Raw genomic sequence first — 53,210 nt, forward strand, 5'->3', positions numbered from 1 at the left:
TCATCGCGTTTCAGATCGATGCTGGCCAAGGCCTTGATCGCCTGCAATTCAATGTGATGCGCCTGTAATGCCTGATCGAGCAACGCCCGCAGCGTGCCGACGGGGCAGCCGCGCTGGCAGCCCAGGCCGACCACCAGGGTCGGCGCTGTGCTGTCATCGGTCATGCGTGGTATTGGCCATCGCTTTTGCGGCGGAACAACCAGGCGCTGATCAGGCCCAGGGCCAGCCAGAACGCAACGTTGGTCAGCTGCGAAGCGATTTTGAACTGAGCTTCCAAAGCCTCCGGCGCGAGCATTGAATGCACTTCCGGTTGTGGTGCGCCGATGATGTGCGGCACCGCCAGAATCGCCACGCCGAGGACTTTCATCAGCCAGTGACGGCTGAAGACAATCAGCGCGATACCGACCGCAGTGGAAGCGGCCGTACCGATCCACCAGATTTGCCGTTGCGCCAGATCGGCGGCGGCAGTGCCCGGCAATTCAGGCGGCAGGCCGAGGGTCGGCGCCAGCACGAAGGTCGCGTAACCGGCCAGGCCCCAGAGCAGGCCTTGAGAGGTTTTGCTCGGTGCGCGCAAGGTGTAGAGGCCGGCGAGCATCAGGGCGAAACCGACAGCAACCACCAGGTTGCCGCCGGTGGTCGACAGCACGCGCTGCCAGCCGTCTTCCGGTTCCCAGGCTTCGGCGTCGTGGGTGTGGCCGGCCATGGCGCTGGCGTCGTGTTCGTGGACTTGAACGGCTGCGGGTTCGGATTTTTCGTAGGTCTCAGCCTGCAAAATCAACGGGGCCACCCAGAAACTTTGCAGCAGGGTCAGCAACAGGGCGGCCAGCAGCCCGGTGAAACCTGCGGTTTGCGCAATACGCTTGATCATGTCGGCAGGTCTCAATGGCACGGGAACGCGGAACTGTGACGGGTATCGTGCGCGGCGTTGTGTACCGCTTCGATGTGCGAGAAACCGGCGAAATACACCAGGCACGCGCCAAGGATCGACGCACACACGGCGGCGGTCAGGCGTTGAGTCAGGGTCGTGGTGCTACTTGCAGTTGTGTGGCCGGTGCTGCTGATGATCGACATGGCGCATCCCTCTGGTCTGTCAGCGGGTGAATAGAGCGCATGCAGGACTTCTGCGAATCGGGCGCGCAGAAGTGCTAACAGCGCCCGCCCACCGCGGGTTTGTTATTCAGTGACCCTAATGATCACCGTGTGTTGCGGGCCGGTCTCCGGGCTCACGAGGGGTCAAGGCTGGCGCCTGGACCTGCAAGCATCACCTTCCCATGCCGAACTGCTGGCACAGTGGTTTTGATGCTTCGCTCGCTTACCGTTGCGGGGGCAGCACCGGACTGACATGGCCTTGAGTAAAGCACATGATTCACCGGTTTCCCGTTTCACCCTGTGAAGGGCACCCGTAACAAGGCGTGTAGGAGAGCATGGCCCGGGGTTTGGCGTCAATTGGCAAGGGTTCTCAACTCCAAGGCAAGGGATATCCTGTGGCGAGGGGGCTTGCCCCCGTCGGGTTGCGAAGCGACCCCAACACCAGACGCCGCGGTTTCTGCAGTCAGACCGTATGCGCATGGATGACGACGGCTTCGCCGCCGAACGGGGGCAAGCCCCCTCGCCACAGAGCCGAACGCGGGCAAGCACCTAGCCACAGACAAGCGCAAGACATTGACCCGCCCCAGCGCGATGCGTAGCCTTGCGCATTCGAGGTTCTTCGGCATGTGCCGAAGCTAAGAAGGGAACGCGGTCGATGCCGCGGCTGCCCCCGCAACTGTGAACGGTGATGTTCGCTGCCACGCCACTGCCAACCTGTCCGACAGGCTCGCGGGAAGGCGCAGCAAACGCCAGTCTAGCGACCGGCACACCGTCAGCCAGGAGACCTGCCTCGACACAGATTCTCACTACAACCGGGCGGGGTGATCCGGTGGCGAATGCTTCCGCGCGCACGCCTGTGCCGCAGCGGTTGTCGTCCCGTATGCCCGCCACCTTGCCAAAGGGCATCCGATGAAAACACTGGCCAAACTCCCCGTCACCATCGTTACCGGCTTCCTCGGCTCGGGCAAAACCACGCTGCTGCGCCACATGCTCGACAACGCGCAGGGCCGCCGCATCGCGGTGATCGTCAACGAGTTTGGCGAGCTGGGCATCGACGGCGAAATCCTCAAGCAATGCTCGATCGGCTGCACTGAAGAAGAAGCCAACGGCCGTGTCTACGAATTAGCCAACGGCTGCCTGTGCTGCACCGTTCAGGAAGAATTCTTCCCGGTGATGCGCGAACTGGTGGCCCGTCGCGGCGACCTCGACCACATCCTCATCGAAACCTCGGGCCTGGCCCTGCCGAAACCGTTGGTGCAAGCCTTCCAGTGGCCGGAAATCCGCAGCGCCTGCACGGTTGACGCGGTGATCACCGTGGTCGACAGCCCGGCGGTCGCTGCCGGCACCTTCGCCGCGTTCCCCGAGCAGGTCGACGCCCAGCGTAAACTCGACCCGAACCTGGACCACGAATCGCCGCTGCACGAGTTGTTCGCCGACCAACTGGCCAGCGCCGACCTGGTCATCCTCAACAAATCCGACCTGATCAGCCCTGAAGACCTGGCTCGCGTGCGCCTCGAAGTCGCCGAAGAGCTGCCGCCGGCGGTCAAAGTCATCGAAGCCAGCAGCGGTCGCGTGCCGCTGGACGTGCTGATCGGCCTTGGCGCCGGCTCCGAGGAACATATCGACAGCCGTCACAGCCACCACGATCACCACCATGAAGGCGAGGATGATCACGACCACGATGCCTTCGATTCCATCTCCATCGAACTGCCGCAAGCCGACGAAAGCCTGCTGATGGAGGCGCTGACGCAACTGGTGGTCAAGCACGGCATTCTGCGAGTGAAAGGTTTCGCGGCGATTCCGAGAAAGCCGATGCGGCTGCTGATTCAGGGCGTGGGCACGCGTTTCGACAAGCATTTCGACCGCCAGTGGGGCGCCGACGAAGCGCGCACCACGCGTCTGGTGCTGATCGGCCAGGAACTCGACGCCACGCAACTCGAAGCGCAATTGCGCGCCGCGCTCAGCGTCTGACCCATGCACCTGCTCAGGACCCAGCCCGGCGGTTTCGTGTCGGATGACAACATCGCCGACCTGGGACAAACCCCCGCCGAGCTGGTGATCCTGTGCAGCGGCGACTCAAGCCTGGCGCTGCTCGCCGAAGCGGCGCAGCAACTGCCCGACGATTACCCGAGCGTGCGCCTGGCCAACCCGATGCAGGTGCAGAATCACGCCTCGGTCGATTTGTACGTCGACGAAGTGCTGCGCCACGCCAAGCTGATTTTGATCTCGCTGCACGGTGGCATCGGCTATTGGCGTTACGGCGTCGAGCGTCTGGTGCAGTTGTCCGAGCAGGGTGTGCAGCTGATTCTGGTGCCCGGCGATGATCGTCCGGACCCGGAACTCAGCGACCTGAGTACCGTGGTGGCCGAGGACCGCGACCGGCTCTGGCAGTTTTTGCGGCAGGGCGGCATGAACAACGCGCTGGAGTTTTTCCGCTGTCTGGCCAACCGCTGGCTGGGTCGCGATTACGCCTGGGACGAGCCGCGCACCTTGCCGCGCACGGCGATTTACCACCCGCAAAAAAGCCCCGCTGAACTGAAGGATTGGCAAGCCGACTGGCTCGCCGATCAACCCGTCGCGGCTGTGCTGTTTTACCGCTCGCATTTGCAGGCGGCCAATACTGGGTTTATCGATGTTTTCTGCCAGCGCTTGCAGGCGGCCGGGCTGAACCCCTTGCCAATTGCGCTGGCCAGCCTGAAGGAGCCCGGCTGCCTGACGGTGGTCGAGGATTTGCTGGATGAAGTCGAGGCCGGGGTGATTCTCAACACCACCGGTTTCGCCCAGTCGAGCCCCGAAGCGCCGCACCTGCGGCCGTTTCGGCGCAATGTCCCGGTGATTCAAGCGATCTGTGCCCAAGACAATGAACCCGGCTGGCGTGCCAGCGAACAAGGCCTCGGTCCCCGTGATCTGGCGATGCACATTGCGCTGCCGGAGCTGGACGGACGAATCATCAGCCGACCGATCAGTTTCAAGGATCTGGCGTGGCGCAGTGAGCGCAGTCAGTCGGACGTGGTGTGTTATCGCGCGCAACCGGAACGCATGGATTTTGTCGCCGAACTGGCGCGGCGCTGGATCGACCTGGCGCGCGTGCCGAACAGCGAAAAACGCATCGCACTGATCCTGGCCAATTACCCGACGCGCGATGGGCGTATCGGCAACGGCGTCGGTCTCGACACGCCGGCGGCGGCACTGAATATCCTGCGTGCGTTGCATGCCGAAGGTTATCCGCTGCCGGCCGAACTGCCCGACAGCGGCACGGCGTTGATCCAGCAATTGCTCGGCGGCGTCAGCAACGACCTCGACACCCTCGACCAACGCCCGTGCATGCAGAGCCTGGCGCTGGACGCTTACCTGCTGATGTTCGACGCACTGCCCGAAGCCAATCGCCAAGCGGTTCTTGAGCGCTGGGGATCGCCAGAGCAGGATCCGATGTTCCGTGGCGGACGAATGATGATCGCCGGCCTGCGCCTGGGCCTGACCTTCGTCGGCATTCAACCGGCGCGCGGTTATCAGGTCGATCCGAGCGCGGTGTATCACGACCCGGACCTGGTGCCGCCGCACGGCTACCTGGCGTTTTACTTCTGGCTGCGCAACACCTACGGCGCCCACGGCGTGATCCACGTCGGCAAGCACGGCAATCTCGAATGGCTGCCGGGCAAAGGCGTCGGGCTGTCCGAGAGCTGCTGGCCGGACGCGCTGCTCGGGCCGCTGCCGAATATCTATCCGTTTATCGTCAACGACCCGGGCGAGGGCGCCCAGGCCAAGCGCCGCACCCAGGCAGTGATCATCGATCACCTGATGCCGCCGCTGACCCGTGCCGAAACTTATGGGCCGCTGCGCAACCTTGAGCTGTTGGCCGACGAATATTACGAAGCGCAACTGCTCGACCCGCGTCGCGCCCGGGAGTTGCAACGCGACATCCTGCAACTGGTGCGCGAGACGCACATTGATCGCGAACTGCAGCTGGACGAGAAACTCGACAGCGATGCCGATGCGGCGATCTGGTTGCCGCGCCTGGACACCTACTTGTGCGATTTGAAGGAATCGCAGATTCGCGACGGTTTGCATATTTTCGGCGAGTCGCCGGCCGGGCGCTTACGCATCGATACGTTGCTGGCGCTGTTGCGTATTCCCCGTGGCGACGGGCGCGGTGCGCAATCGAGCCTGCTGAGGGCGTTGGCCAAGGCGTTCGAGCTGGGGTTCGATCCGCTCGATTGCGCGTTGGCGCAGCCGTGGACCGGTGTGCGTCCCGATGAGCTGCAATCGATCAGCGCCGAAGCCTGGCGCACGGCAGGCGATACCCGCGAGCGCCTGGAACTGTTCGCCGCGCAACTGATCACCCAGACCTGTAACAGCGATCCCCTGTGGCGAGGGGGCTTGCCCCCGTTGAACTGCGCAGCAGTTCCATCTGTTGATGCCGCTACGCGACCCAAAATGGGCAAGCCCCCCCAGCACAAAATCCCGCTCCCACAGGGCACCAGTTGGGCCGATGTGAAGGCGATCATCGACGGCCTTCGCGAAGTCGTCGCCCCACGCCTGGACGCCTGCGGCCCCGCCGAAATGCGCGGTTTGCTCGATGCCCTCAACGGTCGTTTCGTCCCGGCCGGTCCGAGCGGCGCGCCCAGTCGCGGTCGTCTGGACGTGCTGCCGACCGGGCGCAATTTCTATTCGGTGGACGTGCGCAACCTGCCGACCACCACGGCGTGGCGCATCGGTTTCCAGTCGGCCAACCTGATTCTTGAGCGGCACCTGCAAGACCATGGCGATCATTTGCGCCAGCTCGGGTTGTCGGTCTGGGGCACGGCGACCATGCGCACCGGCGGCGATGACATCGCGCAGGCCATGGCGCTGATGGGCGTGCGTCCGGTCTGGGCCACCGGCAGCCAGCGCGTCGACGACTTTGAGATTCTGCCGCTAAGCGTGCTCGACCGTCCGCGCGTGGACGTGACCTTGCGTGTCTCCGGGTTCTTCCGAGATGCCTTCGCCAACCTGATCCGGCTGTTCGACGCCGCCGTGCAAGCGGTCGCCGCGCTGGACGAGCCGGACGACCTCAACCCGCTGGCCGCCAAAGTACGCGCCGAGCGGGAAGCGTTGATGCAGTCGGGTCTGGCTGAGGACGCGGCGAGGCGTCAGGCAGGCTGGCGCATCTTCGGCGCCAAACCCGGTGCTTACGGCGCGGGCGTGCAGGGTGCCATCGACGGTCGTTTGTGGCAAAGCCGCGACGATTTGGCCGAGGTCTATCTGAATTGGGGTGGCTACGCTTACGGCGGGTCCGACGAAGGCACCGCCGCCCGCGAACAGTTCGCCCAGCGTTTGAGCCAGGTGCAAGCGGTGCTGCAAAACCAGGACAACCGCGAGCATGACTTGCTCGATTCCAACGACTATTACCAGTTCCAGGGCGGCATGCTCGCCGCCGTGGAAAGCCTCAGCGGTGAAACGGCGGCCAGCTACCATGGCGATCACAGTCAACCGGACCTGCCGAAGATCCGCACCCTGAAGGAAGAGCTGAATCGGGTGATCCGCTCGCGGGCAGCGAACCCGAAGTGGATCGACGGGGTGAAGCGTCATGGCTATAAAGGTGCGTTTGAGCTGGCAGCGACGGTCGATAATCTGTTCGCCTTCGACGCCACCACGCAATTGATTGACGATCACCAGTACGCGTTGCTGGCGGACGCGTATTTGCTGGACCCGGCAACCCGGGATTTTGTGCGCGAACACAACCCCCATGCCTTGCGCGACATGACCGAGCGGATGCTCGAAGCCCAGCAGCGAGGGCTGTGGAAAGAGCCGGGCGAATACCGCGAGGCGCTGGAAAATCTGTTGCTGGATATAGAAGAAGACAGCTAATGCGCCCGCTCCCACAGGGATGAAGGTGCTGCGGATGGATCACCGACCATGACTGAGTATTTACGATGACCGACACCCCGCATTTTCCGCTCTGCGCCGTGGTCGGCGCCGATGACCTGAAGCTCGCGCTGTGCCTCACGGCCATCGACCCGAAGATCGGCGGCGTGCTGATCGAAGGCCCGCGCGGCATGGCCAAATCGACCCTGGCCCGAGGTCTCGCCGACCTGATCGCCAGCGGTCAATTCGTCACTTTGCCGCTGGGCGCCACTGAAGAACGCCTGATCGGCACCCTCGATCTCGACGCCGCCCTGAGCGAAGGCCGGGCGCAGTTTTCCCCCGGCGTTTTGGCCAAGGCTGACGGCGGCGTGCTGTACGTCGATGAAGTCAATTTGCTGCCCGATCACCTCGTCGACCTGTTGCTCGACGTCGCCGCCAGCGGCACCAACCTAATCGAGCGCGACGGCATTTCCCATCGTCATTCGGCGAAGTTTGTGCTGATCGGCACGATGAATCCGGAAGAGGGCGAATTGCGGCCGCAACTGCTCGACCGTTTCGGTCTGAACGTCGCCCTCAGCGGCCACACCGTACCGAGCGAGCGCGGGCAGATCATTCGGCGTCGACTGGATTTCGACAGCGACCCGCAAGGCTTCTGTGCACATTGGGAACCGGCGCAACAGGCGCTGCGCTCACGGTGTGAGAAGGCGCGCGGCCTGCTGGCGAGCATTGCGCTCGACGACGACGCACTGGCACAGATTACCGAACGTTGTTTTGCGGCCGGCGTCGATGGCTTGCGCGCCGATTTGGTCTGGTTGCGGGCGGCGCGTGCGCACGCGGCATGGCGCGGAGCGAGCGCCATTGCCGAAGACGACATCGACGCGGTCGCTGAATTCGCCTTGCGCCATCGGCGCCGCGAACAGACGCCGCCTCCACCGCAAGCCCGGCATCAGGCACCTTCCAGCGCCAACTCCAACCCCGACGACGGTCAAGGCCAGTGGGGTGAAATGCCTGCTCAGGCGCTGCCGGTCGGCGCTCGACGTGAAGTGCCGAGCTGGCCAAAAAAGCCCTAGGCATTCGCCCTCGATCTGACGCGGGGGCGAATGCCAAAGCCCGCGCCGGACGGCTGGACAATGGCCAACAAGGCAAGCGCCATGCCGCGCGCAGTGGCTCGATCAACTGGCCCGGCACTTTGCTGGAGGGGCGCCCGCGTCAGCGCCAAGACCTGCTGTTTCATCTGCGCACCCGTTCGCCCCATGAACTGTGGCTAGTGATCGTCGACGCTTCGGCGTCGACTCGGCGTTACCAGGCCTTGAGCGATGCCAAGGGTTTGCTCGCGCAAATGTTCGACGACGCCTATCGCCAGCGAGCGCGGCTGGCGTTGCTGACTGCCAGCGGTCTCGCGCCGACCTGGCAGGTACAAGGGCTGAAGGCCTCGAAGGGCTTACGCCACTGGCTCGATGACCTCGGCGCCGGTGGCGGCACGCCACTGCTCGCGGCACTGAGTGAAGCGGGGCGCTGGTTGACGACTCGGCGCAAGCGCTTTGCGGCGGAACAGCACCGCGTGTTGCTGGTGACGGATGGGCGAGTGAAAGAGTGGTCGACGCTGCCGGCGCTTGAGTGTCCGGGCCTGTTGATCGATATCGAGCGCGGGCCGATTCGGTTGGGGAGGGCGAAGCAGCTTGCCGCTGAATTAAAGGCTGAGTATCGGCACATTGATGAGCTGGTTTCAGGCTGAGCGTGGTGTTGCCGCTCAGGGCCTCTTCGCGAGCAAGCCCGCTCCCACAATGGATCTGCGAACGCTGCAGCTTCAATGTGGGAGCGGGCTTGCTCGCGAAGGGCGCGACTCGGTCTTTAGCGCAACCAGTTAGTCCGCGCCAACTCGATCACCTCATCTCCACGCCCGCTCATCACCGCTTTGAGCATGTACAAACTGAAACCCTTGGCCTGTTGCAGCTTGATGGTCGGCGGCATCGCCAGTTCCTGAGTGGCCGTCACCACATCCACCAGCACCGGCCCGTCGTGTGCCAGAGCCCGGCGCAAGGCCGGCTCCAGGTCGTCGGACGCCTCGACTCGAATCCCGAGAACGCCCATGGCGTTGGCCATCGCCGCAAAGTCCGGGTTGTGCAGGTCGGTGCCGGTATTCAGCAAGCCGCTGGATTTCATTTCCATGGCGACGAAGCCCAGTGAGGCATTGTCGTAGACGATGATTTTCACCGGCAATTTCAACTGCGCCAGCGAGATGAAATCCCCCATCAACATGCTGAAGCCACCGTCGCCGGACAGCGAGATCACCTGCCGGCCGGGAAACGCCGCTTGAGCGCCGATGGCCTGGGGCATGGCGTTGGCCATCGAGCCGTGGTTGAACGAGCCAAGCAGTCGACGTTTGCCGTTCATTTTCAGGTAGCGCGCGGCCCATACCGTGGGCGTGCCGACGTCGGCGGTGAAGATCGCGTCATCGTCGGCCAGTTCGCTGAGCAGGCGCGTGAGGTATTGCGGATGAATCGGTCGCCCCGGCGCTGAAGGTTGAGCCAGCTCATCCAGACCCTGGCGGGCTTTCTCGTAATGCTTGAGCGACGCCTCGAGAAAGCTCCGGTCGCCACGGTACGGCAGGCGCGGCAGCAACGCGGCGAGCGTTTCACCGACATCGGCGGCGATGCCCAGGTCCAGTGTGGTGCGCCGGCCGAGCGCTTGCGGGTCGTGGTCGATCTGGATGATCGTCGCGTTGGTGGGGTAGAACTGGCGATAGGGGAAATCAGTGCCGAGCATCACCAGCGTGTCGCAATTGAGCATCGCGTGGTAACCCGAGCTGAAACCGATGAGCCCGGTCATGCCGACGTCAAACGGATTGTCCCACTCCACGTGTTCCTTGCCGCGCAACGCATGCACCACCGGTGCGCCGAGGGCATCGGCCAGCGCCACCACTTGATCGTGGACGCCCGCGCAACCGGCGCCGCACATCAGCGTCACGGCTTTGCTCTGGCCCAGCAGTTCGACCAGCCGATCCAGGTCCTGCGGTGCGGGCAGGGTGCGTGGTTGTGAAAGGGCCGGCCAGGGTTTGAGGTGGTTTTCAACTTCCTGCAACGCCACGTCACCGGGGATGACGATCACCGCGACGCCACGGTTGAGGATCGCACTGCGCATTGCCCGGTGCAGCACCTGCGGCATCTGCGCCGGGTTGCTCACCAGTTCGACAAAGTGGCTGCACTCCTTGAACAGTTCCTGCGGGTGGGTTTCCTGAAAGTAATTGAGGCCGACTTCCGAGGACGGAATCTGCGCCGCAATGGCCAGCACCGGCACATGGTTCTTGTGGCAATCGAACAGTCCGTTGATCAAATGCAGATTGCCCGGCCCGCAACTGCCGGCGCACACCGCCAACTCACCGGTCACCGCGGCCTCGGCACCGGCGGCGAAGGCGGCCACTTCCTCGTGGCGCACATGCATCCACTCGATGCTGTCCATGGTGCGCAGCGCCTCGGTCAGGCCGTTGAGGCTGTCGCCGGTCAGGCCCCAGATGCGTTTGACGCCGGCCTGTTCAAGGGTGGTTGCCAGTTGCTGGGCAATGGTGATTTTCGCCATGGGGTGCTCCAGTGATCGATGAGTAATCCTTAAAGTTAGAAGAAGATAACCCAACGACGACGATGACTCACCCCGATGTCAAATTACTTGCCCATTGCCTGACGGTACTGACGCGTGCGGCGGCCGATGTACACACGGTCGAGCAGCAACGCCCAGACCGCCCAGACGTCGGGCCGGGGTTTGCGGCCACGGCTGAGGCGCTGCAACTGGAATTTGACCACTGCCATGTTTGCCAGGGCGGCCAGCGGTTTGCGCTTCCACTGGATCGGCGGCAATTGTGGATGACTGTTGCGGCCTTCGCGCCAGTGTTTGGCCAGTTGCGGTTCGAGCGCCATTGCGGTGCCGATCCCGGCCATGGCAATGCCGCTGTCGAGCACTTGTTCGACGATGGCCAGGCGTCGAATCCCGCCGGTAACCATCACCGGCATGCGCGCCACGCTGGCCAGTTCGCCGGCCATCTCCAGGAAATACGCTTCCCGTGCCAGGGTTCGGCCGTCACGGGCTTCACCTTGCATGGCCGGAGCTTCGTAGCTGCCGCCGGAGAGTTCGAGCAAGTCAATCTGCTGGTCGTTGAGCCACTGGATCACTTGCCGTGCGTCGTCAGCGTCGAAACCGCCGCGCTGGAAGTCGGCGGAATTGAGTTTTACTGCCACGCAAAATTGCGGCGATACGGCCTTGCGCACGGCGGCGACCACTTCCAGCAGCAGGCGCGCGCGGTTCTCCAGCGAGCCGCCCCAGCGGTCGGTGCGGCGGTTGGTCAATGGCGACAGAAACTGACTGAGCAAGTAACCGTGCGCCGCATGAATCTGCACCCCGGTGAAACCGGCCTGTTCGGCGAGGGCCGCGCTGGTCGCGAAACGGGTGATGACCTCGGCGATGTCGTCGTCGGACATCGGTTTTGGTTCGGCGAACATCTTTGAGAACGACCCCAGGTCCAGCGCCACTGCCGACGGCGCCCACGCTTGCTGACCCAGGTTGGCCATGGTCTGGCGGCCTGGGTGATTCAGTTGCATCCAGAACTGCGCGCCGCCGGTCTTGCCAATGTCGGCCCACTGACGGAACCGCTGAATGTCGCGCGCGTCTTCCAGCACTACACCGCCAGGCCCCGTCATGGCGCGGCGGTCGATCATCACGTTGCCGGTCAGCAACAGCCCGGCTCCGCCCTCGGCCCAGGCGGTATACAGGCGCAACAAGGCCGCGGACGGCGCTTGTCCGGTGTCGGCCAGGTTCTCTTCCATCGCGGCTTTGGCAATGCGATTGCCGATTGTCTGGCCGTTGGGCAAATTCAACGCTTGGAAGGGCGACATGCTTGACTCCTCATCAGTGAAGGGCAGAGGCTAAGCTTAAAGTTAACTTTAATGTCAAGCAGGCAAATGAGGCCGCAATGAAAATTGGTGAATTGGCGCAGTTGAGTGGGTTGAACGCATCGCGTATCCGCTTTTACGAGGCTCAGGGCTTGATCCATCAAGTGGAGCGGCTGGCGAACGGCTACCGGCGTTATCCGCCCCAGGTGCTGCAAACCCTGAAGATCATCCAGTGCGCGCAGCAGGCCGGCTTCACGCTGGACGAACTCAAGCGGTTGTTACCCGACACCGCGACCGGTGAGTTCAAGCACGATGAATTGCTGGCCAGCCTTGAACGCAAGGTCGGGCAGATCGAGGCGATGCAACTGCACCTGGCGCAAAGCAAGGGGCAGTTGCTGGGGTTGATTGAAAACATCCAGGCGCGGCCCGACGGCATGGCCTGCGATGCGAATGCCGAACGGGTGTTGGCGTCGTTTCAGCATTAGTTCTGATTGTTGCAGGCATCGCCAAAGGCTTCGTAGCGCAGCACATGGGTGATGCCCATGGTGTCGACATACGTCATCTCGCGCTGGCCGATGCCGCAGTAATCGCCGCCGGTCACGTTGACCACCTTCGCGATGTTCAGCGGCGTCGAGTAGGTGTAGTCCTCGATCGTTGGCATCCCGGAATTATTGACATTGGACGCGGCGGCGGCACCACTCAGGGTGATCAGGAACAGGGCAGACAGAATGCGTTTCATGATGGGCTTCTCGCAGTGGCTACTGAACGATTTCAGTGGTAGTACGACGAGCCCCGTCAATGTTTATTCCCTTGCCGCTCAAAAATGTTCTGCGAAGTGGCTGCGTTACAGATTCTGTAATGATTTCCGGTTGTGGGAATTATCTGCACTTCCTGTAAGATCCAAGTCCTTTTTTCCCTCAGGATTTGCATGAACACCCTTTTGGAGCCTCCCGGTTATCCCTTCATCTCGCGCATTCGCGCAACCTTGAAGCACCTGAAACATCCGGCCTTTCGCCATTCAAACTCCCTTGTCATTGCAACCCAACGGCCTCTGCGCCGCGCTTTGCCGTGTCTGGCATTCTGAATTCACTGAAGAGATCGAGACGTTTTTATGGAATGGATAGCTGACCCCACCGCCTGGCTGGGCTTATTGACGTTGATCGTGCTGGAGCTGGTGCTCGGCATCGACAACCTGGTGTTTATCGCGATCCTCGCGGACAAATTGCCGCCCGAGCAGCGTGACCGGGCGCGGCTCATCGGTCTGTCGCTGGCGCTGATCATGCGCCTGGGCCTGCTGGCGAGTATTTCGTGGCTGGTGACCCTGACGCAGCCGCTGTTCGAGGTATTCGACAAGAGTTTCTCCGGCCGAGACTTGATCATGCTGTTCGGCGGCGTGTTCCTGCTGTTCAAAGCCACGATGGAATTGCACGAGCGGCTGGAAGGCCATGTCGGTCAGCGCTCGACCAACGCCGCGTATGCGATGTTCTGGCCAATCGTCGCGCAGATCGTGGTGCTGGATGCGGTGTTTTCCCTGGACGCGGTGATTACCGCCGTGGGTATGGTCGATGAGTTGGCGATCATGATGATCGCGGTGATCATTTCCATCGGCCTGATGATCGTCGCCAGCAAGCCGCTGACTCGCTTCGTCAACGCACACCCGACGGTGATCATGCTGTGCCTGGGCTTTTTGATGATGATCGGCTTCGCGCTGACCGCCGAAGGCCTGGGTTTCCACATTCCCAAAGGCTATCTGTATGCGGCCATCGGTTTTTCAATCCTGATCGAAGTGTTCAACCAGATCGCCCGGGCTCGTCGCAAGAAATCCATGCAGGGCGTGCGGCCGATGCGCGAGCGCACCGCCCACGCGGTGCTGCGTTTGCTGGGCGGACGCCAGTTGGCGGTGGAGGAAGTCGGTGAGGAAATTGCCGATATGCTCGACAACGGCGAAGCGCCGAGCGAGGAACTGTTCGACCGTCGTGAACGGGTAATGATCAGCGGCGTGTTGCAACTGGCCGAGCGGCCGATTCGCACGCTGATGACGGTACGTGCCGACGTCGATCACATCGATTTGACCGACGATGCGGAAACTATTCGTACACGCTTGATGCATTCGTCCTACTCGCGCCTGCCGTTGATTCGTGACGGCGCCGTCGATGAGCCGTTGGGCTTCGTGCACAAAAAGGAACTGCTGAAGGAATACCTGGCCGGCAATGAGCCGGACCTGGAGCAGTTGGCGCGCAAGACCATCAACTTGCTCGATAGCTATTCGATCCTGAATGCGCTGGAGCAGATGCGCCAAGCCTCGACGCACATCGCGTTCGTGGTCAATGAATTCGGCGACTTCGTCGGTGTGCTGACCATGACCGACATTCTTGAATCGATTGCCGGCGAGCTGCCCGATGCCAGCGAAATCGAAGGCCCGGACGTGGTCGAAGAGCAGGGCGGATTCGTGGTCAGTGGCGCGTTGAACCTGACGCGGGTTCGCCAGCGCACCGGATTCGCCGCTGAACCGACCGAGGACTACCAGACAATGGCCGGGTTGGTGGTGAGTCTGCTAGATCGATTGCCGATGAAGGGCGACAGCCTGGAATGGCAAGGCTGGCGGATGACGGTCATGGCGGTGGAAGAGCGGCGGGTGGTGCGGGTGTTGCTGGTGCGCCTCGCGGGATGATTTTTCATTGAGCTGAAGGCCCGTTCGCGAGCGTCTGCGTTCCAACTGAGGGAGCGGGCTTGCTCGCGAAAGCTGTCTAACAGACGCCAGCCAACTCAAGCCGGCCCGCCTGACGCGCCCGAGCGACGGTGCACAGCTCGCGCAGGGTTTGACGCAGCCACATCAAATCATGGTGGGGCTTGCGCGGCGTGCACTTGGGTTTGACCTTGCCAATGTGCCGGGTGAAATCTTCCTCAAGGGTTTGCTCAGTGCCGATGCCCTTCAGCTGCTTGCGCAACTTCCCATCCTTATAGAACAGCACCGTCGGCGTGCCCGTGACGTTCGGGTGCTGCGGCGACTCGCTGGTGTTCAACATGTAGACGTCCGCGTGATGACGATAACGCTCGGCGATCTGCCGAAAGATCGGGCCGGCCATTTCGCAGGCGTAACAGTGCTGATTGCCGAAATACAGAATCACCGGCCGCCAGGTTTTCAGGGCCTTGCGATAAACCGGGGCCAGTTCGGCCTGGCGTGTAGTCGAGCGCATTGAAATCTCCTTTTTCACAACGACCGTCGAGTGTTCGTAGACGGTAAAGGAGGCGCTCGGGGTAGGTCTACTGTCAGAAATTACAGGTGGCGGATTGCTTCATTGTGGATCGTCGGCCCGCCATTGTGGTGCAAGTACCCGCCCGTTGTAGCCAACGGTAGCGGTCCCCGTACGGTGCCTTTGGTAACAGTCGGATCGCTGTTTTTCGCATCTCATTGTTTCGCATCGATTTTCAATCTCCCGAGCATTCCCCGCACAACCTGTGGCACACTTTCTGCTGTCTATTCCGTTGTTACATACCAATGTCCGGTATAGCGGAATAAACATTACCCTGGAGTGCTTGCCATGCATCGCCGACCTTCCTTGTTTAAAGCGTGTGTTTTTGTTCTCGCAGCGACTGCTGCTGCCATGGGTGTGGCCCAGGCGGCGGATAGCAAGCTCGACAGCGTGCTGGCCCGTGGGAAATTGATTATGGGCACCGGCAGCACCAATGCGCCGTGGCACTTCCAGGGCGCGGATGGCAAGTTGCAGGGCTTTGATATTGATATCGGGCACATGATTGCCAAGGGTTTGTTCAACGACCCGAGCAAGGTCGAGTACGTGGTGCAGTCGTCCGACGCGCGGATTCCCAACCTGCTGACGGACAAGGTCGATATCAGTTGCCAGTTCATCACCGTGACCGCCAGCCGTGCGCAGCAAGTGGCGTTCACGCTGCCGTACTACCGCGAAGGCGTCGGCCTGTTGCTGCCGAACAACAGTAAGTACAAGGAAATCGAAGACCTGCAAGCCGCCGGCGACAGCGTGACGGTGGCGGTGCTGCAAAACGTGTACGCCGAGGAGCTGGTGCATCAAGCGCTGCCCAAGGCCAAGGTCGACCAGTACGACAGCGTTGATTTGATGTACCAGGCCGTGAATTCCGGCCGTGCCGATGCCGCCGCTACCGATCAGTCGTCGGTCAAGTACCTGATGGTGCAGAACCCGGGTCGCTACCGCAGCCCGGCTTACGCCTGGAGCCCGCAAACCTACGCCTGCGCCGTCAAGCGTGGCGATCAGGATTGGCTGAACTTCGTCAACACCGTGCTGCATGAAGCCATGACCGGCGTTGAATTCCCGACCTACGCGGCGTCGTTCAAGCAGTGGTTTGGTGTCGATCTGCCGACCCCGGCCATCGGTTTCCCCGTCGAATTCAAATGAAAACTGCTGCGCTCGAAAATACTGCGTTGAAAACAGGCTCGAAATACTCATTGACTGACGTCAACTGCGCTTTCTCGCCTGTTTTCGCCTTGTCTTTTCTTCGCTCGCGACGTTTCCAATTGCTGAACGAAGAGCGGGGCGATTTGCGGTCGCCCCGTTCAAGGACCTGCTGACCATGAACTATCAGTTGAACTTTGCCGCCGTGTGGCGCGACTTCCCCAGTTTGCTGGCGGGGCTCGGCCTGGGTCTTGAGCTGGCGCTGTTGTCGATCGCCATCGGTTGCGTGATCGGCCTGATGATGGCGTTTGCTTTGCTCTCCAAGCACCGTGCATTGCGGGTGTTGGCGTCGGTGTATGTGACGGTGATCCGCAATACGCCGATTCTGGTGTTGATCCTGTTGATCTACTTCGCCCTGCCGAGCCTCGGCATCCGCCTGGACAAGATCCCGTCGTTCATCATCACGCTGTCGCTGTACGCCGGGGCGTATCTGACCGAAGTGTTCCGTGGCGGCTTGCTGAGCATTCCCAAGGGCCAGCGTGAAGCCGGGTTGGCCATCGGGCTGGGCGAATGGCAGGTCAAGGCCTACGTCACCGTGCCGGTGATGCTGCGCAATGTGCTGCCAGCCTTGTCGAACAACTTCATTTCGCTGTTCAAGGACACTTCGCTGGCAGCCGCGATTGCGGTGCCGGAACTGACCTATTACGCGCGCAAGATCAATGTCGAGAGCTACCGGGTGATTGAGACCTGGATGGTGACCACAGCGCTCTATGTTGCGGCCTGTTACCTCATTGCCATGATGCTGCGTTACCTCGAGCAGCGTCTGGCGATCCGCCGATAGGAGGCCACCATGTACGAATCACCCAGTTGGCTGCATGAGTTATGGGTTGCCCGCGACGTGTTGTGGCAGGGCTTTTTGACCAGCGTGCAGGTCTCGGCGCTGGCGATTCTGCTGGGCACGATGCTCGGGATTGTCACCGGTCTGGTGCTGACGTACGGCACAGTCTGGATGCGTGCGCCGTTCCGGTTTTACGTCGACATCATTCGCGGCACGCCGGTGTTTGTGTTGGTGCTGGCCTGCTTCTACATGGCGCCGGCGCTGGGCTGGCAGATCAGTGCGTTTCAGGCCGGTGCGCTGGGGCTGACGCTGTTTTGCGGCTCGCACGTGGCCGAGATAGTGCGCGGTGCGTTGCAGGCACTGCCCAGTGGTCAGATGGAAGCGAGCAAGGCGATTGGCCTGACGTTTTATCAGGCGCTCGGCTACGTGTTGTTGCCTCAGGCCCTGCGGCAGATTTTGCCGACATGGGTCAATTCGTCGACCGAGATCGTCAAGGCTTCGACGCTGTTGTCGGTGATCGGTGTGGCCGAGTTGCTGCTCAGCACGCAGCAGATCATCGCCCGGACGTTCATGACCCTGGAGTTTTACCTGTTCGCCGGATTTCTGTTTTTCGTCATCAACTACGCCATCGAATTACTCGGCCGGCACATTGAAAAGCGGGTGGCTTTGCCATGACTCAACCGACTACGACTCAAAACGGCCAGGCCCTGCTGGACATTCGCGGCCTGCACAAACAATACGGCAAGCTTGAAGTGCTCAAGGGCGTCGACCTGACGATGCAGCGCGGTAACGTCGTGACACTGATCGGCTCCAGCGGCTCGGGCAAGACCACGCTGCTGCGCTGCGTGAACATGCTCGAGGAATTCCAGGGCGGGCAGATCGTGCTCGACGGCGAATCCATCGGCTATGACGAGGTCAACGGCAAGCGCGTCCGGCATCCCGAAAAAGTCATCGCCCGGCACCGGGCAATGACCGGCATGGCGTTCCAGCAATTCAACCTGTTTCCGCACCTCACGGCGTTGCAGAACGTCACGTTGGGCTTGCTCAAGGTGAAAAAACTGCACAAGGACGAGGCCGTTGCGCTGGCCGAGAAATGGCTGGAACGGGTCGGCCTGCTGGAGCGGCGCGACCACTTTCCCGGTCAGTTGTCCGGCGGTCAGCAGCAGCGCGTGGCGATAGCCCGGGCGATTGCGATGAACCCGAGCCTGATGCTGTTCGACGAAGTGACCTCGGCGCTCGACCCGGAACTGGTCGGTGAAGTGCTGAACGTGATCAAGGGCCTGGCCGATGAAGGCATGACCATGCTGCTGGTCACCCACGAAATGCGTTTTGCATTCGAAGTCTCGGACAAGATCGTTTTCATGAATCAGGGGCGAATCGAAGAGCAGGGGCCACCCAAGGAGCTGTTCGAACGCCCGCAATCACCGCGTCTGGCTGAATTTCTGAAGAGCACGCGGTTTTAGACCTTTCACATTTCAAACAGGAGAAACACTCATGAGCATTACTCGTTACGGCACCGGCAGCACCGCCGCTGGCGGTCAGCCTCGCCCTTTCGCCCGAGCCGTTGAAGCCGATGGCTGGCTGCACGTTTCCGGGCAGGTGCCGGCGCTGGATGGCGAGATCATTACTGGCGGCATCGTCGAACAGACCCACCAGACCATGAAGAATCTGATCGCGATTCTGCAGGAGGCCGGTTATGGCCTGGAAGATGTGGTGCGTGCTGGCGTGTGGTTGGAGGATCCACGGGACTTCACCAGTTTCAACAAGGTCTTCTCCGAGTACTTCAAGCCCGAACACGCTCCGGCGCGGGCCTGCGTGCAGGCGAACATGATGGTCGACTGCAAGGTCGAGATCGACTGCATCGCCTACAAGAAAAAGGCCTGAGATTTGCGGTGACTGCTTCGCGAGCAAGCCCGCTCCCACAGCGCAATGCCTTTCAACTGTGGCAGCGTGACTTGCCCGCGATAGCGGCCTAACGGTCGACGCTGCACTCTGGTTAAACTCCCGGCACTTTTTTGGGAACCAATGACATGACCGAAGACACCATCAAGCGCCGGGCTCGCGGTCTGGACCGGGCGTTCGATATCCTCGATTTCCTCAAGGAAGTCGGTAAACCGCTGCGTCCGAACGAAATCGCCAGCGGTATCGACAGTCCGAAATCGACGATCTATGAACTGGTCGCCTCCCTGCTGGAGCGACGCATTCTGGAACCCGTGGGCAAGGACGGTCATGTCTACCTCGGCCGTCAGCTGTACTTCCTCGGGCAGGCGCATTTGCGCCATTTCGACCTGACCCGCGAGGCCGATCACGCCTTGCAGGAGATCGTCAGCCAGACCCACGAAACCGCCCAGATGTGCCTGCTCAACGGGCGTAAATACACCGTGGCGCTGATGAAAGAGGGCGAGCGGCATTTCCGCATTTCTTCCGACATTGGCGAGAACGCTTCGATTGCCTGGACGGCGTCCGGGCGCCTGTTGCTGGCGCACTTGAGCGACCAGGAAATCGTCGACTTGATCGATGACGACGACTTCATCTTGCCTAACGGCGAACGCCTGCCGCTGGAGCAATTTCTCAAGGAAATCCGTCAGGCCGGCATCGATGGCTTTTTCTCCTTCGACAGTGTCGCCGACACCTTCACCCATTGTTTTGCCGCCCCGGTCAAAGACCCGAGCGGCATCGCCATTGCGACCTTGTGCATCGTCGCCCCACGGGCCGATGCGAAGAACAATTACAACGACTATCGCCGGGTGCTGATCGACAGCGCCAACAGCCTGGCCCGGCGTATCAACGAATAACAGCGGCTGCCTGCGGCCGCGAATATGAGGAGTTCGACCATGTCTTCTGCCCCCAATACTGCCGCCGTGGAAAAAGGCTTTGCCCAGACCGGCGCCCATCTGGTCCGCGACGTCAGCCTGCCGGCGCTGGTACTGCACCGCGAAGCGCTGGAGCACAACATTCGCTGGATGCAGACGTTCGTCAGCAACAGCGGCGCCGAACTCGCGCCCCATGGCAAAACCAGCATGACCCCGGCGTTGTTTCGCCGCCAACTGGAGGCGGGCGCCTGGGGCATCACCCTGGCCAGCGCCACTCAAACCCGCGCCGCGTATGCCCATGGCGTGCGTCGGGTGCTGATGGCCAACCAACTGGTCGGCACGCCGAACATGGCGCTGATCGCCGACCTGCTGGCAGACCCGACCTTCGACTTCCATTGCATGGTCGATCACCCGGACAACGTGGCGGCGCTCGGCGCCTATTTCGCCTCGCGCGGTGTGCGCCTGAACGTGATGATCGAGTACGGCGTGGTCGGCGGTCGTTGCGGATGCCGTTCGGAAGCCGAAGTGGTGGCGCTGGCCAAGGCCATCGGTGCGCAACCGGCGTTGGCGTTGACCGGCATCGAAGGCTATGAGGGCGTGATCCACGGCGACCACGCGGTGACGGGCATTCGCGAATTCGCCGCGTCATTGGTGCGTTTGGCGGTGCAGTTGCAGGACAGCGGTGCATTTGCGATTCCCAAGCCGATCATCACCGCGTCGGGCTCGGCCTGGTATGACTTGATCGCCGAATCCTTCGAAGCCCAGAACGCGGGCGGGCGCTTCCTGAGCGTGTTGCGCCCCGGCAGTTACGTGGCTCACGACCATGGTATTTACAAAGAAGCGCAATGTTGCGTGCTCGACCGTCGCAGCGATTTGCACGAAGGCCTGCGCCCGGCACTGGAAGTCTGGGCCCACGTGCAATCGATGCCGGAACCGGGGTTTGCGGTGATCGCCCTGGGTAAGCGCGATGTGGCGTACGACGCCGGTTTGCCGGTGCCGTTGCTGCGTTACCAGGCCGGCGTGGTGCCGGCGACGGGGGATGACGTCAGCGCCTGCAAGGTGACGGCGGTGATGGATCAGCACGCGTTCATGACCGTGGCGCCAGGGGTGGAGTTGCGGGTGGGCGACATCATTTCGTTCGGTACTTCGCACCCGTGCCTGACGTTCGACAAATGGCGCACGGGGTGTCTGGTGGATGAGCGGTTGCAGGTGATTGAAACCATGGACACCTGTTTTTAAGGCTCAAGACCGAGGCGCGGCCTTCGCGGGCAAGCCACGCTCCCACAAGGAGAATGCATTCCAGTGTGGGAGCGGGTTTGCTCCGGGGGCGTTCCGACGAAGGCGGCCGAAAAGCCAACATCGCACCACCAGAGACGGCATAAATAATGAACACCTTAAGTACCCTCGGCCCCAACCCGCCACGCATCGCCCTGATCGGCGAGTGCATGATCGAACTGCAGCAACGCGCCGACGGCAGCCTGCAACAAAGCTTCGGCGGCGACACCCTGAACACGGCCGTTTACCTGTCCCGGGAACTGGGCACGAGCGGCGTCGTCGATTACGTCACCGCCTTGGGCGACGACAGTTTCAGCGACGCCATGTGCCAGAGTTGGGCCAGCGAACAGATCGGGCTGGGCATGGTCCAGCGCCTGCCCGGTCGCTTGCCCGGCCTGTATTGCATCCAGACCGATGCGGCCGGCGAGCGCCGTTTCCTCTATTGGCGCAACGAAGCGGCCGTCCGCGATTGTTTCACCACACCGGCCGCCGCGCCGATTCTCGCGGCGCTGCCCGATTACGACGTGCTGTATTTCAGCGGGATTACCCTGGCGGTGCTCGGTGTACAGGGGCGGGAAAAGTTACTGCAAACCCTGATCGAGGCCCGTCAGCGCGATGCGCGAATCGTTTTCGACAACAACTACCGGCCACGGTTGTGGGCCAGCGTCGAAGAAGCTCGCGCGGCCTATCGCAGTGTTTTGCCCCACGTGGACCTGGCATTGCTGACGGTCGATGACGAGCAAGCGCTGTTCCACTTTTCCGGTTGCGAGGCGATCTTCGAGGCTTACGCGCAGATCGGCACGCCGGAGGTGGTGCTCAAGCGTGGTGCCGAGGCGTGTTTGATCCGGTGTGGCGAGGAGTCGTTTGAAGTCGCGGCGCAGACAGTCGAGCGCGTGGTGGACACGACAGCGGCGGGCGATTCGTTCAGTGCTGCGTATCTGGCCAGTCGGCTCAAGGGCGGCAACCCGGCCGAGGCAGCCGAAGCCGGGCATCGGTTGGCGAGCCGGGTGATTCAGCTGCCGGGCGCACTCATTCCCCGATGATCAATGGGGGTCGCCTGCTGCGCAGTGAGTGCGCGAGCAGGCGTGCCAGGGCATCGATGGCGAACAGTCAGTGCGAGTGGCGCGGTACTTCGGCCCCACGGCAGCCCACCAGGAAATCAAAGTCACAGCCCTGATCGGCTTGCAGGACATGGTCGATGTACAGCTGACGATAGCCGCCCAGAATCATCTGTTGTGGGGGTTGCAGATCTGCCATCCGTGCCGCCAGTTCGGCGTCTGGAATGTCCAGGTGCAAACGTCCGCTGGCGCAATCAAGCTCGATGAAGTCGCCTTCCTTCACCACCGCCAACGGCCCGCCGGCCGCCGCTTCCGGCGCGACGTGCAGGACCACGGTGCCGTACGCCGTGCCGCTCATCCGCGCATCGGATATGCGCACCATGTCGGTCACACCTTGCGCCAGCAGCTTGGCCGGCAAGCCCATGTTGCCCACTTCGGCCATGCCCGGATAACCCTTCGGCCCGCAGTTTTTCATCACCAGGATCGAGTTGGCATCGACGTCCAGTTCCGGGTCGTTGATCCGCGCCTTGTACATGTCGAAGTTCTCGAACACCACCGCGCGCCCACGATGTTGCATCAGTTCAGCAGTGGCGGCGGACGGCTTGAGCACCGCACCGAGTGGCGCCAGGTTGCCGCGCAAGACACAGATGCCGCCGTCGGCGCGGATCGGGTTGTCGAGGGTGCGGATTACTTCGTCCTGGCCATAGATCGGTGCGTCCTTGGTGTTCTCGCCGAGGGTTTTGCCGTTGACGGTCAAGGCGTTCGGGTGCGGGATCAGATTGGCTTCGCCGAGGCGGCGCAATACCGCGGGCAAGCCGCCGGCGTAATAGAACTCTTCCATCAGGAAGCGCCCGGACGGTTGCAAGTCGACGATGGTCGGCATGCCGCGACCGATGCGGGTCCAGTCGTCCAGTTCCAGGTCCACGCCGATGCGCCCGGCGATGGCTTTCAAGTGGATCACGGCGTTGGTCGAGCCACCGATGGCGGCGTTGACGCGGATCGCGTTTTCGAAGGCTTCTTTGGTGAGGATTTTCGACAACTTCAAATCCTCGCGCACCATCTCCACCGCGCGCATGCCGGACATGTGCGCCAACACATAACGGCGCGCATCCACTGCGGGAATCGCTGCGTTGTGCGGCAGGGAGGTGCCGAGCGCTTCGGCCATGCAGGCCATGGTCGAGGCGGTGCCCATGGTGTTGCAGGTGCCGGCCGAGCGCGACATGCCGCCCTCGGCGGCAAGGAAATCGTCAATCGTGATGGTCCCGGCTTTGACTTGTTCGCTGAGCTGCCAGACCACGGTGCCCGAGCCAATGTCCTGACCTTTGTGCTTGCCGTTGAGCATCGGCCCGCCGGTGACGACGATGGCCGGGACGTCGCAACTGGCGGCACCCATCAGCAGCGCCGGGGTGGTTTTGTCGCAACCGGTCAGCAGCACCACGCCGTCAATCGGGTTGCCGCGAATCGCTTCCTCGACGTCCATGCTCGTCAGGTTGCGAGTGAACATGGCGGTGGGGCGCAGGTTCGATTCGCCATTGGAGAACACCGGGAATTCCACCGGCCAGCCACCGGCCTCGATCACCCCGCGTTTGACGTGTTCGGCGATCTGGCGGAAATGCGCGTTGCACGGGGTCAGTTCCGACCAGGTGTTGCAGATGCCAATGATCGGCTTGCCATGGAACTGGTGGTCGGCGATGCCCTGATTCTTCATCCAGCTGCGGTACATGAAGCCGTTCTTGTCGGCCGTGCCAAACCATTGGGCGGAGCGCAGGGTGGGTTTCTTATCAGACATGATCGATTCTCTTATTGTATGACTATATTGTTCAGGCTTTGGCCTAACATAAGCGCAAATTCGCATGTTTGGAAGTGTTGTTGGCTAATTAGTAATACTATATAGTCGATTTTCGACGGAGGGATGACCCTGGCAGTTTTCAGCGAGAGGCGTCCCCCGAGGTTCTAATAACAACAACAATCGGAGACCGATCCCATGAGCCAGGAACTGCGGCTGATTCGTCGCATCACGCTGAAACTGATTCCCTTCCTGATCCTGCTGTACCTGATCGCCTATGTGGATCGCTCCGCCGTCGGCTTCGCCAAGCTGCACATGGGCGCGGACATCGGCATCGGCGATGCGGCTTACGGCCTCGGTGCCGGGCTGTTCTTCATTGGTTACTTTCTGTTGGAAATCCCCAGCAACCTGATGCTCGAACGCTTTGGCGCGCGACGCTGGTTTGCGCGAATCATGGTCACCTGGGGCGCCATCACCATCGGCATGGCGTTCGTTCAGGGACCGCACAGCTTTTATGTGATGCGCTTTTTGCTCGGCGCCGCCGAAGCCGGGTTCTTCCCGGGCGTTCTCTACTACATCACCCAATGGTTCCCGGTTCGCCATCGCGGCAAGATCCTGGGGTTGTTCATCCTGTCGCAACCCATCGCGATGATGATCACCGGCCCGGTGTCCGGCGGCCTGCTGGGGATGGACGGCACCCTGGGCCTGCACGGCTGGCAGTGGCTGTTCATCGTCATCGGCACTCCGGCGATTCTGCTGACCTGGCCGGTGCTGCGTTACCTGCCCGACGGCCCGCAACAGGTGAAGTGGATGGACCAGGCCGAGAAAGACTGGCTGGCCGGCGAGCTGAAAAAAGACCTCGAAGAATACGGCCAGACCCGTCACGGCAACCCGCTGCATGCGCTGAAAGACAAGCGGGTGTTGTTGCTGGCGCTGTTCTACCTGCCGGTGACGTTGAGCATCTACGGGTTGGGCCTGTGGTTGCCGACGCTGATCAAACAGTTTGGCGGCAGCGACCTGACCACCGGGTTCGTGTCGGCGGTGCCGTACATCTTCGGGATCATCGGCTTGCTGATTATTCCGCGCAGTTCCGATCGCTTGAACGACCGCTACGGTCACCTGGCGGTGCTCTATGTGTTGGGCGCCATCGGCTTGTTCCTCAGCGCCTGGCTGACGGTGCCGGTTCTGCAATTGGCGGCGTTGTGCCTGGTGGCGTTCGCGCTGTTTTCCTGCACGGCGGTGTTCTGGACCTTGCCCGGTCGGTTCTTTGCCGGCGCAAGTGCGGCGGCGGGGATCGCGTTGATCAACTCGGTGGGCAACCTGGGCGGCTACATCGGTCCGTTCGTGATCGGGGCGTTGAAGGAATACACCGGGAATCTGGCGTCGGGGTTGTATTTCCTGTCGGGGGTGATGGTGTTCGGGCTGGTCTTGACCGGCGTGGTTTACCGTCTGCTGGAGCGCAAGCACGTGCTGCCCGCCGACCAGTTCGCCGCCAGCGCCAGAGGCGCAACCCGCACCTGAGCATCACACCGCCGCCCTGTGGGCGCGGGCTTGCTCGCGAAGGCGGAGTGTCAGTCGCCATAGAGGTTGAATGTGATGGCGCCTTCGCGAGCAAGCCCGCTCCCACAGTGGGTTGCGTAGCGTTTTCAAGATTTGTTACGGGAGAAAATCATGCGTTTAGTTCAGTTCGAATTGGTTAACGGCGAGCGTCGGGTTGGCGTGGTCGAGAACGGGCTGGTCCGCGAGGTCCAGGATGCGCGCACGACGCGCGATCTGGCGCTGGCCGCCATCGAGGCAGGCGTCAATCTTGAGCAACAGGTGCAAAGCCTCGGCTTGGGCATCAGCCATGACTACGCCGAACTGCTGGGCCAACTGCGCATCCTGCCGCCGCTCGATCATCCGGACCCGGCGCACATGCTGGTCAGCGGCACCGGCCTGACTCATTTGGGCAGCGCCTCGGCGCGCGACAAAATGCATCAGCATGCCGGTGACGAAGCCGCCATGACCGACACTATGCGGATTTTCAAATGGGGCGTGGAGGGCGGCAAACCGGCGGCGGGGCAGGCCGGTGTGCAGCCGGAATGGTTCTACAAAGGTGACGGCAGCATCGTCGTCCGCCCAGGCCAACCGTTCCCGCTGCCGCCGTTTGCCGAGGACGCCGGCGAAGAGCCCGAGCTCAGCGGTCTCTACGTCATCGGCCACGACGGCAAGCCGTATCGCCTCGGTTATGCGGTCGGCAACGAGTTCTCCGATCACGTCATGGAGCGCAAGAATTACCTGTACCTGGCGCACTCCAAATTACGCAGTTGCAGCTATGGTCCGGAACTTCGGGTCGGGGAGCTGCCTCAACATCTGGCAGGTACCAGCCGCATCCTGCGCGACGGCGAAGTGCTGTGGCAGCACGAGTTTCTCAGCGGCGAGGCCAACATGTGCCACAGCCTGGCGAACCTCGAGTATCACCATTTCAAATACCGCCAGTTCCTGCGTCCGGGGGACGTGCACATTCACTTTTTCGGCACCGCGACCCTGTCCTTTGCCGACGGCATTCGCACCCGGCCGGGTGACGTGTTCGAGATCACTCAGGCCGAGTTCGGCGCGCCGTTGATCAACGGCATTGCACCCGCTCAAGCGGCGTTCGAGCCCGGCGCCGTCGGCGCTCTTTAAGGAGAAAGGCATGACCCGGATTCTTGGTTACAACTACATCGGCGGCCAGCGCAGCGCGGCCGGCACCGTCAAATTACAGAGCATCGACGCCAGCACCGGCGCGGCGCTGCCGCACGATTTCATCCAGGCCACGCCTGAAGAAGTGGCGGCTGCCGCCCAGGCCGCCGCTGCCGCTTACCCGGTTTACCGCAGCCTGAGCGCGGAACGCCGGGCACAATTTCTGGACGCAGTGGCTGAGGAGCTGGACGCGTTGGGCGATGACTTCGTGGCCGTGGTCTGTCGCGAAACCGCCTTGCCGGCCGGGCGTATTCAGGGCGAGCGTGGTCGCACCAGTGGCCAGATGCGTTTGTTTGCCAACGTACTGCGACGCGGTGATTTCTACGGGGCGCGGATCGATAAGGCATTGCCTGATCGTCAACCATTGCCGCGTCCGGACCTGCGCCAGTACCGCATCGGTCTCGGGCCAGTCGCCGTGTTCGGTGCGAGCAATTTTCCATTGGCGTTCTCCACCGCCGGTGGCGACACCGCGTCGGCCCTTGCCGCTGGTTGCCCGGTGGTGTTCAAGGCCCACAGCGGTCACATGGCAACCGCCGAACACGTGGCCGACGCGATCATTCGCGCGGCGGAAAAAACCGGCATGCCAGCCGGGGTGTTCAACATGATCTACGGCGGCGGGGTCGGCGAAGCGTTGGTCAAGCATCCAGCGATTCAGGCCGTGGGGTTTACCGGTTCGCTCAAGGGTGGGCGTGCGCTGTGCGACATGGCCGCGGCGCGGCCTCAACCCATTCCGGTGTTCGCCGAAATGTCGAGCATCAACCCGGTGATCGTGTTACCGCAGGCGCTGGCGGCGCGCGCTGAATCCGTCGCCCGCGACTTGACCGCCTCGGTGGTTCAAGGCTGTGGTCAGTTCTGTACCAATCCAGGGTTGGTGATCGGCCTTCGCTCAGCGCAGTTCAGCGCGTTTGTGCAACAAGTGGCTGATTTGATTGACGACCAACCGGCGCAAACCATGCTCAACGCCGGCACCCTCGGCAGCTATGGCAAAGGCTTGCAGAAGTTGTTGGCGCATCCGGGCATCGCGCACCTGGCAGGCAAGGCGCAGCAAGGTAATCAGGCGCAGCCGCAACTGTTCAAGGCCGATGTCAGTCTGTTGATCAATGGCGATGAAGTGTTGCAGGAAGAAGTCTTCGGCCCGACCACGGTGTTCGTCGAAGTCGCCGACCAGGCGCAACTCAGTGCGGCGTTGCACGGGTTACACGGGCAGCTGACGGCGACAATCATTGGCGATCCGGCAGACTTCGAGCAGTTCGCTGAGCTGACGGCGTTGCTGGAGCAGAAGGTCGGGCGGATTCTGTTGAATGGCTATCCCACTGGTGTCGAAGTGTGCGACTCGATGGTCCACGGCGGGCCGTATCCGGCGACGTCGGATGCGCGCGGCACGTCGGTGGGTACGCTGGCGATTGAGCGTTTCCTGCGGCCAGTGTGCTTCCAGAATTACCCGGACAGCTTGCTGCCGGAGGCGTTGAAAAACGGCAACCCACTGCGCATTCAGCGGTTGGTGGATGGCAAGCCGTCACGCGACGCGCTCTGACGACTAAACGCAATAACTGTGGGAGCGGGCTTGCTCGCGAATGCGGATTGTCAGCCGGCATCAATGCTGAATGACACACCGAATTCGCGAGCAAGCCCGCTCCCACATTTGTTTTGTGGTGTTAGCGGGTTTTGTGCCTGGCACAGGGTCGGCGCCACATTGGGCTATCATTGCGTCTTTCCCTTTTAAAGATTACCTGCCATGACTGCCGCAACCGACTCCTTGCTCAACGCCCTCGAACACGCCGACATGCTGGAAATCGACGGATTGCACGCGTTCGAATTCTCCCTTGATGAAGACGATAACCTGCACATCGAGTGCATGGACGGTCGAGCGGCGAAGCACTGGGCGTTCACCATGGCGCAGATTCAGGGCGCCTCCTTTGATCCCACCCTGCAAAGCTGGCTGATCACCGGTGATTCCGGTGAGCACCGGCTGGTGCTGATGGATGCCTTCGGCGCCAGCGACGATGAGGAAGAAGAGCATGAGGATGCGTAAGCTCTGGCCGCTGTTGATGGCGGGCAGTGTCGGTGCGATGGGCCTGCAAGCCGCCGTCGCCGACGACTACCAATTGTTGGTCGGTTCCTACACGGCGGGGCAGAGCCAGGGCATTTATCGCCTGAACTTCGACAGCGCCACCGGGCAGATCGACCCCAAGCCGCTGCAAGTGGTCAAAAGCGCAAACCCGTCCTGGCTGACCTTGTCCAGGGATCAGCGGCTGTTGTTTGTGGTCAATGAAAACGGTCCGGGACAGAAAGACCCGGTGGGGCGCGTCAGCAGTTATGCAATCGATCCCAAGACCCATGCATTGAGCCTGATCAATCAGGTGCAGAGCCTGGGCAACGAGCCGACGCATTCGAGCCTTAGCGGCGATGCCAGTCACTTGTTCGTCAGCAACTATTCGGTGGTCGAAGACCCGGGCGGCAGCCTTGCGGTGTTGCCGCTGGGCGCTGATGGAAAACTGAAAAACGTGGTGCAGATGAGCAGTCATCCGGCGAGCCGGGTCAATCCCGAGCGGCAGATGTCGGCGCACGTGCATTCGACGATTTCTTCGCCCGATGGGCATTACGTGTTCTCCAACGATCTGGGCGCGGACAAGGTCTTTGTCTACCGCTTCGATCCCAAGGCCAACCCGGACTTGCCGCTGACCGCCGCGACACCGGCGTTCGTCCAGTTGCCACCCGGCAGCGGGCCGCGTCATTTGCTGTTCAGCGCCGATGGCAAGCATGCCTGGCTGACCATGGAAATGAGTGCCCAGGTCGCCGTGTTCGATTACCAGAACGGCAAGCTTGAGCAAACGCAGATGGTCGACCTGGCGGCGGGCCAGCCGACGTCGGACAAGGCCGGCGCGGCGCTGCATGCCTCGCCTGACGGCAAGTTCCTCTACGTCAGCAACCGTGGCACCGCTAATCAGCTGCTGGTATTCGCCATCGATCCCGCCACCGGCCACCTCAAGGAACTGCAGCGGCGTTCGGTGGAGGGCGATCACCCGCGCGAGTTCAGCCTCGACCCGAGTGGCAAGTTCTTGCTGATTGCCAACCAGAAAAGCAACCAGATTGTCGTCGTCGAACGCGATCCCAAGACCGGTTTGCTGGGCAAAACCGTGCAGAAATTGCCGATGGATGCGCCGAGCGACATCAAGTTCCTGGTGCGTCAATAGGCCGCAGCCCCCGGTTTGTGGGGGCTGCCACCTTCTATTAATGACGCTGATAACAGCTAATGCTACAAAAGATTTCAAGGCGCCAACCCTCGGGGAGTAAGTTTGCTTCACGGCCCAACCGGGCAAGCAAGCCAACTGAATCCGAGGAACACCGCCATGAACTTCAATCTCTTCTCCGTGATCGCCGCTTCCGCTATCTCAGCTACCGTAGCCCTGCCAGCCAGCGCCAGTGTTGAAATCAGCAGCAAAAAATCCCACACCCAAAGCTACACCCAGAAATACCTGCAACAGAGCGCCAACTTCTACGCGGCGCTGGATCACAAAACCCAGGCCTGAAATTCCAGCCCTGCACTTTTTATGCAGGAGCGAAGTCACTTTTGACAGGTCGACCGTTGTTTGGTCGCCAGGTCATGAGTGATGTCGCTCCTGCATAACGCGTTGTGGGCCTTTTAAATAGATGGCTGTGAGTCATTGGCTGCTCGCTGTCAGCCAATTTGGCGATCATCGAAACTGATAGTCACTATAAATAAGCCTTGTTGGTGGCGGCGGTTGCTTTGCTGGATTCTGTGGGCCTTCAAACATGCCCACGGAGAACACCATGGCCAGCGCAATCCTTACCTCTGCCAAACGCGGCGCCTACCTGGCCATCGGTCTTTACGTGACCCTGGTGCTGGTAGTCAGCCTCTCGTCGCAATCGCAACACAGTTTCGAAGCACCGATTCAGGTGGCACATCCCGGCATCCAGTTTGAACACCGCGTGCAAAACGCGGTGGTCGATTCGGCGCAGCTGTCGGGAGTGGTCGGATTATGAAAGGTGGCAAACTCTGGGTTATCGCGTTTCTGGCGTTCATGACCAATGGCGCGTCCTTGCTGGGGTTCGGGCAGGCTTCGGCGGGTTCCGTGGCGCGTTCGATCGAAGCCAATCACAACATGGCGCACAGCATTCTGACCGCCAAGGCCTTGGGTTTGCTGGCAGGCAATCCGCCGAGCAAGCGCCAGGAAAGTTTCTTCGGGCCGTTCCACGTCGATTGCTCGGTGTTGCAGATGTGCGAAGTGTTTGCCTGATCGGTTACTTCTGCATGATTGAAGTGAACAGTTCCGATGCGATAAACCGCTGCAACCAGGCCTGCAACCGAACATAAGGCGTCTGCGCGAACCACTCGCGATCGACATGGGCGAATTGTCGAATGAACGGCATCAGCGCCACGTCCGCCAGGCTCGGGTGCCCGGCCAGCAAGTACTCGCGCCCCTCCAGCAATCCTTCCAGCGTGCGCAAAAACCGCTCGCCCTCGGCCCGATACACTGCCATCGGTTGCTCGGGGTAACGCTCGGCGTATTTGTAGCGATTCAGATGCACCTTGAATACTTGATCGTTCTCTTCGATCAGCAGGTTGATCTGTGCCTGTGCGCCAGGATCATCGTTGAGCAACCAGTCCTGCGGATCGTTCTGCGCCAATGCCCAGCGCATGATCTCCAGGCTTTCATCGATCACACGGCCATCGATACTCAGCACCGGCACCGTGCCTTTGCCCGACAACGCCAGCATTGCGGCCGGCTTGGCCTTGAGGCTGACCTCGACAATCTCCACCGCCACCGCGCTGTAACGCAGGGCCATGCGGGCGCGCATCGCATAGGGGCAGCGGCGAAACGAATACAGCGTATTCATTTCACCTCCAGGGTGCTCAGGCCATTGCCTTGGCGGCGGACCTGAATCTGCACCGGAATCCGTTCGTGCATTTCCTGTACGTGGGAAATCACCGCGACCTTGCGCCCCTGCGCCTGCAAGCCATCGAGCGCATCCATGGCCAGTTGCAGGGATTCCGGGTCAAGGCTGCCGAAACCTTCGTCGATAAACAGCGATTCGATTTTCAGCGTACTCGATGCCATCGACGCCAGGCCCAGGGCCAGCGCCAACGAGACCAGGAACGTCTCGCCACCGGACAACGAATGCACCGAGCGCAGTTCATCGCCCATTTCGGTGTCCATCACCAATAAGCCAAGCATGCTGCCGCCACGTTTCAGGCGATAACGCCGCACCAGTTGGCGCAGCTGCACGTTGGCGTGGTGCACCAGCAGGTCGAGGTTGTAGGCCTGGGCGATCTTGCGGAAGGTATCGCCAGTGGCCGAACCGATCAACGCATTCAACCGCGCCCAGCGCTGGTACTCGGTGTAGACATCGGCGATCTGCTGCGCCAGCGCCTGATTGGCATTTTGCCGACGCTGATCCTCAGCCTGTTCGGCGCGCAGTTCAGCGCAGCGGTGTTCACTGGCGGCGAACAGATTTTGCAGTTCGGTCAGCGCGCTAGCCAGTTGTTCGGCATCGAGGTTGCCGTTGTGCTGCGCCTGATGACTGAGCAGGCGCTTGTCCCGCTCCTGCAACAAGACCTTGGCTTGTTCGATGGCTTTTTCGCTGTGCTGCAACTGTTGGCGCAGGTCGCTGACCTGTTGATCGTTAACGCTCAGCAACTCTTCCAGGCCGCCGTCATCCAGTTCCGGGTGTCGCGCGCGCCAGTCGGCGATCTTGCTCGCCAACTCCCGGTCTTCGTGGGCCAGTGCCTGCGAGCGCTGCTGCTGCGCGTTGAGTTCGGCCGCCAGTTGCACCAACTGCGTGCGCACGGTTTGCAGTTCCTGGTTGGCTGCGGCGTCGGCGTTACGGGCCTGTTCGACCGCGTGATCGACTTGCTGCTGCCATTGCTCGGCGCTCGCGTGTTCGCCCAGCAGTTGCGCCAGGGTCTGCTGACACGCCTGTTGTTGCGCGGCGAGGGCGTCGAATTGCTGGCTGGCGGCGTCCAGTTGCTGAACGCGGGTCTGTTGGCGGTCCTGTTCTTTTTCCAGCGTCTGCTGGCGCTGTTGCTGCTCGCCGAGTTCATCGCGTTGCTGGTCGAGCTGCTCCAGGCGCTGGGCGATCTGCCGGTCGAGTTGCAGGAACGTCGCGGCCGGTTCGTTACGCAACGCTTGCAACGTATCGGCCGGCAACAAGCTGCTGAACGCGGTCAGTTCTTCATCCAGACGCTGACGGTCGTTGCTCAACGCCTGTTGCTGATTGCTCAGATGCTGCGCCGCCTGCTGGCTCGCGGTTTCGGCACTGCGCAACTGTTGCTGGAGGCGCGCGGCATCCTGTTGCAGGGTGAGCAGGGCGGTTTGCCGCTGTTCGTCCTGCGCGATGCTCTGATTCAACTGACTGTTCTGCTGCGTCAGCCAGGCATCACGTTTGCTCGCGTCCTGGGCCAGCAACTGAGCCGACAGCGGATGCGCGTCGAGGCTGGGTGTCAGGCCCTGTTGCTGGATCGCCAATTGCTCCTGTTGCTGCAAGAACTCCTTCTGCTGAGCAATCACGCCGACGACCTCAGCGCGTAATTCGGTGAGCTTTTCCTTCAACAGGTCGACGGCTTTCTGGGCGTTGGCCTGTTCGCTTTCGTCGTGGCGACCGAGACTTTGCAGCAGCGCTTCGGGCTGATGATAGGGGTGATCGGGGCTGCCACACACCGGGCACGGCTGATCATCCTGCAACTGCTCGCGCAATTCTTCGACACTGGCGCTGCGGGCCAGGCGCTGGCGCTCCAGCAGTTCGCGGGTGATGGTCAGGGTTTGCTCGGCGACGGCCAGTTCGTTTTTGGTCTTGACGCCATCCTGGGTCAGGCGATCACGTTCCTGTTGCGCGTCGAGCTGGCGTTGTTGAAGTTCAGCGCCGCGTTTGTCCAGGTCCTGCTGGCTGGACCAGAGCCGCGTCAGTTCTTCAAAGGCGCGCAGTTGCTTGCGGTTGTCTTGCAGCAGATTGCCCAGTAACTGGATCTGTTCCGCCACCGCTTCGGGTTCGGCGCCGGCCTCTTTATAGAGCACTTCCAGCGTCTGTTTCTGCGTCGCCAACGCTTCGGCGGCCTGTGCGGCGCTGTGCTCCAGCGCCGCCATTTCCGCCTGACCCTTGTTCAAGCGGTTGCCGATCAGCATCAGCTGTTGCAGGCGATCGCGGTAGGCATTCCAGGCATCGCTCAACGGTGCCAGCGGCGTGCTGTGCTCCAGCTCGCCGGCGATTCGCTGCAAACGTTCCGCGACCCGTTGCTGTTGGTCGAGCAAACCTTGAATGGTGCTCTGGCCCTGAGTGCACGCCAGCTCAGCTTGCTGCTTGAGGCCAGCGCTGAGGCTCGCGTCCTTGACCAGGCGGGCGAGGGTGCTTTGCGCCTCGAAAGCCTGACGCAGCAGTGGCGCGCTGGCGCTGTGTTGCTGCTGCGCGGCGATCAGCGCGGCTTGGGCGGCGCTCACGCTTTGTTCGAGTTGCGCCTGACGCTCGCTCAGCTCGGTTTGCTGCTGCGTGTGTTGCTGAATCTGCGTCGCCAGCGGCGTGAGTTGCGCCGTCAGCTCGGTTTTGCGCGCGAACTGGTGCCGTTGCGGCGCCAGTTGCTCCAGTCGCGTCAGCTTCAAGCGTTCGCCCGCCTGACGGTCCCAATCCTGCTGGGCGCCGGTCAGTTGTTCGGTGGCGCTCTGCTGATCGTCCTGTAGCTGACGCAGTTCTTTGAGCCAGGTGTGTTGCAACTCAAGTTGCTTGAGTTGCGCTTGCTGGGTCTTGAGTTGTTGCTGCGCGGCGTTGAAGCGCGCATCGAGTTCGGCGCGGGCTTCGGGTGACAGCGGCGTCACGCCCGTCGCCTGGTCTTGCAACAGCTTGTGCGCTTCGCGGGCGTCTTTGGTCTTGTCGAACGCGCGACGCCCGAGCCGGGTGTAGAGCGCGGTGTCGGTGAGTTTTTCCAGCAACTCGCTGCGTTCGTTGTCGTTGGCCTTGAGGAAGGCGCTGAACTCGCTCTGGGCCAGCAGCACGGCGCGGGTGAATTGCTCGAAGTTCAGCCCCAGCACGGCTTCGAGCTGGGTTTTGAATTCAACTTTCTGACTGGCCAGCAGTTGGTCCAGATCGATGTCGCGCAAACTCTGGCGGCTCGCTTGCAGCTTGCCGCCGGCCTTTTCCCGCGCGCGATTGGCTTCCCAGCGCGCACGATAGCGACGGCCGTCGATGCCGACGAAATCGACCTCGGCATAGCCTTCGCCCGTGCCGCGACGCAATAGCGTGCGCGGGTCGCCGGTGCTGATCTCGCCGTCGGCGTCCGGTGCCTTGGCCGACACTTGCGCATTGCTCAGACGCGGCACGGCACCGAACAGTGCCAGGCACAACGCGTCGAGCAAGGTGCTTTTACCGGCCCCGGTGGGCCCGGTGATCGCGAACAGGCCGGCGCTGGCCAGCGGTTCGGCGGTGAAGTCGATTTCAAAAGGCCCGGCCAGTGAGGCGAGGTTTTTCAGGCGGATCGCGAGGATTTTCATGGTTGCTCGCGCTCCATCTGTACGTCCTGCAACAACTCGGCGAAGTCTTTCAGGGTTTGCTCGTCGACCTCGCTGCCGTAGCTGTCCTGCCAGGCGCGGCTGAACAGTTCCTGAGGCGTGAGTTGATCGAGTTCGATCAGCGTGGTGCCGTCATCGACACCGTCACGGCTGCCGGCGTACTCGGCGGCGATCCGCACCAGGCGCACGGCTTTGCCTTGCAGGGCGGTTTCGACTTGATGACGCAGGTCGGGTTGCGGCTCATCCAGACGAACGCGGACTTCCAGCCACGGCTGGCGCTGAATATCGGCCAGCAAGTCGATGTTCGGCAGGTCGGCCAGTTGCAGCAGGATTTCGGCCAGTGGCGCCGGGCCGATGCGTTGCAGGTTGACGGCGCGGGGAATCAGTTTCGGCTCGACGCTGACCAGGGTTTCGCCGTCGAGCGTGACGTCGAGAATCTGATGCTGATAACCGATTTCGGAAAACGACAAAGGGATCGGCGAGCCGCTGTAGCGGATGCGTTCTTCGCCATTCACCTTCTGTGGTTTGTGCAAATGCCCGAGCGCGACGTAACTGATGCTCGGCCCGAACAGGCTGGCGGGCAGCGCTTCGGCGTTGCCGATGATCAGGCTGCGCTCGGAGTCTTCCGAGACCGAACCACCGGCCATGTGCGCATGACTGATAGCGATCAGCGCCTGGCCTTTTTTGCGTTTGGCGTTGGCGGCTTCGATCAGCCACTCGTGCACTTGCCCGATACCGCGCAGGTAGTTGTCGCCCAGGTGCGCGCCAGTGACTTCGGCCGGGCGCAGGAACGGCAGCGCCAGGCACCAGGCGACGGTTTTGCCTTTGGCGTCGGGCAACGGCAGCAGCAGGCGCTCGGCGTCCAGCTGACCGTCATCGAGCCACAACACCCGGCCCAACGCGTGAGTGCGCAAACGCCGCATCAACGGCGCCGGCAGTTCAATCCGCGAACCGGAGTCGTGGTTGCCGGCGATCATCACGATGGTCAGCTGCGGCTGTTGTTCGTGGGCGCTGACGATGAAATCGTAAAGGCGTTCCTGGGCTTTGACCGGCGGGTTGACGGTATCGAAGATGTCGCCGGCGATCAGCAGCACGTCGGGCTGGTCCAGCTTCAGCTGGCGCAACAGCCACTCGAGGAAACAACCGTGCTCGAAATCGCGTTCCTGGCCGTGCAGGTTCTGCCCAAGGTGCCAGTCGGAGGTGTGGAACAGACGCAAGGCGAACTCCGGGAAATAAGTGAATGGCCGCGTGGAAATGAGCGCGGCGAAAGGGGAGAGAGTTTACTGGCAAACACGATGTCTGTGGTCAGACTCTGACTTTGTACTGGCGGCTTGCCTGTGGAGAGGGGGTTTTTGTGGCAAGGGGCTTTTGTGGCTAAAGGGCTTTTGTGGCCTGGAGGTTTCTGTGGCTAAAGGGCTTTGTGGCCAGCAGGTTTCTATGGCTAGAGGGTTTTTGTGGCCAAGAGGTTTCTGTGGTTAGAGGGCTTTTGTGGTTAGGAGGTTTCTTTGGCTAGCGGGCTTTTGTGGTCTGGAGGTTTCTTTGGCTAGCGGGCTTTTGTGGCGAGGGGGCTTGCCCCCGTTCGGCTGCGAAGCAGTCGTCGTCCAGATAACTTGAGGTGGCCAAATGAAAACTGCTGGGGGCGCTTCGCGCCCCAACGGGGGCAAGCCCCCTCGCCACAAAAGCCCCCTTGCCACACAAGCCCTCTAGACACAAAAGTCCTTTAGACACACAAGCCCTCTAGACAAGCCCTTTAGACACAAAGCCCTCTAGACATACAAGCCCCCTCACCACAGAAATCTCCTGGCTACAGAGACCTCCTGGCCACAGAAGCCTTTCCATCCATCACTTCGGATAAAGCGGCGGCAACCCGCTATCACCCACCGGGTCCTGAATCCGTTCGGCAATCGGGATCGACTTGATCGCGCGCCACAGTTCCTCGCCTTGCCAATGCTGGCCGGTTTCGCTGTAGAGGGCGCCGTTCAGGCCGTCCAGGGCATCCGACAGCGGTACGAAGCGGGCGGCCATGTCGGCCAGGGTTTCCGGTTGTTGCCGCGCCCAGGCGTCGAGCGCCTGGCGGGTGGCGTGGGAGTCGTTGGCCTGGCAGGCGCGTTTGAGTTCGTCGAGCACGGTGCGCGGGCTCGGGCCGGTTTGCGCGGCGCGCAGGATCGCCGGTTGCCAGCGCGCGCGCCACCACAGGCCGAAACCCAGCACGGTGGTGCAGGCGAGGATCAGGCTGGTGAGTTTCCAGCGCCATAGAACGTCGCTGTCGACGATGACGCTGACCGGCGCGGTGCTCGCCGGGGTGTCGACCACCAGGCTCGGATTACTCGCCACTTGCAGGGCGCGCGCGGGCAGGCTGCTGTGTTCCAGATGATCTTCGAGGGTGTTCCACCAGACCACGTCCACCGCCGGCAATTCGATTTCCCCGGTGCGGGTCGGCACCAGCGCTTCGCGGTCTTCCCGGCTGCCCACCAGACCGCGCTCGGTGCTCTGGTTGCTCAATACCGGTTGATCCGGGTAGCGTCGCAGGCCGCTGACATCAGTGGCAGGCAGCGGCGGCAATTGTGAGCTGGCCAGGCCTTCGGCTTTTACGGTCAGGCTGCGGGTCAGCGAATCGCCAACCTGCACGTGATCCGGTTGCGGGTTCCAGCTTTCATCCAGGCTCAGACTGCGGGCCGGCAGCCAAGGGGCGTCGGCGGGGTAGGTGGCGGGTTTGGCTTTGACCGTCAGCGGCAATTCAACCGAGCTGACGCGCATCAGCTTGCCGGTTTTCGGCGGTTGGGTGGCGGGGTCCTGAATCGGTTGGGTGTCCACCAGCGTGGCGCTGAAAATCTGCGCCGGAATGGTCAATACACCGCTGTGCTGCGGGTAGATCGCATAGCGTTGTTCGATCACGCCATGGCGCAGACCGTTGATGGCTTTTTCGTAGGTGCGGGTCTCGCCCAGTTGTTCGATGCGCGCATCGGGAATCTGCAACGGGGTCAGGCTGCTGTCGTCGTACAGCGACACCGAATGGTAGATGCGCAAGGTCAGGATCGCCTGGGCCTGCACGTACACGCTGGGCTGGTCGAGGCTGGCGTCGATGAACACCGGCGCCAGTGTGTTCGTGGTGTCCTGGGTCTCGCTCTCGACCACTTGCACGGTGATCGGTTGGCTCTGGGCGTCGCCCAGTTGCAGCGCGGGGATAGTCACGCTGCCGTTTTCCTTGGGCAGCAAGGTGATGATCCAGCGCGTGGTGGCCAAGGTGTCGCCACTGAGCGTGTTCAACTGGTTGACCTGGCGGGTGCCGCGCACTTCGAACAAAGGCTCCAGCGACGTCAGGTCGGGCTTGCCGAATTGCGTCACGTCGTTGGATTCCAGGGTCAGCTCGACCGTCTCGCCGGAGTTCAGGCGACTGCGATCAACACTGGCGACCAGCGTCGCCGCCAGGGTCTGACCGGCGCAGAGCAGCGCGAGCATGAAGAGGGTGAAGCGGCTCATCGAGTTTTTCCCTGATCCTGATGTTGTTGCTGTTCGTACCAGAATTTGCGCCTGAGCAATTCGCCCGGGTCATCCGGGATCTTGCGTAACCATTGCTCCAGCGCCTGTTGCTGTTCGCCTTCGAGGGTGTTGCTGGCCGTGTGCAGCGGCGGCGTGGTGGTTTGCTCGTCCCCCAGCTCACTGCCCGGAACTTCGTTGGTGCCCGGTTTCGGCAGCGTCGTGGTCGACGGCTGTTCGGCTTGCGGCGGGCTCTGTTCGGCGTCGGTTTGCGCTTGATCGGTGTTCGTCGGTTGCGTGGCGGCACCGGGCGGCGGTGCTTGCTCGCTGGTTTCGCTCTGGTTGCCTGCGGTCTTCTCTGGCTCGACCGGCGGCGGGGTGTTTTTCTGCTTCAGCAGGCTTTCCACCAGCGCCTTGTTGGTCAGGGCCGGGCGCAAATCCGGTTGACGTTCCAGTGCCTGTTCGTAGGCGTCCAGCGCGGCTTCCAGCTCACCGCTTTGCGCCAGTGCGTTGCCACGATTGTAGTGGGCGTGAGCATCGTTGCCTTCGGCGAACCGCTGGGCGGCGCCACTGTAGTCGCCTGCTTCGTACAGCGCCACACCTTGCCACTGCGGATCTTCAAAGTGCTGCGCCGCCCTGGCCGGGTGCCCTTGGTGCAGCAGATGCAAACCACGCTGGTCGGGCCGCAGCCACAGGTCTTCGAAGTCGAAGGCGTAGCTCGGTTGCGGCAACAGAAACAGCAAGGGCAGGCAGAACAACCAGCCACGGCGACCGGCGCATGCCGCCAGCAGCAACAGTGGCAGCAGCAGCCAGTAACCCTGATCGGCCCAGGTGTCGAGGCGCAGGGTCTGGCCGTCGTTGCGCAGATGGCGCGGGCCATCCAGCAGGCCGAGCGCTTGCAGGTCGGAATCGTCCAGCCCCGCCTGGCGATAGCGTCCGCCGAGGTCATTGACGAAGGCTTTCAGGCTGGGGCTGTCGAGGTGCGGCACCAGAATCGCGCCCTGGTCGTCCTTGAGAAAACTGCCGTCTTCCTGTGCGACCGGCGCACCGTCCGCGGTGCCGATGCCGAGCATCAGGAATTGCGTCGACTCGCCGTCCAGCGCCTGCCGAATGCCTTGGCGTTCCCGTTCGGTCAGGGTCGAACCGATCAGCAAGATCCGCCCGGCGCCGAGGGCGCCCTGATCCAGCAGCGCCAGCGCTTTGCTCACCGCCAAGTCGGCGCGGTGGCCGGTCTCGGGCATCAGCGACGGTTTGAGCGCATCCAGCAGATTACGGCTGGTCGACAGGTCATCCGACAGCGGCACCAGCGTGTGGGCGCTGCCGGCATAGACGATGATCGCGGTCTGCGCATCGCTGCGGGTTTGCAGCAGGTCGAACAGTTTGCGGCGGGCCTGTTCCAGCCGGTTTGGCGCGACATCGGTGGCGAGCATTTCCGGGGTCAGTTCCAGCACCACTACCAGCGGGTCGGCGGGCTTTTGACTGATTTGTTCGACGCGCTCCCAGCTCGGCCCCAGCAAGGCAAGCACCGTCAGCACCCACGCCAGGCCCAGCACGACCCACGGCAGTTTGCTGTCGCGACCATTGCCGCCGCTGAGCAACGCGCCGTGGAAGGCTGGCGGCAGGATCATCTGCCAGCGCCCGGCGCGCTTTTGCCGATGCCAGAGTTGCCACAGCAACCAGCCGAGCAGCGGCAGCAACAGCAGCCACCAGGGACGGAAAAAGTAAGGCCACAGTGCGCTCATCGACGCCTCCGCAGGCGCAGGCGTTTGAGCCGTTCGCGCCAGTCAGGCAGTTGCGTCGGCAAAAACAGATCCTTGGTAAACAGGCGTTGCAGCGGGTTGTCCGGCCAGCGCTCGCGAACCACCAGCAACATGCTCAATAGTAACGCCAGCGCCAGCGGCCAGTGATACAACGCCTGAGCCGGACGCGCTTGAGTCGGTTGTTGGGTCACCGGCTCGAGTTTGTCGAGGGTGTCTTTGATCGCTTGCAGTTCCTTGCCGTCGCGGGCCCGGAAATACTGGCCGCCGGTGGCTTCGGCAATGGCCTTCAAGGCTGGCTCGTCGAGGTCCAGGCTCGGGTTGACGCCGAGAAAACCCAAGGTGCCGCTTTGCTCCGGGTCGGCGCCAATGCCGATCGGGTAGATTTTCACGCCTTCCCTGGCGGCCAGGCGCGCGGCGGTCAGCGGGTCGATTTCGCCGCCATTGTTGGCGCCGTCGGTGACCAGAATCAGCACACGACTCTGGGCCGGACGCATCCGCAGGCGTTTGAGGCCCAGACCGATGGCATCGCCAATCGCGGTGTTCTTGCCGGCGATACCGATTCGCGCTTCGTCAAGCCACACGCGCACGGTGTGGCGGTCAAAGGTCAGCGGTGATTGCAGGTACGCCTGACTGCCGAACAGGATCAGCCCGACCCGGTCGCCTTCACGGCTTTCGAGGAAATCGCCGAGCAAATGCTGAACCAGCGACAGCCGACTGACGTCTTCGTCCTGCCACTGCATGTCGGGGAAATCCATCGAGCCGGAAACGTCCACCGCCACCAGCAAGTCGCGGCCGCTGGCGGCAATCGGCAGCGGTTCGCCCAGCCATTGCGGGCGCGCGGTGGCGATCAGCAGCAGCAACCACAGCAACATGAACGGCGCTTGCTGCCGCCAGGCCGGCAGGTTGGCGCGGGCGCGGCGGCGGGCCAGGCCTTCGAGGTCGCTGAGGAAACTGACCTTGAGTGCCGGTTCGCCGCTGTCGGCCACCGGCAGCAAAATACGCATCACCCAGGGCAGCGGCAGCAGGATGAAAATCCACGGCCAGGCGAACTCAAACATGTTTGCGAATCCAGGTGTCGACGGCTTGGGTCAGGCCGGCGATGGCCTTGTCGTCGAGTTTGCATTCGGGTTTGTACGCGCCTTCGACCAGCACCATCCAGCGGGTCAGGCCGGCGGCCGGGCAGCGGTTATCGAGGAACGCCAGCCATTTTCGACCGTTGAGAGTGTGGCTTTGGCTGTACGGGTAATGGTTGCGGCACAGGCGCTTGAGCAAACCGTTGAGTTGCTGCAACCACGCGCCGGCCGGGGCGCCGTCGTAGGGTTTGGGCATCCGCGCCAGTTCCGCGAGGGCGGCGAGGCGCACCGGGTCCAGCGGTTGTTCGGCGCGCACGATCAGGCGTTTGCGCGGGACGAATCGCCGGGCTTTCCACAGGCCGAAAGCAATCAGCGGCAGCAATAAAAGCAGCAGCCACCAACCCGGTGCCGGCGGCCAGAATGCAATCGGTGGCGGGGAAATCAGCGGCTGCAGTTGATCGAGGCTGCTCATCGACTTTTCCCCGGCTTCTGCGGGTTCAGGTATTCCCGCAGTTGCTCGACCATCTCGCTTTGGGTGCTCAGCGGCATTAATAAAACACGCAGTTTCTGCGCGAGCAGCTCCCAGCGGGCGATGCGCGCTTCGGCCTGGGCGCGATAGGTCTGGCGCAGGTCGTAATTGAGGGTGTCGAGTTCCAGTTGCGCGCCACGCTCCGCAAAACGTAATAGCCCGGCGGCGGGCAGGGCGTGGTCCAGCGGGTCGGACAATGGCAACAGCAACAGGTCGCAATGGCGGGATAACAGGCTCAGCTGTTGCTCCGAGCCTTCGGTCAACGCGCGCTCGTCACAAATCACGATCACCAGACTGCCGGGGCGCAGCACTTCACGGGCCCGGCGCAGCGCCAGATTGAGCGAATCGCGGTTCTGCTCGTTTTCGGTGTGCAGCGACTGATTGACCCGCACCAGCCGGTTGAGCAGTTGCAGCAGGCTTTGTTTGCTGCGCCGGGGTTTGATCTCGTAGTGCTCGTTGTCGCCAAACACCAGGCCGCCGACCCGGTCGTTGTGCCCCAGCGCCGCCCAGCCAATCAGGCTCGCGGCCTGTGCGGCGAGCACCGATTTGAACATCAGCCCGGAACCGAAAAACAGCCGACGGCTTTGCTCGACCATGATGAAGATGGGACGCTCGCGTTCTTCATGGAACAGCTTGGTGTGGGGTTCTTGCGTGCGGGCGGTGACGCGCCAGTCGATGGTGCGCACGTCGTCGCCGGCCTGATAGACCCGCACCTGATCGAAGTCCACGCCACGGCCGCGCAATTTGGAGTGGTGCAGGCCGATCAGCGGGCTGCGCTGGCTCGGCGTGGAAAACAGCTGCACTTCGCGAACGCGATGGCGCATCTCGATCAGCTCGGAGAGGCTGACACGGATGCCCGGCTCGGGCGGCAGGATGGCGTTCATCGGGGTCAAGCGACGGCTACGACGTCGAGAATCCGCTGGACCACCCGGTCCTGATCGATGCCAGCGGCTTCGGCTTCAAAGGAAAGAATGATGCGGTGACGCAACACGTCGAACAGCACCGCTTGGATGTCTTCCGGGCTGACGAAGTCGCGACCGGCCAGCCAGGCGTGGGCCCGGGCGCAGCGGTCGAGGGCAATCGAACCGCGTGGGCTGGCGCCGTAGGCAATCCACTCGGCCATTTCCGGATCGAACTTGGCTGGCGTGCGCGTGGCCATGACCAGTTGCACCAGGTATTCCTCCACGGCGTCGGCCATGTACAAACCGAGGATTTCCTTGCGCGCGGCAAAGATCGCCTGCTGGCTGACCCGGCGCTCAGGCTTGGTTTCGCCGTTGAGCGCTTCGCCGCGAGCCTGTTGCAGGATGCGGCGTTCGACGGCGGCGTCCGGGAAACCGATTTTGACGTGCATCAGAAAGCGGTCGAGCTGGGCTTCGGGCAACGGATAGGTGCCTTCCTGCTCGATCGGGTTTTGCGTGGCCATGACCAGAAACAGCGGCGACAGCTCATAAGTGCTGCGCCCGACGCTGACCTGGCGCTCGGCCATGGCTTCAAGCAATGCCGACTGAACCTTGGCCGGGGCACGGTTGATTTCGTCCGCCAGCACCAGGTTGTGGAAGATCGGGCCTTGCTGGAAGACAAAACTGCCGGTTTCCGGGCGATAGATTTCCGTGCCGGTGATGTCGGCCGGCAACAGGTCGGGGGTGAATTGAATACGGTGGAACTGGGCTTCGATGCCTTCGGCGAGTTCTTTGATGGCCTTGGTCTTGGCCAGGCCAGGGGCGCCCTCGACCAGCATGTGGCCGTCGGCGAGCAAGGCGATGAGCAAGCGCTCGATGAGTTTTTCCTGGCCGAGAATCTGCGTTGAAAGAAAGGTTCGCAGCGCCAGCAGCGCTTCACGATGTTCCATCGATGACTGTTCCTGGAGAAGGTGGCCGAAGACGTTCGAATAACGCCAGGGCTGGGGGCGTTACTTTAATGCATCGCGGGGGGCGGCGACTAACGGCATTTTGTGCAAAGTGCGGGAAATGATGGGTGAAAGTGTTGGAAGTTTGTACCGGCCAGGGGGATGCGTCGTTCGTACCAGCCTCTTCGCGGGCAAGCCCGCTCCCACAGGTGACCGAGCTTTTTCGGAAAGAATGCGATCGATGTGGGAGCGGGCTTGCCCGCGAAGGGGCCGGCTCTACACCCTCAAAGCTGACTGATGTAAGTCCCGGTCCCCTTGAGAATGTTCTGCAAGGTTTCTTGCACTTCCGCCAGGTCCGTCATGTCGGCATCGAAGGTGATCTCCAGCGAATCATCCCCCTTGAGCGCGTCAGCATCCCCGGCAGCGATTTCGATCAGCAATTTGCCCGCGCTCAAGGTGACTTTCACGCCGTCGAGCGTCGAAGGCTCGTCATCCAGAGTGATTTCCAGCTCGTCCTCGTCCGGGTAGCGAGTCATCAGGAACATGTCGCCCTGGTCGCTGTGGCAGCAGAGCATGGCCATGTTGTCTTCTTCGTCATCGCACGGGTTGACAATCAACAGGGCGGTGGTCATTTGCATGGGGAATTCCTGGCTCGACGAGCATGGTTAGCACAACAAAAAAGGCGATTCTGCCAGCCCTCGGGAATTTCTGCTCGTCTGACTGTCAGAGGAGGTGGCGTGAACGCGTGTAGTGTTACTGGTCATTTCCGGCACGAAGGTGCCGTAAAACCGGGCATAAACCGCCCGATTGGCGGTGCGGCTGCTAGTGTTGATCGATGCGGACGGCGCGAGTTACGTGCCGATGACCGAATATGTCGCAGCACCGCAAGCAGGCACGTTGTCGCACTCGTTAAGCTGCGCATCGAATGGATACCCGTAAAGGCATTGCGCAATTCATCGCGCAGGCGCTTTTGCCGATACCCATTCATGGAAGGTGAATGTGACCTGAGTGTCTCGTCCAGCTTCACCCACCTGTCTCCCTGTTTCCTCTGCCCGAGAATCAGGAACAGGATGACGGATCGCCCCGAAAGGGGTTTTGCACGCGACGCTTCCATCAATAACAAGCCCAAGCGGAGTACCACAGATGGCGTTCTTCACCGCAGCCAGCAAAGCCGACTTCCAGCACCAACTGCAAGCGGCACTGGCGCAGCACATCAGTGAACAGGCACTGCCACAAGTGGCGCTGTTCGCTGAACAATTCTTCGGCATCATTTCTCTGGACGAACTGACTCAGCGTCGGTTGTCCGACCTCGCTGGCTGCACCCTTTCTGCGTGGCGCCTGCTTGAGCGCTTCGATCACGCGCAGCCGCAAGTGCGCGTCTACAACCCTGATTACGAACGCCATGGCTGGCAGTCGACCCACACGGCGGTCGAAGTGCTGCACCACGACCTGCCATTCCTCGTGGACTCGGTGCGCACCGAGCTGAACCGTCGCGGCTACAGCATTCATACCCTGCAAACCACAGTGCTGAGCGTGCGTCGCGGCAGCAAGGGCGAGTTGCTGGAAATCCTGCCGAAGGGCACCCAGGGCGAAGGCATTCTGCAAGAATCGCTGATGTACCTGGAAATCGACCGTTGCGCCAACGCGGCCGAACTCAATGTGCTGAGCAAAGAGCTGGAACAGGTGCTCGGCGAAGTCCGCGTCGCGGTCGCCGATTTCGAACCGATGAAAGCCAAGGTCCAGGAACTCCTCACCGGCCTGGACAACAGCCAGTTCGCGGTCGATGGCGAAGCCAAAGCGGAAATCAAAAGCTTCCTGGAATGGCTGGTGGGCAACCACTTCACGTTCCTCGGCTATGAAGAATTCGTAGTGCGCGATGAAGCCGACGGCGGCCACATCGTCTATGACCAGGACTCGTTCCTGGGCCTGACCAAATTGCTGCGCACCGGCCTGACCTACGATGACCTGCGCATCGAAGATTACGCCGTGAACTACCTGCGCGAACCGACCCTGCTGTCGTTCGCCAAAGCCGCACACCCAAGCCGTGTACACCGTCCGGCTTACCCGGATTACGTGTCGATCCGTGAAATCGACGCTGACGGCAACGTTATCAAGGAATGCCGTTTCATGGGCCTGTACACCTCGTCGGTGTATGGCGAGAGCGTGCGGGTCATCCCGTACATCCGCCGCAAGGTCGAAGAAATCGAACGCCGTTCCGGCTTCCAGTCCAAGGCTCACCTGGGCAAGGAACTGGCGCAGGTGGTTGAAGTGCTGCCGCGTGACGACCTGTTCCAGACCCCGGTCGACGAGCTGTTCGCCACCGTGATGTCGATCGTGCAGATCCAGGAGCGCAACAAGATTCGCGTATTCCTGCGCAAAGACCCGTACGGCCGTTTCTGCTACTGCCTGGCCTACGTGCCGCGCGACATCTACTCCACCGAAGTGCGGCAGAAAATCCAGCAAGTGCTGATGGATCGCCTGAAAGCATCGGACTGCGAGTTCTGGACCTTTTTCTCCGAGTCCGTGCTGGCTCGCGTGCAACTGATCCTGCGCGTCGATCCGAAAAACCGCCTCGACATCGACCCGGTGCTGCTGGAAAAAGAAGTGGTGCAAGCCTGCCGCAGCTGGCAGGACGACTACGCCAGCCTGGTCGTTGAAAGCTTCGGCGAAGCCCACGGCACCAACGTGCTGGCCGACTTCCCGAAAGGCTTCCCGGCCGGCTACCGCGAGCGCTTCGCCGCGCACTCGGCCGTGGTCGACATGCAGCACCTGCTGAGCCTGACCGAAAAAAATCCGCTGGTGATGAGCTTCTATCAGCCACTGGGCCAGGTCTCCGGCCAGCGCGAGCTGCATTGCAAGCTGTATCACGCCGATACGCCGCTGGCACTGTCCGACGTGTTGCCGATCCTGGAAAACCTCGGCTTGCGCGTGCTGGGTGAGTTCCCGTACCGCCTGCGTCACAACAATGGCCGCGAGTTCTGGATTCACGATTTCGCGTTCACCGCCGCCGAAGGCCTGGAACTTGACATCCAGCAACTCAACGACACGTTGCAGGACGCGTTCGTCCACATCGTGCGTGGCGAAGCCGAGAACGTTGCGTTCAACCGCCTGGTACTGACCGCCGGCCTGCCATGGCGCGACGTCGCGCTGCTGCGAGCCTATGCGCGTTACATGAAGCAGATTCGTCTGGGCTTCGACCTGGGCTACATCGCCAGCACCCTGAACAACCACACCGACATCGCTCGCGAGTTGACCCGGTTGTTCAAGACCCGTTTCTACCTGGCGCGCAAGCTGGCCAGCGACGATCTGGAAGACAAGCAGCAACGTCTGGAACAAGCCATCGTGACCGCACTGGACGACGTCCAGGTGTTGAACGAAGACCGGATCCTGCGTCGCTACCTGGACCTGATCAAAGCTACGCTGCGGACCAACTTCTACCAGACCGATGCCAACGGTCAGAACAAGTCCTACTTCAGCTTCAAGTTCAACCCGCACCTGATTCCCGAACTGCCGAAGCCAGTACCGAAGTTTGAAATCTTCGTCTACTCGCCTCGCGTCGAAGGCGTGCACCTGCGCTTCGGCAACGTGGCTCGCGGCGGTCTGCGCTGGTCCGACCGTGAAGAAGACTACCGCACCGAAGTCCTGGGCCTGGTAAAAGCCCAGCAAGTGAAGAACTCGGTGATCGTGCCGGTGGGGGCGAAGGGCGGCTTCCTGCCGCGGCGCTTGCCTCTGGGCGGCAACCGTGACGAGATCGCGGCCGAGGGGATCGCCTGCTACCGCATCTTCATTTCGGGCCTGTTGGACATCACCGACAACCTGAAAGACGGCGCACTGGTGCCGCCGGTCAATGTCGTGCGTCATGACGACGATGACCCGTACCTGGTGGTGGCAGCGGACAAGGGCACTGCAACCTTCTCCGACATCGCCAACGGCATCGCCATCGACTACGGCTTCTGGCTGGGTGACGCATTTGCGTCCGGTGGTTCGGCAGGTTACGACCACAAGAAAATGGGCATCACCGCCAAAGGCGCGTGGGTCGGCGTACAACGCCACTTCCGCGAGCGCGGCATCAATGTCCAGAAAGACAGCATCACCGTGGTCGGTGTCGGCGACATGGCCGGTGACGTGTTCGGCAACGGCTTGCTGATGTCCGAGACGCTGCAACTGGTGGCCGCGTTCAACCACCTGCACATCTTCATCGATCCAAATCCTGAGCCTGCGAACAGCTTCGCTGAACGTCAGCGCCTGTTCGACCTGCCGCGTTCGGCGTGGTCGGATTACGACACCAGCATCATGTCCGAAGGCGGCGGGATCTTCTCCCGCAGCGCGAAAAGCATCGCGATTTCCCCGCAGATGAAAGAGCGTTTCGACATCCAGGCTGACAAGCTGACCCCGACCGAACTGCTGAACGCCTTGCTCAAGGCACCGGTTGACCTGTTGTGGAACGGCGGTATTGGCACCTACGTCAAGGCCAGCACCGAAAGCCACGCCGATGTCGGCGACAAGGCCAACGATGCGCTGCGCGTGAACGGCAACGAACTGCGCTGCAAAGTCGTGGGTGAGGGCGGTAACCTCGGCATGACCCAGCTGGGTCGTGTCGAATTCGGTCTCAATGGCGGCGGTTCCAACACCGACTTCATCGACAACGCCGGTGGCGTGGACTGCTCCGACCACGAAGTGAACATCAAGATCCTGCTGAACGAAGTGGTTCAGGCCGGCGACATGACCGACAAGCAACGCAACCAGTTGCTGGCGAGCATGACCGACGAAGTGGGCAATCTGGTGCTCGGCAACAACTACAAGCAGACCCAGGCGCTGTCGCTGGCGGCGCGTCGTGCCTACGAGCGTATCGCCGAATACAAGCGTCTGATGAACGACCTGGAAGGCCGCGGCAAGCTGGATCGCGCCATCGAGTTCCTGCCGGCTGAAGAAGCGATCAACGAGCGCGTCGCGGCAGGCCATGGCCTGACCCGTGCCGAGCTGTCGGTACTGATCTCCTACAGCAAGATCGATCTCAAGGAAGCGCTGCTCAATTCCCTGGTGCCGGACGACGATTACCTGACCCGCGACATGGAAACCGCTTTCCCGCCAAGCCTGGTGAGCAAGTTCTCGGAAGCCATGCGCCGTCACCGTCTGAAGCGCGAGATTGTCAGCACCCAGATCGCCAACGATCTGGTGAACCACATGGGCATCACCTTCGTTCAACGACTCAAAGAGTCGACCGGCATGAGCCCGGCGAACGTGGCTGGCGCTTACGTGATCGTGCGCGACATCTTCCACCTCCCGCACTGGTTCCGTCAGATCGAAGCCCTGGACTACCAGGTTTCCGCTGACGTGCAACTGGAGCTGATGGACGAGCTGATGCGTCTGGGCCGCCGTGCAACGCGCTGGTTCCTGCGCAGCCGTCGCAACGAGCAGAACGCTGCCCGTGACGTCGCACACTTCGGTCCACATCTGGCAGCGCTGGGCCTCAAGCTCGACGAACTGCTGGAAGGCCCGACCCGTGAAGGCTGGCAGACCCGCTATCAGGCGTACGTTGCGGCAGGCGTGCCGGAGTTGTTGGCGCGCATGGTTGCCGGCACCACTCACCTGTACACCTTGCTGCCGATCATCGAAGCGTCGGACGTGACCGGCCAGAACGCTGCAGATGTGGCGAAGGCTTACTTCGCCGTCGGCAGTGCACTGGACATCACCTGGTACCTGCAACAGATCAGCGCGCTGCCGGTTGAAAACAACTGGCAAGCCCTGGCCCGTGAAGCGTTCCGTGACGACGTCGACTGGCAACAACGTGCCATCACCATCTCCGTCCTGCAACAGGGCCAAGGCACTCAGGACGTGGAAACGCGCCTGGCGCTGTGGATGGAAGAGCACGAGGGCATGATCGAACGCTGGCGCGCCATGCTGGTGGAAATCCGCGCGGCGAGCGGTACTGACTACGCGATGTACGCGGTAGCCAACCGTGAGCTGCTGGATCTGGCGTTGAGCGGGCAAGCGGTAGTGCCTGCTGCGGCCAGCGCCGAGCTGGAGCCTGCGGCCTGATCCGTCGCTGAATGAAAAAGCCCCGCATTGAGAGATGCGGGGCTTTTTTTTGGCTGATGGTTTTGGGGAAGTGGGAGCGAGCTTGCTCGCGAAAAGGCCACCAGCCTCAATACAACTTCTGGTCTGCCTGATTATTAATCATCGATATATTAGTTGTCGGCCTGGTCAATAAATTACTGAGCGACTGGTCAAACTTTTGCAATGCCCGAACTTGCACGTTTTGCTGTTCGTTTATATCCGCAACAATCTCTTCGCTGCGTTTAAAGTCCGCCCACAGCGGGCTCAGTGACTTGGCGTCATGCCCTTGCGCAGTGCCGATGTAATTGAAGTTCTTGTCATAAAAGTCCGCACTCACATCCGCCTGGATGTCCGAACTGCGCGAGGTCATCAATTGGCTGCGGCTGTCGACAATGGCGACCACTTCCGGTCTGGCTGCTTTGAGGCTTTGCAGGTCGGGATAGACCGTGACCGAACCGAACTGACGCTGCAACGAGGCCTTGACCCAGTCCACGGCGAGATCGGGTCTGGACGTGGCGACGTAGGCATCATGAATCGGCTGCACCAGCAGGCTCTGGCCGAAACCGGTGCCGGCGTTGGCCTGGTAGTCGCGCAGGTAGGCGCGATTGGTCTGGGTGTTGCGGCTGTAGACGATACCCAGCGAAACATGGCCAGCGTTGGGAATGCTCGACACGTTGCTGCGACCGACCGGCGCGGTAAAGATGCCGTCGAGCGAAGACACGGCGTTGGGCGCGGTGGGGATGGAACAGCCCGTTAAAACAACCGTCATCGTCAAGGTACTGACAAGCGTTAGTTTCATGGTGTTACTCCAGGGAAACAAACCGGGTCGGAAAGTGATAGCGCCAAAGTTATTCGGCAGTCATTCCAGACTAAACCTGTCGCCGCTGAATTAAACAGTCATCGCCTGCCGTTTCCCGGCAAGTAATAGTTTTATTCGGCTTAAACAGGGTCGGTTAATTACGCCCGGAAATAAACCGGCGCAAATTCAAAGTTTGCGCCGGTTTATTTATAGCTATAGGTCCAGCTATCAGTTTTCCAGGGGGATCAACACTTTCTCGTCCGGCGACAACACCATGAACACCAGCAGCTTGGCAGGTTTGGTCGCGCTGGCATTTTTCGAGATCAGGTGTTCCGAACCGGCGGGTTCGTACCAGTATTGGCCGGTCTTGTACGTAATCGCCTTCTCGCCCTTCACCTGGGAAATCACCGAACCTGAAAGGACGTAAGCCATGGCGGTGCCTTCGTGCTTGTGGGCAATCGAGGCCTGGCCGGGTTTGTAGTCGACCTCAATCATCATGGCTTTTTTGCCGGGGACGTTTTTCAGCAGTTCGTCCTGCAACACCGTGACCTTCTCGGAAGGGTCATGAGCCATGGCAGCGGCGGAAACGGTCAGGGCGAGTACAGCCAGCGGGGCAGCAAGGAAACGCAGAGCTTTCATGGTTCATCACCTGCAGTGGTTATCGTCAGGAGCAACGATAGACCGCACAGGGGGGCAATCAAACAGCCAATATTCGCGAAGGTGAGGAGGCCAATTCAAAAAAAATCGCCCGAAGGCTGCGCCATTCGGACGATCGTCTGATCTTGTTTTAGCGGATCGGAAAGCTGTTGAAATCCACGGCATTCGCCAATTGGTTGTCAATCAGGCCGATGAAGCCTTGTACTTGCGGGCAGTTGAAATGCGATTGCATGGCCGCTTCCGATTGCCAGCGGGCGCTGACGGTCCAGCGGTTGGTGTCCTCGGGGCAGCGGTCGACCATATAGGAATCGCAGCCCGGTAGCTCACGCAGGGTTTCGACAATCTTTTGCAGTTGCTTGCCCAGTTCATCCGAGCGGCCGGCAGCGGCCTGGACCTGTACGGTATTGATCACTTCGTTGGACATTGCTCACACTCCTGAATCAGGCCGGACGAATCCTGCTCATTGAGGGATAACGCCTAGGGAGGATAGGCCTGTCCCTCCGGACCGCCAAGGACCAATCGGCGGTTAAAGTCACAGACCAATCGTTCAGGCCACTTGCTGCAAAATGTCGCGCAAGCGGTCCAGTGCGGTGTCGATGTCGAGGGTGTCGATGGCGCCAAACCCCATGAGAAGCCCGGCCTTGGGCGCTTGCTGGTAAAAGAAGGCGTCGATGGAATACAGCCCGACTTCAACCTTTTTTGCCAGTTCGATCACTAACGCAATATCGATAGGCACTTTGCACATAAGGGTCATGTGAAATCCTGCGGTTGAAGGCACGGCCTCCAGCCACGGAGACAGGTCGTCGGCCACCCTCGCGAGTATCCGGTCGCGGCGGCCCGCGTAGATCGTATGGCAGCGCCGGATGTGTTTGAGCAGGCAGCCTTCGGCGATGAACTTGGCCAGGGCCCATTGTGGAAGTGTCGAGGTGTGCAGGTCGGTGAGTTGCTTGGCGCGGATCACTGCGTCGAGAATCGCCGGCGGCAGAATCGCGTAACCCAGGCGCAACTCCGGCAGCAGGGTTTTCGAAAATGTCCCGACGTACGCGACGATGCCGCGTTCATCCATGCTTTGCAGCGAATCGGTGGGGCGGCCTTCGTAGCGGAATTCGCTGTCGTAATCGTCCTCGATAATGATCGCGCCCAACTCGTAGGCGCGCTCCAGCAGGGCTTCGCGTCGCGCCTGGCTCATCGGCATGCCCAGCGGGAACTGATGCGACGGCGTGACGTAGATCAGCCGCGTGCCCAAGGGGATTTTGTCGACCTGAATGCCTTCGGCGTCCACCGGAACGCCAATCACCGTGGCGCCGTGGCTGCCGAACAGCAGGCGCGCCGGCGGGTAACCGGGGTCTTCCATGGCGACGATGCTGCCGGGGCGCGTCATCACGCGGGAGATCAGGTCGAGCGCCTGTTGGGCACCGTTGCACACCACCACGTCCTCGTCCTGGCAATTGACCCCGCGTGAAAACGCGATGTGCCGGGCAATGGCGTTGCGCAGCGCCGGCAAGCCTTCGGGCAGGCTGTAGAAACCTTTGGCACCCGACATTTGGCGCAAGGCGTGGGACGTGCAGCGGCGCCAGTCGTCCTGGGGAAACTGGCCCTTGCTGGTGGCGCCGCCAATGAAGTCATACCGCAACGAGCCTTCAAGCGTTGGATGGCGCAGAAACACTGGCAGGTTGCGCCATGCCTCGATCACTTCGGCACTCGCCAGTTGTGAATGGCTTTGCTTGGGCAGGCCTTTGGCCGCCCGCGCATTGACGTACGTGCCTTTGCCGATCACCCCGGTGAGAAAGTTTTCGTAAGTCAG

The 53,210-nt window shown here is 61.7% G+C and carries 45 protein-coding genes and 2 riboswitches; of the genes, 23 read left to right on the forward strand and 22 right to left on the reverse strand.

What is annotated here, in order from left to right; all coding sequences use genetic code 11:
• The 3 genes from ACQKP4_RS14270 to ACQKP4_RS14280 all read right to left on the reverse strand — a co-directional run.
• Positions 1-164, reverse strand: a 164-nt coding sequence (locus ACQKP4_RS14270) for a cobalamin biosynthesis protein (RefSeq protein WP_427634140.1), incomplete at its 3' end; no start/stop codon positions are given.
• Positions 161-868 (reverse strand): CbtA family protein, encoded by a 708-nt coding sequence (locus tag ACQKP4_RS14275; protein ID WP_427634075.1) that lies wholly within the window; start codon positions 866-868, stop codon positions 161-163. The genes ACQKP4_RS14270 and ACQKP4_RS14275, both read right to left, overlap by 4 nt.
• An 11-nt stretch (positions 869-879) precedes the next feature.
• Entirely contained in the window at positions 880-1,071 is a 192-nt protein-coding gene (locus ACQKP4_RS14280; RefSeq protein WP_427634076.1) for a CbtB domain-containing protein, read from the reverse strand.
• A 120-nt stretch (positions 1,072-1,191) separates the two neighbouring features.
• Positions 1,192-1,419, reverse strand: a riboswitch (cobalamin riboswitch).
• 265 nt (positions 1,420-1,684) lie between these two features.
• Positions 1,685-1,896, forward strand: a riboswitch (cobalamin riboswitch).
• A gap of 102 nt (positions 1,897-1,998) precedes the next feature.
• Here ACQKP4_RS14280 and cobW point away from each other — a divergent pair.
• From cobW to ACQKP4_RS14300, 4 genes are all read left to right on the forward strand, one after another.
• Positions 1,999-3,060, forward strand: a complete 1,062-nt coding sequence (cobW, locus tag ACQKP4_RS14285; RefSeq protein WP_427634078.1) for a cobalamin biosynthesis protein CobW — start codon at positions 1,999-2,001, stop codon at positions 3,058-3,060.
• A 3-nt stretch (positions 3,061-3,063) separates the two neighbouring features.
• Positions 3,064-6,936: a cobaltochelatase subunit CobN gene (gene cobN / locus ACQKP4_RS14290; RefSeq protein WP_427634079.1), complete on the forward strand. Its 3,873-nt coding sequence runs from the start codon at positions 3,064-3,066 to the stop codon at positions 6,934-6,936.
• A gap of 65 nt (positions 6,937-7,001) precedes the next feature.
• Positions 7,002-8,003, forward strand: coding sequence for an ATP-binding protein (locus tag ACQKP4_RS14295; RefSeq protein WP_427634081.1), 1,002 nt, complete (start codon positions 7,002-7,004; stop codon positions 8,001-8,003).
• A gap of 2 nt (positions 8,004-8,005) precedes the next feature.
• Entirely contained in the window at positions 8,006-8,668 is a 663-nt protein-coding gene (locus ACQKP4_RS14300) for a vWA domain-containing protein (RefSeq protein WP_427634141.1), read from the forward strand.
• A gap of 116 nt (positions 8,669-8,784) precedes the next feature.
• Here ACQKP4_RS14300 and poxB read toward each other — a convergent pair whose 3' ends face one another.
• Both poxB and ACQKP4_RS14310 read right to left on the reverse strand, forming a co-directional pair.
• Positions 8,785-10,509: a ubiquinone-dependent pyruvate dehydrogenase gene (gene poxB / locus ACQKP4_RS14305; protein ID WP_427634082.1), complete on the reverse strand. Its 1,725-nt coding sequence runs from the start codon at positions 10,507-10,509 to the stop codon at positions 8,785-8,787.
• An 83-nt stretch (positions 10,510-10,592) separates the two neighbouring features.
• On the reverse strand, positions 10,593-11,816 hold the full coding sequence (locus ACQKP4_RS14310) for an NADH:flavin oxidoreductase/NADH oxidase family protein (RefSeq protein ID WP_427634084.1): 1,224 nt from the start codon (positions 11,814-11,816) through the stop codon (positions 10,593-10,595).
• A 77-nt stretch (positions 11,817-11,893) separates the two neighbouring features.
• Between ACQKP4_RS14310 and ACQKP4_RS14315 the strand changes: the two genes are divergently transcribed.
• Complete coding sequence (locus tag ACQKP4_RS14315) at positions 11,894-12,298, forward strand: MerR family transcriptional regulator (RefSeq protein ID WP_427634085.1); 405 nt, start codon at positions 11,894-11,896, stop codon at positions 12,296-12,298.
• Here the strand turns inward: ACQKP4_RS14315 and ACQKP4_RS14320 are convergent.
• Entirely contained in the window at positions 12,295-12,552 is a 258-nt protein-coding gene (locus ACQKP4_RS14320; protein WP_427634086.1) for a DUF2790 domain-containing protein, read from the reverse strand. The genes ACQKP4_RS14315 and ACQKP4_RS14320 overlap by 4 nt on opposite strands.
• Before the next feature lie 372 nt (positions 12,553-12,924).
• Here ACQKP4_RS14320 and ACQKP4_RS14325 point away from each other — a divergent pair, with 372 nt between their 5' ends.
• The gene (locus tag ACQKP4_RS14325) at positions 12,925-14,484 is read left to right on the forward strand and encodes a TerC family protein (protein ID WP_427634087.1); all 1,560 of its coding nucleotides are present in this window, start codon (positions 12,925-12,927) and stop codon (positions 14,482-14,484) included.
• Positions 14,485-14,560: 76 nt separating this feature from the next.
• Here the strand turns inward: ACQKP4_RS14325 and ACQKP4_RS14330 are convergent, their stop codons facing one another.
• A complete protein-coding gene (locus tag ACQKP4_RS14330; protein ID WP_427634089.1) occupies positions 14,561-15,010 on the reverse strand; it encodes a thioredoxin family protein in 450 nt (149 codons plus the stop codon).
• A gap of 345 nt (positions 15,011-15,355) precedes the next feature.
• Here ACQKP4_RS14330 and ACQKP4_RS14335 point away from each other — a divergent pair, with 345 nt between their 5' ends.
• From ACQKP4_RS14335 to ACQKP4_RS14370, 8 genes are all read left to right on the forward strand, one after another.
• The gene (locus tag ACQKP4_RS14335) at positions 15,356-16,204 is read left to right on the forward strand and encodes a transporter substrate-binding domain-containing protein (protein WP_427634091.1); all 849 of its coding nucleotides are present in this window, start codon (positions 15,356-15,358) and stop codon (positions 16,202-16,204) included.
• A 175-nt stretch (positions 16,205-16,379) separates the two neighbouring features.
• A complete protein-coding gene (locus tag ACQKP4_RS14340; protein ID WP_427634092.1) occupies positions 16,380-17,042 on the forward strand; it encodes an amino acid ABC transporter permease in 663 nt (220 codons plus the stop codon).
• A gap of 9 nt (positions 17,043-17,051) precedes the next feature.
• Complete coding sequence (locus tag ACQKP4_RS14345; protein WP_427634093.1) at positions 17,052-17,714, forward strand: amino acid ABC transporter permease; 663 nt, start codon at positions 17,052-17,054, stop codon at positions 17,712-17,714.
• Positions 17,711-18,502, forward strand: coding sequence for an amino acid ABC transporter ATP-binding protein (locus tag ACQKP4_RS14350; RefSeq protein WP_427634095.1), 792 nt, complete (start codon positions 17,711-17,713; stop codon positions 18,500-18,502). Before ACQKP4_RS14345 ends, ACQKP4_RS14350 begins: the two co-directional genes overlap by 4 nt.
• A gap of 31 nt (positions 18,503-18,533) precedes the next feature.
• Positions 18,534-18,923, forward strand: coding sequence for a RidA family protein (locus ACQKP4_RS14355; protein ID WP_223430213.1), 390 nt, complete (start codon positions 18,534-18,536; stop codon positions 18,921-18,923).
• Between the two features lie 146 nt (positions 18,924-19,069).
• On the forward strand, positions 19,070-19,834 hold the full coding sequence (locus ACQKP4_RS14360; protein WP_427634097.1) for an IclR family transcriptional regulator: 765 nt from the start codon (positions 19,070-19,072) through the stop codon (positions 19,832-19,834).
• Positions 19,835-19,873: 39 nt separating this feature from the next.
• Positions 19,874-21,091, forward strand: a complete 1,218-nt coding sequence (locus tag ACQKP4_RS14365) for an amino acid deaminase (protein WP_427634099.1) — start codon at positions 19,874-19,876, stop codon at positions 21,089-21,091.
• Between the two features lie 146 nt (positions 21,092-21,237).
• The gene (locus ACQKP4_RS14370) at positions 21,238-22,170 is read left to right on the forward strand and encodes a sugar kinase (RefSeq protein WP_427634100.1); all 933 of its coding nucleotides are present in this window, start codon (positions 21,238-21,240) and stop codon (positions 22,168-22,170) included.
• A gap of 67 nt (positions 22,171-22,237) precedes the next feature.
• On the opposite strand, the gene ACQKP4_RS14375 is transcribed toward ACQKP4_RS14370, so the two are convergent.
• Positions 22,238-23,974: an IlvD/Edd family dehydratase gene (locus ACQKP4_RS14375; protein WP_427634102.1), complete on the reverse strand. Its 1,737-nt coding sequence runs from the start codon at positions 23,972-23,974 to the stop codon at positions 22,238-22,240.
• Positions 23,975-24,169: 195 nt separating this feature from the next.
• Here ACQKP4_RS14375 and ACQKP4_RS14380 point away from each other — a divergent pair, with 195 nt between their 5' ends.
• The 8 genes from ACQKP4_RS14380 to ACQKP4_RS14415 all read left to right on the forward strand — a co-directional run bounded on the left by ACQKP4_RS14380 (position 24,170) and on the right by ACQKP4_RS14415 (position 30,951).
• A complete protein-coding gene (locus tag ACQKP4_RS14380; RefSeq protein ID WP_427634103.1) occupies positions 24,170-25,492 on the forward strand; it encodes an MFS transporter in 1,323 nt (440 codons plus the stop codon).
• Positions 25,493-25,642: 150 nt separating this feature from the next.
• Entirely contained in the window at positions 25,643-26,635 is a 993-nt protein-coding gene (araD1, locus tag ACQKP4_RS14385; RefSeq protein ID WP_427634105.1) for an AraD1 family protein, read from the forward strand.
• 10 nt (positions 26,636-26,645) lie between these two features.
• On the forward strand, positions 26,646-28,226 hold the full coding sequence (locus ACQKP4_RS14390) for an aldehyde dehydrogenase (NADP(+)) (RefSeq protein WP_427634107.1): 1,581 nt from the start codon (positions 26,646-26,648) through the stop codon (positions 28,224-28,226).
• Between the two features lie 201 nt (positions 28,227-28,427).
• On the forward strand, positions 28,428-28,724 hold the full coding sequence (locus tag ACQKP4_RS14395; protein WP_427634108.1) for a DUF5629 family protein: 297 nt from the start codon (positions 28,428-28,430) through the stop codon (positions 28,722-28,724).
• Complete coding sequence (locus ACQKP4_RS14400) at positions 28,711-29,886, forward strand: lactonase family protein (RefSeq protein ID WP_427634109.1); 1,176 nt, start codon at positions 28,711-28,713, stop codon at positions 29,884-29,886. Before ACQKP4_RS14395 ends, ACQKP4_RS14400 begins: the two co-directional genes overlap by 14 nt.
• A 156-nt stretch (positions 29,887-30,042) precedes the next feature.
• Entirely contained in the window at positions 30,043-30,222 is a 180-nt protein-coding gene (locus tag ACQKP4_RS14405) for a hypothetical protein (protein ID WP_427634111.1), read from the forward strand.
• Between the two features lie 262 nt (positions 30,223-30,484).
• Positions 30,485-30,697 carry a hypothetical protein gene (locus ACQKP4_RS14410; RefSeq protein WP_427634113.1) on the forward strand — a complete coding sequence of 71 codons (213 nt, stop codon included), beginning with the start codon at positions 30,485-30,487 and terminating at the stop codon, positions 30,695-30,697.
• Entirely contained in the window at positions 30,694-30,951 is a 258-nt protein-coding gene (locus tag ACQKP4_RS14415) for a hypothetical protein (RefSeq protein WP_427634114.1), read from the forward strand. The genes ACQKP4_RS14410 and ACQKP4_RS14415 overlap by 4 nt, the downstream gene beginning before the upstream one ends.
• Before the next feature lie 4 nt (positions 30,952-30,955).
• Here ACQKP4_RS14415 and ACQKP4_RS14420 read toward each other — a convergent pair whose 3' ends face one another.
• From ACQKP4_RS14420 to ACQKP4_RS14465, 10 genes are all read right to left on the reverse strand, one after another.
• The gene (locus tag ACQKP4_RS14420) at positions 30,956-31,552 is read right to left on the reverse strand and encodes a glutathione S-transferase (protein ID WP_427634116.1); all 597 of its coding nucleotides are present in this window, start codon (positions 31,550-31,552) and stop codon (positions 30,956-30,958) included.
• Complete coding sequence (locus tag ACQKP4_RS14425; RefSeq protein WP_427634118.1) at positions 31,549-35,190, reverse strand: SbcC/MukB-like Walker B domain-containing protein; 3,642 nt, start codon at positions 35,188-35,190, stop codon at positions 31,549-31,551. The genes ACQKP4_RS14420 and ACQKP4_RS14425 overlap by 4 nt, the downstream gene beginning before the upstream one ends.
• Positions 35,187-36,425: an exonuclease SbcCD subunit D C-terminal domain-containing protein gene (locus ACQKP4_RS14430; protein WP_427634120.1), complete on the reverse strand. Its 1,239-nt coding sequence runs from the start codon at positions 36,423-36,425 to the stop codon at positions 35,187-35,189. The genes ACQKP4_RS14425 and ACQKP4_RS14430 overlap by 4 nt, the downstream gene beginning before the upstream one ends.
• A 625-nt stretch (positions 36,426-37,050) precedes the next feature.
• A complete protein-coding gene (locus ACQKP4_RS14435; protein ID WP_427634122.1) occupies positions 37,051-38,688 on the reverse strand; it encodes a BatD family protein in 1,638 nt (545 codons plus the stop codon).
• Positions 38,685-40,427: a tetratricopeptide repeat protein gene (locus ACQKP4_RS14440; protein ID WP_427634123.1), complete on the reverse strand. Its 1,743-nt coding sequence runs from the start codon at positions 40,425-40,427 to the stop codon at positions 38,685-38,687. The genes ACQKP4_RS14435 and ACQKP4_RS14440 overlap by 4 nt, the downstream gene beginning before the upstream one ends.
• Positions 40,424-41,503, reverse strand: coding sequence for a vWA domain-containing protein (locus tag ACQKP4_RS14445; protein WP_427634125.1), 1,080 nt, complete (start codon positions 41,501-41,503; stop codon positions 40,424-40,426). The genes ACQKP4_RS14440 and ACQKP4_RS14445 overlap by 4 nt, the downstream gene beginning before the upstream one ends.
• Positions 41,496-41,990: a DUF4381 domain-containing protein gene (locus ACQKP4_RS14450; protein ID WP_427634127.1), complete on the reverse strand. Its 495-nt coding sequence runs from the start codon at positions 41,988-41,990 to the stop codon at positions 41,496-41,498. Before ACQKP4_RS14450 ends, ACQKP4_RS14445 begins: the two co-directional genes overlap by 8 nt.
• Positions 41,987-42,931, reverse strand: coding sequence for a DUF58 domain-containing protein (locus ACQKP4_RS14455; RefSeq protein ID WP_427634128.1), 945 nt, complete (start codon positions 42,929-42,931; stop codon positions 41,987-41,989). The genes ACQKP4_RS14450 and ACQKP4_RS14455 overlap by 4 nt, the downstream gene beginning before the upstream one ends.
• 5 nt (positions 42,932-42,936) lie before the next feature.
• Positions 42,937-43,896, reverse strand: a complete 960-nt coding sequence (locus ACQKP4_RS14460) for an AAA family ATPase (protein ID WP_003218556.1) — start codon at positions 43,894-43,896, stop codon at positions 42,937-42,939.
• A gap of 281 nt (positions 43,897-44,177) precedes the next feature.
• Positions 44,178-44,531: a hypothetical protein gene (locus ACQKP4_RS14465; RefSeq protein ID WP_427634131.1), complete on the reverse strand. Its 354-nt coding sequence runs from the start codon at positions 44,529-44,531 to the stop codon at positions 44,178-44,180.
• A 505-nt stretch (positions 44,532-45,036) separates the two neighbouring features.
• Here ACQKP4_RS14465 and ACQKP4_RS14470 point away from each other — a divergent pair.
• A complete protein-coding gene (locus tag ACQKP4_RS14470) occupies positions 45,037-49,932 on the forward strand; it encodes an NAD-glutamate dehydrogenase (RefSeq protein WP_427634132.1) in 4,896 nt (1,631 codons plus the stop codon).
• 106 nt (positions 49,933-50,038) lie between these two features.
• Here the strand turns inward: ACQKP4_RS14470 and ACQKP4_RS14475 are convergent, their stop codons facing one another.
• From ACQKP4_RS14475 to ACQKP4_RS14490, 4 genes are all read right to left on the reverse strand, one after another.
• Positions 50,039-50,749 carry an ATPase gene (locus ACQKP4_RS14475; RefSeq protein ID WP_427634133.1) on the reverse strand — a complete coding sequence of 237 codons (711 nt, stop codon included), beginning with the start codon at positions 50,747-50,749 and terminating at the stop codon, positions 50,039-50,041.
• 228 nt (positions 50,750-50,977) lie between these two features.
• Entirely contained in the window at positions 50,978-51,388 is a 411-nt protein-coding gene (locus ACQKP4_RS14480) for a cupin domain-containing protein (RefSeq protein WP_427634135.1), read from the reverse strand.
• A 148-nt stretch (positions 51,389-51,536) separates the two neighbouring features.
• Positions 51,537-51,830: an antibiotic biosynthesis monooxygenase family protein gene (locus tag ACQKP4_RS14485; RefSeq protein WP_427634137.1), complete on the reverse strand. Its 294-nt coding sequence runs from the start codon at positions 51,828-51,830 to the stop codon at positions 51,537-51,539.
• A gap of 123 nt (positions 51,831-51,953) precedes the next feature.
• On the reverse strand, positions 51,954-53,210 hold a 1,257-nt coding region (locus tag ACQKP4_RS14490), incomplete at its 5' end, for a PLP-dependent aminotransferase family protein (RefSeq protein ID WP_427634138.1).

This window comes from Pseudomonas sp. NPDC086278 (genome assembly GCF_050280905.1).
Classification (GTDB): domain Bacteria; phylum Pseudomonadota; class Gammaproteobacteria; order Pseudomonadales; family Pseudomonadaceae; genus Aquipseudomonas.

What these genes read in the sequence shown, in the direction of transcription:
- cobN (WP_427634079.1), top strand. Translation starts at nt 3,064, where the DNA reads ATGCACCTGCTCAGGACCCAGCCCGGCGGTTTCGTGTCGGATGACAAC.
- ACQKP4_RS14405 (WP_427634111.1), top strand. Translation starts at nt 30,043, where the DNA reads ATGAACTTCAATCTCTTCTCCGTGATCGCCGCTTCCGCTATCTCAGCT.
- ACQKP4_RS14325 (WP_427634087.1), top strand. Translation starts at nt 12,925, where the DNA reads ATGGAATGGATAGCTGACCCCACCGCCTGGCTGGGCTTATTGACGTTG.
- ACQKP4_RS14350 (WP_427634095.1), top strand. Translation starts at nt 17,711, where the DNA reads ATGACTCAACCGACTACGACTCAAAACGGCCAGGCCCTGCTGGACATT.
- ACQKP4_RS14400 (WP_427634109.1), top strand. Translation starts at nt 28,711, where the DNA reads ATGAGGATGCGTAAGCTCTGGCCGCTGTTGATGGCGGGCAGTGTCGGT.
- ACQKP4_RS14460 (WP_003218556.1), bottom strand. Translation starts at nt 43,896, where the DNA reads ATGGAACATCGTGAAGCGCTGCTGGCGCTGCGAACCTTTCTTTCAACG.
- ACQKP4_RS14345 (WP_427634093.1), top strand. Translation starts at nt 17,052, where the DNA reads ATGTACGAATCACCCAGTTGGCTGCATGAGTTATGGGTTGCCCGCGAC.
- ACQKP4_RS14450 (WP_427634127.1), bottom strand. Translation starts at nt 41,990, where the DNA reads ATGAGCAGCCTCGATCAACTGCAGCCGCTGATTTCCCCGCCACCGATT.
- ACQKP4_RS14380 (WP_427634103.1), top strand. Translation starts at nt 24,170, where the DNA reads ATGAGCCAGGAACTGCGGCTGATTCGTCGCATCACGCTGAAACTGATT.
- ACQKP4_RS14360 (WP_427634097.1), top strand. Translation starts at nt 19,070, where the DNA reads ATGACCGAAGACACCATCAAGCGCCGGGCTCGCGGTCTGGACCGGGCG.
- ACQKP4_RS14470 (WP_427634132.1), top strand. Translation starts at nt 45,037, where the DNA reads ATGGCGTTCTTCACCGCAGCCAGCAAAGCCGACTTCCAGCACCAACTG.
- ACQKP4_RS14320 (WP_427634086.1), bottom strand. Translation starts at nt 12,552, where the DNA reads ATGAAACGCATTCTGTCTGCCCTGTTCCTGATCACCCTGAGTGGTGCC.
- poxB (WP_427634082.1), bottom strand. Translation starts at nt 10,509, where the DNA reads ATGGCGAAAATCACCATTGCCCAGCAACTGGCAACCACCCTTGAACAG.
- ACQKP4_RS14310 (WP_427634084.1), bottom strand. Translation starts at nt 11,816, where the DNA reads ATGTCGCCCTTCCAAGCGTTGAATTTGCCCAACGGCCAGACAATCGGC.
- araD1 (WP_427634105.1), top strand. Translation starts at nt 25,643, where the DNA reads ATGCGTTTAGTTCAGTTCGAATTGGTTAACGGCGAGCGTCGGGTTGGC.
- ACQKP4_RS14485 (WP_427634137.1), bottom strand. Translation starts at nt 51,830, where the DNA reads ATGTCCAACGAAGTGATCAATACCGTACAGGTCCAGGCCGCTGCCGGC.
- ACQKP4_RS14440 (WP_427634123.1), bottom strand. Translation starts at nt 40,427, where the DNA reads ATGAGCGCACTGTGGCCTTACTTTTTCCGTCCCTGGTGGCTGCTGTTG.
- ACQKP4_RS14425 (WP_427634118.1), bottom strand. Translation starts at nt 35,190, where the DNA reads ATGAAAATCCTCGCGATCCGCCTGAAAAACCTCGCCTCACTGGCCGGG.
- cobW (WP_427634078.1), top strand. Translation starts at nt 1,999, where the DNA reads ATGAAAACACTGGCCAAACTCCCCGTCACCATCGTTACCGGCTTCCTC.
- ACQKP4_RS14410 (WP_427634113.1), top strand. Translation starts at nt 30,485, where the DNA reads ATGGCCAGCGCAATCCTTACCTCTGCCAAACGCGGCGCCTACCTGGCC.
- ACQKP4_RS14395 (WP_427634108.1), top strand. Translation starts at nt 28,428, where the DNA reads ATGACTGCCGCAACCGACTCCTTGCTCAACGCCCTCGAACACGCCGAC.
- ACQKP4_RS14315 (WP_427634085.1), top strand. Translation starts at nt 11,894, where the DNA reads ATGAAAATTGGTGAATTGGCGCAGTTGAGTGGGTTGAACGCATCGCGT.
- ACQKP4_RS14420 (WP_427634116.1), bottom strand. Translation starts at nt 31,552, where the DNA reads ATGAATACGCTGTATTCGTTTCGCCGCTGCCCCTATGCGATGCGCGCC.
- ACQKP4_RS14275 (WP_427634075.1), bottom strand. Translation starts at nt 868, where the DNA reads ATGATCAAGCGTATTGCGCAAACCGCAGGTTTCACCGGGCTGCTGGCC.
- ACQKP4_RS14390 (WP_427634107.1), top strand. Translation starts at nt 26,646, where the DNA reads ATGACCCGGATTCTTGGTTACAACTACATCGGCGGCCAGCGCAGCGCG.
- ACQKP4_RS14355 (WP_223430213.1), top strand. Translation starts at nt 18,534, where the DNA reads ATGAGCATTACTCGTTACGGCACCGGCAGCACCGCCGCTGGCGGTCAG.
- ACQKP4_RS14375 (WP_427634102.1), bottom strand. Translation starts at nt 23,974, where the DNA reads ATGTCTGATAAGAAACCCACCCTGCGCTCCGCCCAATGGTTTGGCACG.
- ACQKP4_RS14415 (WP_427634114.1), top strand. Translation starts at nt 30,694, where the DNA reads ATGAAAGGTGGCAAACTCTGGGTTATCGCGTTTCTGGCGTTCATGACC.
- ACQKP4_RS14365 (WP_427634099.1), top strand. Translation starts at nt 19,874, where the DNA reads ATGTCTTCTGCCCCCAATACTGCCGCCGTGGAAAAAGGCTTTGCCCAG.
- ACQKP4_RS14370 (WP_427634100.1), top strand. Translation starts at nt 21,238, where the DNA reads ATGAACACCTTAAGTACCCTCGGCCCCAACCCGCCACGCATCGCCCTG.
- ACQKP4_RS14455 (WP_427634128.1), bottom strand. Translation starts at nt 42,931, where the DNA reads ATGAACGCCATCCTGCCGCCCGAGCCGGGCATCCGTGTCAGCCTCTCC.
- ACQKP4_RS14295 (WP_427634081.1), top strand. Translation starts at nt 7,002, where the DNA reads ATGACCGACACCCCGCATTTTCCGCTCTGCGCCGTGGTCGGCGCCGAT.
- ACQKP4_RS14445 (WP_427634125.1), bottom strand. Translation starts at nt 41,503, where the DNA reads ATGTTTGAGTTCGCCTGGCCGTGGATTTTCATCCTGCTGCCGCTGCCC.
- ACQKP4_RS14435 (WP_427634122.1), bottom strand. Translation starts at nt 38,688, where the DNA reads ATGAGCCGCTTCACCCTCTTCATGCTCGCGCTGCTCTGCGCCGGTCAG.
- ACQKP4_RS14465 (WP_427634131.1), bottom strand. Translation starts at nt 44,531, where the DNA reads ATGCAAATGACCACCGCCCTGTTGATTGTCAACCCGTGCGATGACGAA.
- ACQKP4_RS14480 (WP_427634135.1), bottom strand. Translation starts at nt 51,388, where the DNA reads ATGAAAGCTCTGCGTTTCCTTGCTGCCCCGCTGGCTGTACTCGCCCTG.
- ACQKP4_RS14475 (WP_427634133.1), bottom strand. Translation starts at nt 50,749, where the DNA reads ATGAAACTAACGCTTGTCAGTACCTTGACGATGACGGTTGTTTTAACG.
- ACQKP4_RS14330 (WP_427634089.1), bottom strand. Translation starts at nt 15,010, where the DNA reads ATGCGCTCGACTACACGCCAGGCCGAACTGGCCCCGGTTTATCGCAAG.
- ACQKP4_RS14340 (WP_427634092.1), top strand. Translation starts at nt 16,380, where the DNA reads ATGAACTATCAGTTGAACTTTGCCGCCGTGTGGCGCGACTTCCCCAGT.
- ACQKP4_RS14335 (WP_427634091.1), top strand. Translation starts at nt 15,356, where the DNA reads ATGCATCGCCGACCTTCCTTGTTTAAAGCGTGTGTTTTTGTTCTCGCA.
- ACQKP4_RS14280 (WP_427634076.1), bottom strand. Translation starts at nt 1,071, where the DNA reads ATGTCGATCATCAGCAGCACCGGCCACACAACTGCAAGTAGCACCACG.